General features: G+C 43.8%; 53 protein-coding genes and 1 tRNA gene (1 of these 54 running past the window's edge). 40 read left to right on the top strand and 14 right to left on the bottom strand.

The genetic code is table 11. The annotated features are described in order from the left end of the window. The 3 genes in view from JEY82_RS04050 to JEY82_RS04040 are tightly spaced (at most 26 nt apart) and all read right to left on the bottom strand, a layout consistent with a single transcriptional unit that may run on beyond the window. Positions 1-110, bottom strand: the start of a protein-coding gene (locus JEY82_RS04050) for a glycosyltransferase (RefSeq protein WP_304082830.1). It extends 1,012 nt beyond the left edge of the window; only the first 110 of its 1,122 coding nucleotides appear in the window; its start codon is at positions 108-110; its stop codon lies beyond the left edge, outside the window. Positions 111-136: 26 nt separating this feature from the next. Beyond that, positions 137-1,405 (bottom strand): glycosyltransferase, encoded by a 1,269-nt coding sequence (locus JEY82_RS04045; RefSeq protein WP_304082827.1) that lies wholly within the window; start codon positions 1,403-1,405, stop codon positions 137-139. Continuing rightward, the gene (locus tag JEY82_RS04040) at positions 1,405-2,571 is read right to left on the bottom strand and encodes a glycosyltransferase family protein (RefSeq protein ID WP_304082824.1); all 1,167 of its coding nucleotides are present in this window, start codon (positions 2,569-2,571) and stop codon (positions 1,405-1,407) included. Before JEY82_RS04040 ends, JEY82_RS04045 begins: the two co-directional genes overlap by 1 nt. 249 nt (positions 2,572-2,820) lie before the next feature. Between JEY82_RS04040 and JEY82_RS04035 the strand changes: the two genes are divergently transcribed. The 4 genes from JEY82_RS04035 to ilvN all read left to right on the top strand — a co-directional run bounded on the left by JEY82_RS04035 (position 2,821) and on the right by ilvN (position 6,932). Next, complete coding sequence (locus JEY82_RS04035) at positions 2,821-3,990, top strand: hypothetical protein (RefSeq protein WP_304082821.1); 1,170 nt, start codon at positions 2,821-2,823, stop codon at positions 3,988-3,990. Beyond that, the gene (locus JEY82_RS04030) at positions 3,977-4,690 is read left to right on the top strand and encodes a bifunctional 2-polyprenyl-6-hydroxyphenol methylase/3-demethylubiquinol 3-O-methyltransferase UbiG (protein ID WP_304082818.1); all 714 of its coding nucleotides are present in this window, start codon (positions 3,977-3,979) and stop codon (positions 4,688-4,690) included. The genes JEY82_RS04035 and JEY82_RS04030 overlap by 14 nt, the downstream gene beginning before the upstream one ends. Before the next feature lie 310 nt (positions 4,691-5,000). Continuing rightward, positions 5,001-6,662 (top strand): biosynthetic-type acetolactate synthase large subunit, encoded by a 1,662-nt coding sequence (gene ilvB, locus JEY82_RS04025; RefSeq protein WP_304082815.1) that lies wholly within the window; start codon positions 5,001-5,003, stop codon positions 6,660-6,662. Between the two features lie 3 nt (positions 6,663-6,665). Beyond that, on the top strand, positions 6,666-6,932 hold the full coding sequence (ilvN, locus tag JEY82_RS04020) for an acetolactate synthase small subunit (RefSeq protein WP_304082812.1): 267 nt from the start codon (positions 6,666-6,668) through the stop codon (positions 6,930-6,932). An 84-nt stretch (positions 6,933-7,016) separates the two neighbouring features. On the opposite strand, the gene JEY82_RS04015 is transcribed toward ilvN, so the two are convergent. From JEY82_RS04015 to JEY82_RS04005, 3 genes are all read right to left on the bottom strand, one after another. Further along, positions 7,017-7,604, bottom strand: coding sequence for a hypothetical protein (locus JEY82_RS04015; RefSeq protein WP_304082809.1), 588 nt, complete (start codon positions 7,602-7,604; stop codon positions 7,017-7,019). A 5-nt stretch (positions 7,605-7,609) separates the two neighbouring features. Continuing rightward, the gene (locus tag JEY82_RS04010) at positions 7,610-9,040 is read right to left on the bottom strand and encodes a DNA integrity scanning protein DisA nucleotide-binding domain protein (protein WP_304082806.1); all 1,431 of its coding nucleotides are present in this window, start codon (positions 9,038-9,040) and stop codon (positions 7,610-7,612) included. A gap of 83 nt (positions 9,041-9,123) precedes the next feature. Next, positions 9,124-10,998, bottom strand: coding sequence for a YgiQ family radical SAM protein (locus tag JEY82_RS04005; protein WP_304082804.1), 1,875 nt, complete (start codon positions 10,996-10,998; stop codon positions 9,124-9,126). A 136-nt stretch (positions 10,999-11,134) separates the two neighbouring features. Here JEY82_RS04005 and thiD point away from each other — a divergent pair, with 136 nt between their 5' ends. The 13 genes from thiD to JEY82_RS03940 all read left to right on the top strand — a co-directional run bounded on the left by thiD (position 11,135) and on the right by JEY82_RS03940 (position 20,510). Beyond that, positions 11,135-12,496: a bifunctional hydroxymethylpyrimidine kinase/phosphomethylpyrimidine kinase gene (gene thiD / locus JEY82_RS04000; protein ID WP_304082801.1), complete on the top strand. Its 1,362-nt coding sequence runs from the start codon at positions 11,135-11,137 to the stop codon at positions 12,494-12,496. A gap of 151 nt (positions 12,497-12,647) precedes the next feature. Next, positions 12,648-12,731: transfer RNA gene (locus JEY82_RS03995), tRNA-Leu, on the top strand. Positions 12,732-12,858: 127 nt separating this feature from the next. Further along, positions 12,859-14,196 (top strand): replicative DNA helicase, encoded by a 1,338-nt coding sequence (locus tag JEY82_RS03990; protein ID WP_304082798.1) that lies wholly within the window; start codon positions 12,859-12,861, stop codon positions 14,194-14,196. Positions 14,197-14,220: 24 nt separating this feature from the next. Further along, positions 14,221-14,376 carry a hypothetical protein gene (locus tag JEY82_RS03985; protein ID WP_304082797.1) on the top strand — a complete coding sequence of 52 codons (156 nt, stop codon included), beginning with the start codon at positions 14,221-14,223 and terminating at the stop codon, positions 14,374-14,376. A 4-nt stretch (positions 14,377-14,380) separates the two neighbouring features. Next, positions 14,381-14,734, top strand: coding sequence for a hypothetical protein (locus JEY82_RS03980; protein ID WP_304082795.1), 354 nt, complete (start codon positions 14,381-14,383; stop codon positions 14,732-14,734). 296 nt (positions 14,735-15,030) lie between these two features. Continuing rightward, on the top strand, positions 15,031-15,963 hold the full coding sequence (locus JEY82_RS03975) for a hypothetical protein (RefSeq protein WP_304082792.1): 933 nt from the start codon (positions 15,031-15,033) through the stop codon (positions 15,961-15,963). Between the two features lie 89 nt (positions 15,964-16,052). Beyond that, on the top strand, positions 16,053-16,685 hold the full coding sequence (locus JEY82_RS03970; RefSeq protein ID WP_304082789.1) for a hypothetical protein: 633 nt from the start codon (positions 16,053-16,055) through the stop codon (positions 16,683-16,685). 183 nt (positions 16,686-16,868) lie between these two features. Further along, positions 16,869-17,462 (top strand): tyrosine-type recombinase/integrase, encoded by a 594-nt coding sequence (locus JEY82_RS03965; protein WP_304082786.1) that lies wholly within the window; start codon positions 16,869-16,871, stop codon positions 17,460-17,462. Further along, a complete protein-coding gene (gene terL, locus JEY82_RS03960) occupies positions 17,459-18,937 on the top strand; it encodes a phage terminase large subunit (RefSeq protein WP_304082783.1) in 1,479 nt (492 codons plus the stop codon). Before JEY82_RS03965 ends, terL begins: the two co-directional genes overlap by 4 nt. A 24-nt stretch (positions 18,938-18,961) precedes the next feature. Further along, positions 18,962-19,618: a hypothetical protein gene (locus JEY82_RS03955; RefSeq protein WP_304082781.1), complete on the top strand. Its 657-nt coding sequence runs from the start codon at positions 18,962-18,964 to the stop codon at positions 19,616-19,618. A 1-nt stretch (position 19,619) separates the two neighbouring features. Continuing rightward, positions 19,620-19,817 carry a hypothetical protein gene (locus JEY82_RS03950; RefSeq protein WP_304082779.1) on the top strand — a complete coding sequence of 66 codons (198 nt, stop codon included), beginning with the start codon at positions 19,620-19,622 and terminating at the stop codon, positions 19,815-19,817. A gap of 29 nt (positions 19,818-19,846) precedes the next feature. After that, positions 19,847-20,197, top strand: coding sequence for a type II toxin-antitoxin system RelE/ParE family toxin (locus tag JEY82_RS03945; protein ID WP_304082776.1), 351 nt, complete (start codon positions 19,847-19,849; stop codon positions 20,195-20,197). 1 nt (position 20,198) lies between these two features. After that, entirely contained in the window at positions 20,199-20,510 is a 312-nt protein-coding gene (locus JEY82_RS03940; protein WP_304082774.1) for a DNA-binding transcriptional regulator, read from the top strand. A gap of 1 nt (position 20,511) precedes the next feature. Here JEY82_RS03940 and JEY82_RS03935 read toward each other — a convergent pair whose 3' ends face one another. The 4 genes from JEY82_RS03935 to JEY82_RS03920 form a co-directional block, all read right to left on the bottom strand. Beyond that, positions 20,512-20,823, bottom strand: coding sequence for a helix-turn-helix domain-containing protein (locus JEY82_RS03935; RefSeq protein WP_304082772.1), 312 nt, complete (start codon positions 20,821-20,823; stop codon positions 20,512-20,514). A 33-nt stretch (positions 20,824-20,856) separates the two neighbouring features. Next, positions 20,857-21,207, bottom strand: a complete 351-nt coding sequence (locus JEY82_RS03930; protein WP_304082769.1) for a type II toxin-antitoxin system RelE/ParE family toxin — start codon at positions 21,205-21,207, stop codon at positions 20,857-20,859. 73 nt (positions 21,208-21,280) lie between these two features. Beyond that, on the bottom strand, positions 21,281-21,769 hold the full coding sequence (locus JEY82_RS03925) for a hypothetical protein (RefSeq protein ID WP_304082766.1): 489 nt from the start codon (positions 21,767-21,769) through the stop codon (positions 21,281-21,283). A 22-nt stretch (positions 21,770-21,791) separates the two neighbouring features. Continuing rightward, positions 21,792-22,808, bottom strand: a complete 1,017-nt coding sequence (locus JEY82_RS03920) for a hypothetical protein (protein WP_304082763.1) — start codon at positions 22,806-22,808, stop codon at positions 21,792-21,794. 267 nt (positions 22,809-23,075) lie between these two features. On the opposite strand from JEY82_RS03920, the gene JEY82_RS03915 reads away from it, so the two are divergent. Genes JEY82_RS03915 through JEY82_RS03805 form a run of 23 tightly spaced genes read left to right on the top strand, consistent with a single transcriptional unit; the run spans position 23,076 to position 53,536 of the window. After that, on the top strand, positions 23,076-23,474 hold the full coding sequence (locus JEY82_RS03915; RefSeq protein WP_304082762.1) for a hypothetical protein: 399 nt from the start codon (positions 23,076-23,078) through the stop codon (positions 23,472-23,474). Continuing rightward, positions 23,474-23,914, top strand: coding sequence for a DUF5675 family protein (locus JEY82_RS03910; RefSeq protein ID WP_304082759.1), 441 nt, complete (start codon positions 23,474-23,476; stop codon positions 23,912-23,914). Before JEY82_RS03915 ends, JEY82_RS03910 begins: the two co-directional genes overlap by 1 nt. A gap of 2 nt (positions 23,915-23,916) precedes the next feature. Then, a complete protein-coding gene (locus JEY82_RS03905) occupies positions 23,917-24,504 on the top strand; it encodes a hypothetical protein (RefSeq protein ID WP_304082757.1) in 588 nt (195 codons plus the stop codon). Further along, the gene (locus tag JEY82_RS03900; protein WP_304082753.1) at positions 24,501-26,417 is read left to right on the top strand and encodes a hypothetical protein; all 1,917 of its coding nucleotides are present in this window, start codon (positions 24,501-24,503) and stop codon (positions 26,415-26,417) included. The genes JEY82_RS03905 and JEY82_RS03900 overlap by 4 nt, the downstream gene beginning before the upstream one ends. Then, entirely contained in the window at positions 26,392-26,715 is a 324-nt protein-coding gene (gene gp10, locus JEY82_RS03895; protein WP_304082752.1) for a capsid staple protein, read from the top strand. The genes JEY82_RS03900 and gp10 overlap by 26 nt, the downstream gene beginning before the upstream one ends. Then, the gene (locus tag JEY82_RS03890; RefSeq protein ID WP_304082750.1) at positions 26,708-26,938 is read left to right on the top strand and encodes a hypothetical protein; all 231 of its coding nucleotides are present in this window, start codon (positions 26,708-26,710) and stop codon (positions 26,936-26,938) included. Before gp10 ends, JEY82_RS03890 begins: the two co-directional genes overlap by 8 nt. Positions 26,939-26,947: 9 nt before the next feature. Further along, the gene (locus tag JEY82_RS03885) at positions 26,948-27,910 is read left to right on the top strand and encodes a hypothetical protein (protein WP_304082747.1); all 963 of its coding nucleotides are present in this window, start codon (positions 26,948-26,950) and stop codon (positions 27,908-27,910) included. Between the two features lie 9 nt (positions 27,911-27,919). After that, positions 27,920-28,933: a N4-gp56 family major capsid protein gene (locus JEY82_RS03880; RefSeq protein WP_304082744.1), complete on the top strand. Its 1,014-nt coding sequence runs from the start codon at positions 27,920-27,922 to the stop codon at positions 28,931-28,933. A 14-nt stretch (positions 28,934-28,947) separates the two neighbouring features. Next, the gene (locus JEY82_RS03875; RefSeq protein ID WP_304082742.1) at positions 28,948-29,460 is read left to right on the top strand and encodes a hypothetical protein; all 513 of its coding nucleotides are present in this window, start codon (positions 28,948-28,950) and stop codon (positions 29,458-29,460) included. Next, entirely contained in the window at positions 29,460-30,116 is a 657-nt protein-coding gene (locus tag JEY82_RS03870; RefSeq protein WP_304082739.1) for a DUF6682 family protein, read from the top strand. The genes JEY82_RS03875 and JEY82_RS03870 overlap by 1 nt, the downstream gene beginning before the upstream one ends. Then, positions 30,109-30,738: a hypothetical protein gene (locus tag JEY82_RS03865; RefSeq protein WP_304082736.1), complete on the top strand. Its 630-nt coding sequence runs from the start codon at positions 30,109-30,111 to the stop codon at positions 30,736-30,738. The genes JEY82_RS03870 and JEY82_RS03865 overlap by 8 nt, the downstream gene beginning before the upstream one ends. A gap of 10 nt (positions 30,739-30,748) precedes the next feature. After that, the gene (locus tag JEY82_RS03860; RefSeq protein ID WP_304082734.1) at positions 30,749-31,210 is read left to right on the top strand and encodes a hypothetical protein; all 462 of its coding nucleotides are present in this window, start codon (positions 30,749-30,751) and stop codon (positions 31,208-31,210) included. A 2-nt stretch (positions 31,211-31,212) separates the two neighbouring features. Further along, positions 31,213-31,515: a hypothetical protein gene (locus JEY82_RS03855; RefSeq protein ID WP_304082731.1), complete on the top strand. Its 303-nt coding sequence runs from the start codon at positions 31,213-31,215 to the stop codon at positions 31,513-31,515. Next, positions 31,512-34,322 carry a hypothetical protein gene (locus tag JEY82_RS03850; RefSeq protein WP_304082728.1) on the top strand — a complete coding sequence of 937 codons (2,811 nt, stop codon included), beginning with the start codon at positions 31,512-31,514 and terminating at the stop codon, positions 34,320-34,322. Before JEY82_RS03855 ends, JEY82_RS03850 begins: the two co-directional genes overlap by 4 nt. Continuing rightward, positions 34,323-34,538, top strand: coding sequence for a hypothetical protein (locus JEY82_RS03845; protein WP_304082725.1), 216 nt, complete (start codon positions 34,323-34,325; stop codon positions 34,536-34,538). A 2-nt stretch (positions 34,539-34,540) separates the two neighbouring features. Continuing rightward, on the top strand, positions 34,541-36,247 hold the full coding sequence (locus tag JEY82_RS03840; protein WP_304082722.1) for a hypothetical protein: 1,707 nt from the start codon (positions 34,541-34,543) through the stop codon (positions 36,245-36,247). Beyond that, on the top strand, positions 36,244-36,435 hold the full coding sequence (locus JEY82_RS03835) for a hypothetical protein (protein WP_304082719.1): 192 nt from the start codon (positions 36,244-36,246) through the stop codon (positions 36,433-36,435). Before JEY82_RS03840 ends, JEY82_RS03835 begins: the two co-directional genes overlap by 4 nt. Then, entirely contained in the window at positions 36,432-36,962 is a 531-nt protein-coding gene (locus JEY82_RS03830; RefSeq protein ID WP_304082715.1) for a hypothetical protein, read from the top strand. The genes JEY82_RS03835 and JEY82_RS03830 overlap by 4 nt, the downstream gene beginning before the upstream one ends. Further along, positions 36,959-37,597, top strand: a complete 639-nt coding sequence (locus JEY82_RS03825) for a hypothetical protein (RefSeq protein WP_304082712.1) — start codon at positions 36,959-36,961, stop codon at positions 37,595-37,597. Before JEY82_RS03830 ends, JEY82_RS03825 begins: the two co-directional genes overlap by 4 nt. A 9-nt stretch (positions 37,598-37,606) precedes the next feature. Further along, positions 37,607-38,101 (top strand): hypothetical protein, encoded by a 495-nt coding sequence (locus JEY82_RS03820; protein WP_304082709.1) that lies wholly within the window; start codon positions 37,607-37,609, stop codon positions 38,099-38,101. Positions 38,102-38,110: 9 nt separating this feature from the next. Continuing rightward, on the top strand, positions 38,111-39,634 hold the full coding sequence (locus JEY82_RS03815; protein ID WP_304082706.1) for a hypothetical protein: 1,524 nt from the start codon (positions 38,111-38,113) through the stop codon (positions 39,632-39,634). Position 39,635: 1 nt separating this feature from the next. Next, positions 39,636-51,332, top strand: coding sequence for an LPD38 domain-containing protein (locus JEY82_RS03810; protein WP_304082703.1), 11,697 nt, complete (start codon positions 39,636-39,638; stop codon positions 51,330-51,332). A gap of 56 nt (positions 51,333-51,388) precedes the next feature. Then, positions 51,389-53,536: a hypothetical protein gene (locus JEY82_RS03805; protein ID WP_304082701.1), complete on the top strand. Its 2,148-nt coding sequence runs from the start codon at positions 51,389-51,391 to the stop codon at positions 53,534-53,536. A 177-nt stretch (positions 53,537-53,713) separates the two neighbouring features. Here JEY82_RS03805 and JEY82_RS03800 read toward each other — a convergent pair whose 3' ends face one another. The 4 genes from JEY82_RS03800 to JEY82_RS03785 form a co-directional block, all read right to left on the bottom strand. Then, positions 53,714-54,853 carry a hypothetical protein gene (locus JEY82_RS03800; RefSeq protein ID WP_304082699.1) on the bottom strand — a complete coding sequence of 380 codons (1,140 nt, stop codon included), beginning with the start codon at positions 54,851-54,853 and terminating at the stop codon, positions 53,714-53,716. Between the two features lies 1 nt (position 54,854). Further along, positions 54,855-56,444 (bottom strand): AAA family ATPase, encoded by a 1,590-nt coding sequence (locus JEY82_RS03795; RefSeq protein ID WP_304082696.1) that lies wholly within the window; start codon positions 56,442-56,444, stop codon positions 54,855-54,857. A 211-nt stretch (positions 56,445-56,655) separates the two neighbouring features. Beyond that, a complete protein-coding gene (locus JEY82_RS03790) occupies positions 56,656-56,904 on the bottom strand; it encodes a hypothetical protein (protein WP_304082693.1) in 249 nt (82 codons plus the stop codon). Positions 56,905-57,026: 122 nt separating this feature from the next. Then, positions 57,027-57,434, bottom strand: coding sequence for a helix-turn-helix domain-containing protein (locus tag JEY82_RS03785; RefSeq protein WP_304082691.1), 408 nt, complete (start codon positions 57,432-57,434; stop codon positions 57,027-57,029). Between the last annotated feature and the right edge of the window lie 237 nt (positions 57,435-57,671).

Raw genomic sequence — 57,671 nt, 5'->3', positions numbered from 1 at the left:
TCATGTCCATGTGCGCATAAATAGTCACGTAGACTTTTACCAATCATTAAATCTCCGGAAGGAGTTTCATGATCGATAGGTTTATGCGGGGCGAAAAAAGCGATTCGCATATAGACTTGTCCTTGTAAGGTAGATGCTAGTCGCTGGCCTTTATCCCATATAATTCATAAACGTCAGCCAGTATGTTAATCCAGTAGCGGTTATCAAAAATGTCGTGAACTTTCTTTTTAGCCGCGGGAATCATAACTTGTCTGAGGTCTTGATCGGTTAATATCTTTTCCATTGCATCAGCCATTGCTAAGTAATCACCCGGTTCAACAAGTATACCGGTTTTACCGTGTTCAACGAGTTCCGGAATACCGGATACAGTGGTTGCTACAACGGGAACAGACATCGCCATGCTTTCCGCCAGAACATTAGGGATTCCGTCCCTGTCTCCATTCTCTGCGATTTCACATCCCAGAGCGAATAAATCAGCAGTTCTGTAGAGTTCAAGTACTTCTTCGTGGGGTTTAGTTCCTACCCATGTACAGCGGTCAGATAATCCAAGTTCTTCGATCAGAGCGAGGGTTGAATCCCTGTCATCTCCGTCCCCTACGATTTTATAGGCAAAATCTATCCCTTTATCTGCAAGGATTTTTAATGCTTTGAAGACTGTGGGCAGTCCTTTTTTAGGGGTGAACCGCGCAACTGTGAAAATTTCGTATGGAGCAGATGTTGAATAATTTTTATCTGAAGTAAAAAGTGCCAGATCTATACCGTGGTAAACCTTATGGATGGGTTTACCTTCGGGAGCTATTTCTTCAAGATATTTGCAGTTATAGCCAGTGCAGGTGACAGCAAATTTAGCTTCGGAAATTTTTGCGGTTATTTTTTCTGGAGCCTGAGTATAGATATCTTTAGCATGAGCTGTAAAACTGAACGGAAGTCCTGAAAGCTTGCTTGCGTTTCTTGCTACGGAAGTAGGGGAATGCGCAAAATGTGCGTGGATGTGGAAAATATCTGAGCCGGGCAGTATTTTTTCAACAATATACTCAGCTTGAAGCATGTGTTTAAAGGATGCTTCACTTCCTGTTTCACGGAAATTTTCCCATATTTTATCGATTCGCTGTGTAAATTCCGGGTCTGTGCCATAACGGGGATCTTTTAAACCCGCGTCATGATCCGCTGAACCGAAAAGTCCTTCAAGGCAGCCTTCAAGTGTTGAAGGAAGGTATGAGACTTTAGCTTTAATCTCTGAAATTGATTTATGGGTAAAATCTTCCCGTGGTTTACGCATGGAGATAATGTGAATTTTAACGCCACGTTTTTCGAGAAGTCTTATTTCGTTGGAAATAAATGTTTCTGAAATACGGGGATATCCCTTAAGGATCATAGCAAGGACTGGCTGGTTTTTATTTGTCATTAGCATATATCTTTGAATAGGTTGACACGCTGATGCATAACATCAAGGCCGGTGAATTTAAAATTTGAAACAGTCTCTTTTATTGAATTGGAATCGTTAAGCAGATGATTTATTTTTTCCATCATAGTATCCGGTCCTAACTTGTGCCAGGGGATATAGTCTGCAAGATTTTGTTCTTTTAGAACTTGTGCCCGGATAGTCTGTTCCAGACGTGGAGTTTCACGGGGAACAATCAGTCCTACCTGCTTGTGTGAGAGTATTTCACACACAGTATTGTAGCCGCCCATGCTGACAATAAGATCAGCATTGCTGAATAACTTTTCCATTCTTCGGTAAAAGTGGTAAAATGTAACTGAAAGTTTTTTTGCACGTTCAGAAAGGTCACGCCTCTGTTCGGTGGGCATAAAGGGACCGGTTACCATAACTGTTCGGAAATTTTGCGGATTGTATTTTTCAAGGGCTTTTAGATACGCGTCCATCATTGGGTATCCATCACCGCCGCCGCCTGCGGTGATAACCACAAGTTTTTTGCCGTTTTTGCGTACTTCAGGGCCGGATCTTGAATGTGTTTTTCTCGGGATATAACCTGTAAAAATCATCTTTTTACTGATAGATTCAGGAATAGAGTACTCTTTAATAGGATTGTAGTATTCTTTGTGGCCGTAAACCCATATTTCAGAATAAAGGTTTTCAAGGACATCATAGATGCCTTTTTCCTTCCAGTCTGCGGTCGTGCTTTCTGAGTCATCCATGATGTCTCTGAGGCCGAGGATGGTACGGGTTTTGCCGTATTGTTTCATCCATTCCAAGGTTGGCATGATTTCGTGTTTGAGGCCGCGTGGGGCTTTATCAACGATGAAAAGGTCCGGTTGAAAACTTTTTGCCGTGGCATCGATTATTGATTGCCGGATGGACATGGCATGAATCGGGTCGATTTTGATGGAGTGAGGTATATAATTGTCGTTTGATTGTTTTATCATTCCCGGAACACGAACAAAATCGATCTGTTCTGGAAATTCAAATCTTCCGACGATGGGTGATCCTGTAATAATAAGGATATTGACCCCATGGCATTTTAACTGCGAAGCAATAGCCATAGTACGACGAATGTGCCCAAGACCATATGTGTCGTGGGAGTACATCAAAATATTGTAGGTCTTACTCATTTATTATACCAATTGTACGTGGCTTATAAGCCACTAAGTTTATTTGCCGTTGCATAACCATGACCGTTGGAATATCTAACGAAAAGGGGTACTTCTGTAAATCCTTAAAATCGATTAACCAAGTGTTTGATATTTTCTAGTATGTTTTCCTGTTGTATGCAATCCCTTTTCTTGTCTTTTGTTGTTTGTGTTTTTTGTATATATTAAGGTCTGTTAGTTATCTTTTACTTATTAACATAGGGTCTGATGATGAAATCAATAATAGATATACTTATTTATGCTCATGATGGAAGAGGACTAGGACATGTAAGCCGAAGTGTTGCAATTGGGCTTGCTGTCCGTAGACTTTTCCCTCATTTGTCAGTTTTGCTGGTAACCGGATGCGGCGCTACTGCCGAGCTTATCGGTGAAGGAGAACTGGATTGGATTAAGCTTCCATCATATAAAACAAAAATTTCATGCGGAAAATCCTGTGGAGACCTTGGGCCTTCAAATATTGATGATAAAGTTTTGGGAACCGTCAGAGCTGAAAGTCTCAGTGATTTGGTCGATGTGTATAAACCAAAAGTCATTCTGGCAGACCATACCCCACAAGGAAAGCATAAAGAATTGTTGCGCGCTGTTGAGGGCTCAACCGACAGCAAATGGGTGCTTGGAGTTCGTGCTGTTGTCGGAGACGTTGATAAGGTGTGGTCTGAACTGTCGGCGGATACTTTTACTTCAAGGTATTCAGATATTTTATGGTACGGAGATTCTTCCGTAACAGGTAGTTCGGAGCTTGATAAGCTTTCGAAACATTTTCAGAAAATTCCGTTTGAAGCCGGGTATGTTTCGCGGTTTAAGGAATTACGAAATATTGTAACTGACGTTTGCACTCACAAGAAGCTGGCAGGAGTTGTTTCTATCCCATGGTCAGGTGAGGGGACTTCTGTATTGCTTGAAAAGGTGGCGGAAGTTTTGGGTGGTTTCGATATATCCGAAGGGATATGGAAAGTTTATATGAACCACCGCGACCCGCGCGCGTGTGGTGTGAAAAAGTCTTTCGAGCGTCATTCTAATGTTTATCTGGAACAGCTTGGTCCGTCCTTTCTTACTGATCTCGCAAACTCAAGGTCAGCCATTATTTACGGGGGGTACAACAGTCTTACAGATGTGATGGGGGCAGGAGTGCCTTCTGTTGTGTTGCTTCGGGGAATGAAAGATGGAGAACAGGAAGAGCATGCCGCGATTTTAAGTAAGTTCTCTTCGGCTATAGTGAATGTTTTTCCAGAGGATGGAGTAACCGTTGAAGCTCTGCGCAACTCTCTCGAAAAGTGTTTGAAAACAAAAGTTGAGCCTTCCGATATGGTGCTTAACGGAGCGGCAAATGCAGCGAGATATCTGGCTGAACTTGCGGGAGTGCGTGATGCTAACGGCTAGCCCCGAGATGCGAAAATCCATTCGGAAAACTGCAAAGGATTTGTCTCGTCACGAAATGACACAGTGGAAATCTATTATGTGTGATCTTGATCGTGAAATGAGTATTCTTGAAGTCGGGTGCGGTCGTGGCGGAAAGACTGATTTTTTGAAGTCGCAAGGGTTTAGAAATATTCTTGGAGTTGAAAAAAATATCCATCAAGTTGAAGAATGCAATAAACGAGGGTTAAATGTTGTTTCTTTAGAAGATTTTGATGCTGGATATTCAGAGACTAAGTTTGATTTTTTAGTTTTGTCTCATATTATTGAGCATTTTAAGTTTGAAGATTTGATTTCGTTTGTAGATGGATATTTAAAGTATTTAAAACCGGGAGGGTTGATACTTATTGCAACCCCTATGCTTCACCCTCATTTCTGGCTCGATCTGGATCATGAAAAACCGTATTATCCTCAAGGGATAAAGAATTTTTATAGTGGTAATTCTGAACAGGTCGGTTTCAGTTCTGAATATGAGTTGAAGCTGAAAGATATCAGGTACAGAAAAAGCCCTTTCAAGGTTAAGAATGATCGTAACCTTCTTCTTAAGAAGAATGATCTTCCTATACTTTTGGTTAATTTGTTTTGTGCAGCGCTTTTCAAATTTTCTTTTCATGTACTTGGTTATAAAACAGGGTGGGTGGGGTTGTTTAAGTTAAAGTCATAATTTCCACTTATTTAAAAAAAAGACTTGATTATGATAATCTGCTGGCTTAAGAGTTTTGCAGTATTTATAAATTTCCGAGAAAATTTGAGAAAAAACTGAAATGAACTTGTTCTCCCTAAATCACAATCTTGCAGCAGTTACAGCCCTCACCCTAGTGGTGATGGTGGTGATTTCTGTGGTGATGGTGACAGGCATAAATAAGCCGGAGGGAAGGTTGTAAATTCAGTTTACACAACATGTTGTTCTAACCCCTGCCGGCCCAGCCAGCAGGGGTTTTTTTTTGACATTATGACAAGGCGAGGGTGAGGAAATGGAAATCAGTGGAGCACAATTAGTTATCAGACTTCTTGAGCGGCAAGGTATTGATATCATATGCGGAATACCCGGCGGTTCCAATCTGCCTATTTATGACGCGCTCAGAGACAGTTCGATCAGACATATTCTAGCCAGACATGAACAAGGCGCGGGTTTTATGTCGCAAGGTATGGCCCGGACAACCGGTAAAGCTGCCGTCTGCATGGCAACATCCGGTCCGGGAGTCACAAATCTGCTCACAGCAATAGCTGATGCCAGTCTTGATTCAATTCCAATGGTTGCAATAACCGGACAGGTATCAAGTTCATTAATCGGAACTGATGCTTTTCAGGAAGTTGATACTTATGGGCTTACAATTCCAATTACCAAACATAATTTCCTTGTTCAGTCCGCTAAAGAGCTGCTTAATGTTATTCCAGAAGCTTTCCGTCTTGCTGAGTCCGGCAGACCCGGCCCTGTCGTAATCGATGTTCCGAAAGACGTTCAAAATGAGATTATAGAATTTAAAGATTTTCCCGAGATAGGGACTAAGAGCAATATTGTTTTGTGTGATGATAAATTGTTGAATCAGGCAGTTGATATGATCAACAATTCACGGAAACCCGTAATCTATGCGGGGGGAGGAGTTGTTGCTGCTGAAGGTTCAAAAGACTTGATCCGGCTGGCTCATAAAAATTCAATTCCGGTCGTAACTACTTTGATGGGGCTTGGAGCTTATCCGCACGGAGATCCCCATTATCTCGGTATGCTCGGTATGCACGGAGAGCGTGCAACAAACATGATAATGGAAGAAGCAGATCTTATCATAGCTCTTGGAGTTCGCTTTGATGATAGAGCTGTTGGTAAGGCCTGTGAGTTCTGCAAGCATGCTGATATCTTACATGTTGATATCGACAGGTCTGAAATTGATAAAATAAAATCTTCCAATCTCGCGATTGTAGGTGATGTAGGACACGCACTTAATGTTTTTGCTGAGTGTGTGGATCCGGCTATCAGAATAGGATGGAGTGCGCATATTGCATCATTGCGGTTGCTGTACCCTGAAATATTGACGGATAAAGAAGATACCTTTCATCCAATGAATCTACTGCGTGTTGTTAGTGAATCTCTTTCCGAGCAATCTATTATTACAACAGATGTTGGACAACATCAGATGTGGGTTGCCAAAGGGTATCCCTTTAGAAAACCCCGCACTCTGTTAACTTCCGGAGGACTCGGTACAATGGGGTTCGGTTTACCTACTGCAATAGGTGCAGCGTTTGCTAATCCCGAAAGACGGGTAGTGTGTGTTAGTGGGGACGGTTCCTTTTTGATGAATATTCAGGAGCTTGCAACATTGGCTGAGCATCGTCTCAATGTTAAAGTTCTGATCATGAATAACAATAGGCTCGGACTTGTAAGGCAGCAGCAGGAGCTTTTCTTCGGGGAAAGATATTATGCATCCAGCTTTGATAGCAGTCCGGATTTTACGGCTATTGCAAAAGGATTCGGAGTACCGGCCTTTGATCTTGGTCAAGAAGAGAATCCGTCTCTATTTTTACGCAAAATTCTCGGACAGGAAGGGCCTTGCGTAATAAATATTCCCATAGATTTAGATAACAAAGTTCTTCCCATGGTTCCGCCTGAATGCGCCAACAGAGAAATGATAGGAGGCTGAGATATGCACAATTATGGAATAGATTTACTGGTTAGAAATCATGCAGGGGTGATGAGTCAGATTACCGGACTTTTTTCCCGAAGAAATTTCAACCTTGAAGGAATTGTCTGTGGCCCGATTGGGAGCGGAGATGAAAGCCGGATGGTGTTGACCGTTGCAGATGATAGTAAGCTCGAGCAAATAGTATTGCAACTTGAAAAGCTTTATGACGTGCTTGAAGTTAAAAGAGTGGAAAATCATCCGATTACAAAAGTTTTAGAACAACTTTAAAGTTTGAATATGGAAAAAATAAGCCTGCAAGTCGTCGTGTTATGGCAGCTTGCAGGCTTATTAAAAATTTAAATTAATAAAGTTTTAATTTATAAAAATTTCAACATCATCCAAAGCCCAGAATTCTGTTTTGCGACCAGTCAAATAACCTTTGAATTCAAGTTTAAGTTCACCTTTGATAATTACTGAAGGTTCAACTGTAAATGAAAGTGGTGTAATCCAGTAGGCTCTGTCTCTTTCTCCAACCTTTACAAATCCCGTATTGTTAACAGGTTTATTGTCATCTCCGTCTTCAAGAAGACAGGGGAACTCGGTGATGTTCATTATTTCCGGTCCTCCGCCAACTTTAACCGTGAAACGGTCAGCCAGTTTTCCTTCTGAATCCCAGCTTCCGATATAAAGCATATCAAATTTAACTGTGATGGATGAATTTTTAGGAATATCCTTTATGGTGAGAACTGTTTGAGAAGGATATCGCTTGTTACGATTATTGAAGAGGCCGAGAGTTCTGTTACCGGATACCACGTATGTTTTCTTTGCTGACCAATGCGAGGAAGCTTTCTTTTTCTCAAAAGAAAAACTTTTGAATGGACAATTTTCTGCTGATGCAGAAGAAGCACAAAGCAGCAATGAAAAAGTTGAAATTGCAAATAAATATAAAATTTTATTCATAGTATTTATCCTTCGATCCACTCTGCGAGAGTGGGGGGAGTGCTGACGCATGCAAAGTGTTGTGTCCAGTCGCAGCGGGCAGTCAGTTCAACTCCTCGCTGTATGATTGAAACGGGCTTATCGGAAGAAACAACAATTACGATTATATTTGGATGTTTTGCGGTGAAGCGTAAGGCAGAATTAAACCTTGCTCCTCTTGCCCTGTTTTCACCGGAAACAGCTTTTCCGTCCAGCAGGCATGCAAAACCGTAAACTTTTACATCTTTTCCAATATGGATAGCTCCGTCCAACTTGGTCAGAGATCTTGCTAGCCCACGTATTTCAGGATCACGCAAATCAAGCGGTTCTTCAAGAGTTTGGCCTGCAATTTTTACAGGTGTATCATTGAAATCTAAAACAAGTGTGCAACCGTGGCTTTGATGAGTCGCGCTGGATACCATTTTGTTTGCCAGTTGAAACAGGTCGTGCCTGTTATTGGCATCAAGTTTAATTTCAAGAAGGTTTTCTTCGAGTTGGACAAGGTTTGGCCTGTAATTAGTGGATGAAAAAGTCGCATCCGCAAAGCTACATACGGGTTCGGTCCCTCGTTGCAGGATTCCCCATTCTCCTTTGAAGTCCGCTGAAATAGAGGTGTTTGTCGGCCAGCAGGATGATATTCCGACAACGCATTTTCCGTCAGAGACAAGTTTTCTACTGGAATTTTCAACAGATTGCAGAAGCTTTCTGACGTGCTTGTGGTTTTTAAGAGCCGGTCTTTCATTTTCTGGGAATTTGGCCAGATATTCTAAGGAATCAAGTTCCGAAGGCTCTATGAAAATAAGGTCGCCACGAGCCCAAGCTCCTTCCTCTTTTGTTTTGGATATTCCGAGAATGGCATCTAGAATCGGGTAAACTCTTAATTGTGTGTCCCAGCCCATGATTCTGTTTCGTTGATCTACAATGTAATCTCTGACAGCATGAGTTGAATACTCGCGCAAAAGGTGTCCTGAACTGTCGAGACGCAAAATATTTTGTGCCGCAAAATCTTGAGACAACATCAGGGCCGCATATTCCATCCAGCTTTCAGTGGGGCCTGTTGAGCACATATTCGGGTGTTGCTCAGTAAACCAGCGCTGGTAAAAAATGCTACTGGAACGGGCTCCGCAGGTGATTAATCCTGCAAGAGCCAGATCTTTTGATTTGATAACTTCAATGAGTCGCGTGTTGTCATCATGGTTGCTTCCGGCTTTCCAGGCATCTGAATCCAGATAGACTTCCTTTAATTTGGGTTCGTGGTCCCTTAATAATCCTTGCGGATCATAAATGCGTAAAGGGTCTCCCGGGTTTATTGCGTATAGCAGAGCCGTCCGGCTTATCTGGGAGAAGTGTGAAAGTCCGTCACGCAGTCCATCCATTATATGAAAGATGCACAGATTTGCGAAAGATTCTGAGCTCATTTGGTTATACCCGCATTGAGAGTTGTTGTTTAATCCATATCTTTTCAATTATATGATTTATTAACTATTTCCAAGGTTAAGGATTACCTTTTTTTATTCTTTTTTGAAAACGGTTCAGTTTTGCTTTTCCCTTTAAATTTTTTATTTCCCTTAAAGTCTTTCGAAGTGTCTTTTTTAGTATTTTTTTCAGGTTTAGTTTGTTTATCTTTATATCTTATGCTTCTAGGGTCACGGGTTGCGTCAGGGATAAGTATGCCATGTTGTTTTAAACGCTGGGCATCCGTCTTTGCAACAAAGATCCGTTCTCCGTCCGGGGTAGTGCCTGTGTAATACATTGCGGTGGCAACAGTTCCGGGCGTGGGTATAAAGCACTGTACTTGTTTAGGGGACCAGCCTTTTGCTTTAAGCCAGTCTGCGAGCATACGCATGTCAGCATCTGTGCATCCGGGAAACGCGCTCATTAGATAAGGAATGACGTATTGATTCTTTCCCGCGTTTTTTGTTTCAACTTCGAACAGTTCGAGAAAGCTTTCAAATACCGGCAGATCCGGTTTACGCATATGTTTAAGAACTTCAGGTGAGATATGCTCAGGAGCAACCTTTAATTGTCCACCGACAAATTCTTTAAAAATTTCGCGTAAACTTGTGCGGTCTTTAAGGCCCAGATCAAATCTTACACCGCTGGCAACCCGGACATGTTTTATTCCGTCCAGATTTCTGGTCTGTTTCAACAGGTCAAGGTTCGCTTTCTGGTCATATTTAAAATTCGGACAGATATTTGGAACAAGGCAGCTTTTGCGTTTGCACTTTTCTCTTTCAACGGAACACTTAGCATTCCACATATTAGCACTTGGACCGCCTATGTCTGAGATAGATCCTCTGAAATGACTATGTGAATTCATTCCTGCGGCTTCATTTAAGATTGATTTCTTACTGCGGGAACGGATGTGTCTTCCTTGGTGCATGGCAATTGAGCAGAACGAGCATCCGCCGCCGCATCCGCGATGGGAGGTTATGCTGAATTCAATCATCTCCGCCGCAGGGATTCGACCTTTATCATCATAGGAAGGATGCGGTAGCCGAGCAAAAGGCAGTGTGTACAGCCAGTCAAGTTCATTGGTATTGAGGTAGATTGCAGGTGGTGTTATTACAACATATCTGCTGTCTGTTTTTTGAATAGCCCATGCTTTGCCGTAGTGAACCTGCTCTTCAAGTAAAAGAGTGGCTTTCATCAGCATTTGCGGATCATCGAGAATATCCTGATGTGAAGGAAGTTCTATAACTTCCGCGTCAGCAGGGATATCTTCAATTTTGCCCATAAAGGCAGTGCCGTTTATTCCTCGAAGAGTCGCGCCGGAAGGTTCATCCGCTTCTGAAAGTCTGTCCGCCGCTTCAAGCATGGCTCGTTCGCCCATGCCGTAAATCAAAAGGTCAGCTTTGCTGTCCATGAGAATTGTTTTGCGTATTTTTTCTGTCCAGAAATCAAAATGAGAAATTCGGCGCAGGGAAGCTTCAATTCCTCCCATGACTACAGGTAAACCTTTGAAAGCTTTTTTTATAAGGTTTGTATAAATGATGCACGCACGGTTCGGACGTGCTCCGGCTTTGCCGCCGGGAGTGTAAGCATCATCGCTTCTTTTTTTGCGGAAAGAAGTATAGTGAGAAAGCATGGAATCCAGCGCTCCGGCAGAGACTCCTGCATATAAGCGGGGGCGGCCGAGGGCCTCTATATCTTTTGTGTCTTTCCAATCAGGCTGGCAGACAAGAGCTACTTTATATCCGTGTGCGGTCAGTACTCTGCCCAGCAAGGGGATTCCGAAACTCGGGTGATCTATATAGCTATCGCCGGACACGAGAAGGATATCTGGTCTATCCCAGCCGAGCCAGTCCATTTCTTCTCTCGTCATGGGCAAAAAAGTTGGTTGTTTTATTTTTGATGCGATAAGTGTTTTTGTCATCCGCTAATCATATAGGGGACCTGTGGCGCTGGCAAGGTCCACGATAGCCCCAAATTTTTTAGACGAGACTTGTTGACCCGAACGAGGGGCATGGTTAAAAGCTGTGTGAACAATATAGTCTGCCTAAGGAGGCAAAATGAATTCGCTTCCATGTGTTTTGACCATAGCCGGATCAGATTCCGGCGGTGGTGCCGGTATTCAAGCTGATCTTAAGACCATGTCAATAATGGGGTGTTACGGCGCAAGTGCGATTACTGCTCTGACTGCTCAGAATACTGTTACAGTGTCGGGCATAGAGCCTGTTTCACCTGAATTTGTAGCATTACAGATTGAGACGGTTTGCGCTGATATTAATATTAAAGCTGCGAAAACAGGAATGCTGTTTTCTGCGTCTATAATAAGATCTGTTGCCGCGGCCCTTGTTGATAAATCTTTTCCGCTTATAATTGATCCTGTTTGTGTAGCTTCGAGCGGAGCAAGGCTTCTTAAAGAGGATGCTGTGGAAGCAATGAAAGAGTTGTTTCCATTAGCTGATCTACTTACTCCCAATGTGCCGGAAGCAGAGCTTTTTGCAGATATGGAAATAAAGACGCGCGAGGATATTTTCAAGGCGATTGATATTCTTCTTGAAATGGGACCAAAAGCTGTTTTGATCAAAGGCGGTCATTTTGATTCTGTTGCTTCAACGGATTGGCTGGGAATCAAAGGTGAGAAACCTATTCCAATGATGCAGCAACGTGTGAAGACTAGAAATATGCACGGCACAGGATGTACTCTTTCTGCTGCAATTGCTTCCGGGATGGCAAAAGGGAAAAATATTGTCACCGCAATTCTTGATGCTCAAAAATATCTGAATCTTGCGCTTCGTGCTGGATTTGAAGTTGGTGAGGGAGGTGGACCTCCGAATCATCTTGCTCCTATGTTGATTACAGCTATGAAGGAAGGACTTCTTTCTGATTTGCATGAATGCGGATTGCGCCTGACTTATATGGACGGACTCAGTAACCTAATTCCTGAAAGCAGGATGAATGTAGCCGCGGCCCTTCCGCACGCTACTGAAATAAATGATGTGGCGGCCTTTACCGGACGCATTACCTGTACTCGCAAGGGTGAAATTATTATAGGTGGCTATCCTGATTTCGGAGCCTCTTCGTTTACGGCAAAGGCAGTACTGTGCGCCCGCAAGTATAATCCTGAAATCAACTGTGCTGTCGGTATAAGGTATAATGACCAAATTATGGCAGCTGTAGCCAAGTGTGGATTTGTTGAAGCATGGTTTGATCTTGCGGATAAACCGAAAGACTTAAATATAGAAGTCGGCAGTTCTCTCGAGTGGGGAACCTGTGAAGCTCTTGCGCATCACGATGATGCAACAAAAGTTGATGTTGTTTGTGATCCGGGCGAAATAGGCATAGAACCGATTGTTCGAGTTCTAGGTAAGGATTTTCAGGATCTTGAAGCAAAACTTAAGTGTTTGATTGCTGTTTTGAAAAAATAATAAAAAAAATATAGTAATTATCGATATAATTAGCAATTTTGGTTGACAATCTTTAATGGTCCCTATATTAAGCATCTTCTGTCGCGGTGGTTCCGTATTTAATCTTTTAGATTAAGTTGAAATCGGCGATTAACGACAGGCATAACTGGTTGCGAGAGTGGCGGAATTGGTAGACGCACTGGATTTAGGATCCAGCGGTTAATCCGTGAGAGTTCGAGTCTCTCCTTTCGCACCAACCAGAATAAAAACAGCCCCTTAGATAGATGTCTAGTACATCACTCTTCGGGGCTTTTTTTGTGGGTTTCCGCTATCTGTCCCTCCCCTGTCCCTCAATTTGCAATCCTAACATGGGGGGAAAGGGTATGAATACAAATTCTCCCCCTAATAATTTGGAGCTTGAAAGAGCGGTTATCAGTGCTGTTTTACGGACCAATGGTAGAAACATTGATTCGTTGCTTCCTATTCTAAAATCACCTGAATATTTCTATAGTCCTATTCATCAAAATATATGGCAGACTTTTTTGGCCATGCACCGGGAGTATGTTCCGATTGATTTAGTCACGCTTAATGATCGGCTTTTGAATAATGGTCGGTCTGAAGCGTGTGGCGGTGCGTATTATCTTGTTGAGCTGTCGAACGATATTGAACCTGTGAACCACGTTGAAAGCTGGGCAAAAGATCTTCAAGGTTACGCTAGGCGCAGGACTATGGCGCAGCTCGGGCAGAATCTCATCGAACACGCTTACGCTGGTGACGCGGATCCGGCTGAGTTCGCTGCGTCTGCTCAGCAAACTATTGATAAGGTATTAGAAGGGCGTATGGATGTGGCCGCGCAAAAGCCTTCGGAAATTATCCGTGGATATGTGAAGTATCTTGAGGATCTTGAAGGGCGTGGTGGTGACGGAATTAAAACACATCTTTATAAGCTCAATTCTATCACTGGTGGAATGATTCCCGGTGAAATTATTATCCTTGCCGGTCGTCCATCCAACGGAAAAACCGCGCTTGCCTTAAATTTTGCTCTTCACGCTATTCATCAAAAAGTCCCTGTCGGAATTTTTTCACTTGAAATGATGAGGTATTTGCTCGTCAATCGCCTGCTTTCCTCAACTCATGGAGTCGAAGGAATGCGTTTCCGTGACGGCAAATTTTCAAAGGAGGATTGGGCGCATATCTATGAGTTTGCTCAGTGGTTTGACGGGAAGGATCCGTGGCTCCGCATTTGGGACAAGCCTTCTCTTTCTGCTTCTGAGTTGCGCGCTCAATGCCGGCGCTGGAAAAAGGAATTTGGATTAAAGTTCGCAATCATTGATTACATCCAATTGCTTCGTCCTGATTCGCGCGGAGGATCAAGGGAGAGGGAAGTGGCTGAAATCTCGCGTATGCTCAAAGAGACGGCTACTGAGTGCGGGATCTCGCTGCTCGTTCTGGCTCAACTCAACCGGGATGTTGAAAATCGTAAGAACAAGATTCCACTTCTTTCGGATCTGCGTGAGTCCGGAGCGATTGAACAGGATGCGGATCAGGTCATTTTCATTCGGCCATGGGATCCGAAGACAATCAATGACATTGTGGAGGTTACTCTTGATGTGGCGAAAAGCAGAAACTCGACAACAGGTAGTTTGGTAACAGCGTATCGGCGCAGGCGGCTCCAGTTCCTGAATGAGAAGGAGAATGATTGGAGCTGGTTGGACTTTTGATAAGTGCAAACAATGGAGGTTCATATGTCGAGTAGTGAGGCTAAAACTGAATTTGAATCAACTGTCAAAATCGTTTTGATGGAACTGATTAATAAGTATCAGGACTGCACTGTTGATGAGTATTTGGAGGTCGCTGGAAAGGTTGTGGAGCAATTAAAAAGAATGGGTGAAGAGGAGTAACAGCATGATAGATAAAAATTTTGTTGAATGGTTGGCAAGTGGCCGTCGTGGACTATCTTCTAACACATTAGCTACGCGGCTTTCAGGAATTAATTGTTGTGGTTCATGGGGTAGCCGGTATCCCTCGGATCCTTCTGATTTCATTCGCTGTCAGAAACTGTTGGATGTTGTTCCTGGATTCCGTGAACGCTTAGGTGAAATGCGAGAAGAGTCTCCGGAGTGGGCCGGGCTTGTTGATTCTTGGGATGTGATAGCAAACCTTATTGAGTTGGATTTGGCTGATACGCCAGAGGTTTGTCCCAGAGCGTATAAGAAGATGAAGTCTATTTTGGAGGGAGTAAGGTTAAGGGGCCATTAATAAAGGGAAAATTATCTAGACTCGTCTCCAAGGAGAAGGTCTTTTAAGGTATGGAAGGAAGCTTATTGAATTGAATTTACTTTTTTATGCGTTGGTATTGCGGACGCATTGCGGCTGCATGAATTGGGCAGGACTGAATTTTTTTAAATTCGGCGCGCTGTCGAAATTTTTCAGGGTTATCCCTGTTTTTTTTGAGTCTTTTTAATGGGTTGTAAATATAATGAATGCGTGCGCAATGCCCCTGCATTCCTAGTGCATCAAATCCGCAATGCCGAGAAAATTTTAAGGAGTCCGTTGTGGCTAGTCGAATCAAAAATGTGACTGACATCCGATTAGATGTGGAATTTTTTGAAGATTTCCGCTTCCAAAAGGTAATGAGACGGTTCGGGATTGAGGGCGTGATGGGAATCATCCTGCTTTGGTGTTATTGTGCTAAGCATTTCCCTAGTGATTCTGGACACTTTCCTGCTTGTTTTGATGAAGAAGATCTTCTCTTTGCATGTAAGATTAACTTAGATAGTCATGATTATGTAGAAATGCTTTTACAGCTTGATATAATTGGAAAAGATGATGACCATTTCTTCGTTTGTGCGTGGGATGAAATGCAACCCTGGGCAGCTGAGGCCAGAGAACGATCTAAAGCGGCAAAACTAGCAGCAGAAGCTCGTTGGGGTAAAAAGAAAAACAAGACAAAACAGGATGATACGAAGAAGGAAGATCCTTCGAGTGCAGGTGATATTAATGGTGATGCGGATGCAATGCCGACGCATGAAAATAAAGATGCGCCTGCATTGCAAAATGATGATTTGCGCAATGCCCCTTCTCCTACTCCTACTCTCTACGTAAAAACCCCCTATAGTCCCCCAAAGGGTGACGAGTTGGTGGAGATTTTTTGTGAAATTCTCCCAGAGCTGTCCAAGCCCAAAAGTCTAACGAAAGAGCTGATGAAAAAAGTGGAAAGGTGTGGTTATGAATTTGGTCCTGATGGAAACGGGATTGATTGGTGGCAATGGTACTTTGAACAGATTCGAGATTATCCGTATCTCCTTGGCGAAGTTAATCCGGAATGGAAAGCGAGTCTTCCCTGGCTGATCGAAGGTAAGAATATTGCGAAAGTCTTTGGCGGAGGATTTCAATCTCGTGAAGATGTGGAAGTGAACGGGTTAACTTCCGGAAGTGGAATGAGTGAAGAAGAATTTGAAGCTCGTTGTGCCGCTGGCGGTAGTTAAGCTCAGGTTAATTTTAACCGAGTAAAAGTGAAGTTTTGAAGTTATAAAGTTAAGCAGTAGTAAAGTTGTAACGTCTGTGAGTTGATAAAATGCAAGAAAAAACTTCTGTAGTATTGGAAAATTTAAAACTACATCCCTCGTACAACAGTGGAAAGATTGACCATGATGTGTTAATTAAATTGCTAGTTGAGCATGGATTGAAGCAAGTACATATTGCTGAGTTCTTTGGAGTGTCGCAAGCTGCTGTTTCGAAGGCAAGAAAACGGATTGATGTTGCTGTTTCAAAGGACATTGCATTGTTTTCAGCGGGAAAGATGCTTGATGCCAAGCTCACTCTCTCGGATCAGCTCGAAGCTCTGGGCATACAATGCCGAGGCTTGCTGAAAATGATTCAACTTGTCCTTCATGGTGATCCGGGAACTGAGGAATATCGTGACAGTCAAACAAAATTGCGGCGGCTGGCGGGTCAAAATCGCGATATCGGCGGTTTTTTGATCAAATTGCAAGCTGAGCTTCGCAAGCAGCTCGAGTTTGTCTTCAAAATGCAGAGTGAAATTTACTCGCTGAAAAAGGTTGAAGAATTTCAGACCATCGTTTTGGAGGAAATTCAAAAGGCTGATCCGGAAGTTCAACAGAAAATTGTCTCTCGTCTGACTGAAATTAATGCGGTCCGCTCCAGTTTGGATTTTGGAATCGGCGGCGGCGAGAAGTCTAACTTTTAATTTTAACAAAACTCAAAAAGTCTAACTTTAATATAAAGATTAGACTTGCAAAAAAGCTATTTAGATATAAATTCCAAGTGTTTAGATGTTTTTATTCGAATTTTGTTAGAAATAACTTTTATTTTAGTCTAATATTTACTAAAATAATGACAGAATTTAGAAACATCTAAACGGAGAGCAAAAATGGAAAAAAGAAATCCAAATCATCCTGAAAAAGGCAGTTCAACGAAAGTTGATCCAATTACTTCGCTTGAGGATATTGCTAACTTGAAAAAGTTGTTAGCTGAAAATCCAAGAGACTTAGCCCTGTTTGTTCTCGGGATTAATACGAACCTTCGAGCCGTGGATCTGGTGCAACTGCGAGTTGATCAGTTTGTGGATGCCAAAGTAGGTGACGAATTAGTTCTGAGGGAAAGTAAGACCGGAAAGGAACGGAGAATCACTTTGAGTCCGACTGTGCTTGATGCCGTTCGACCTTGGGCTGCTCAGTGTCGATCTCTGGAAGTGGAATATCTTTTTACGGGCAGAAATGATGCTCCTATGGCTCCGAACTACGTCAACAAACTTGTGAAGAAGTGGTGTTCGAAAATCAATCTGAAGGGCAATTACGGGTCTCATACATTGCGAAAAACTTTCGGCTATCAGCAGCGGGTGGTTTACGATGTCGAAATTTCTAAGCTGATGGAAACATTTAACCATTCAAGTCCCAGACAGACTCTGACTTATCTCTGCATACAGCCGGAAGAAATCAGGGACATCTACATGAATCCGATATGAGCAAATCTTTGAAAGTAAACGGTTTGATGGGCAATCTGCTCATGAACCTGAAAGATTCCGTGCCGTCTGCCGGTTCTGATTTTATGGGAACCGGCAAGCCTGATATGAGCCTGCGAGAATTCATTAAGCAGTCGTGGCATGTGATTGAACCGGGACGCACTTACGTTGAGGGCTGGCATATCGGGGCGATTGTTGAGCATCTGGAGGCCGTCAGTACTGGTGAAATCAAGCGGCTTTTGATCAACATGCCGCCTCGTCATATGAAATCGCTTTCGGTTTCCGTGTGCTGGCCTGCGTGGGAATGGACTTTCAATCCGTGGATACAATTTTTCTTCAGCTCATATTCTGCAACGCTTTCCGTGCGTGACAATATGAAAACTCGCGAGATCGTGACTTCGCCCTGGTACAAGGAAGCGTGGCCTCATGTTGAGCTGAAGCGTGACCAGAACGCCAAGGATAAGTTTGAGAACAAGGCTGGCGGTTTTCGTTTTTCAACTTCTGTCGGCGGTAGGGCAACTGGTGAAGGCGGGGATCGCATAGTGGCTGATGATCCGCACAACATGAGTGAAGTGAAGTCTGACGCTAAACGCAAGGAAGTGCTTGATTGGTGGGATAACACCATGCAGACACGTTTGAATGATCCCAAGACCGGGGCGTTTGTGGTTGTCATGCAGCGCGGTCATCAGCAGGATCTATCCGGTCATATTCTCGAAAAGAGTGGGGCCGATTACGTGCATCTCTGTTTGCCGGCAAGATACGAAGGTAACAAATTTCATACGGTTCTCGGATTCGATGATCCACGGACCGAAGAGGGCGAACTGCTCTGGCCGGAACGTTTTGACGAAGTAACCCTTTCAGCTATCGAAGAATCATTTTCATCAAAGAGCGAAGCCGCAGGGCAGCTCCAGCAGCGACCTTCACCCGCAGGCGGTGCAATCTTCAAGCTGGATTGGTTCAAGAGTTACACGAAGCTCCCCAAATTTTACCGCATTGTGGAACACTGGGATACGGCTCAGAAGGCGAATGTCTCCAGCGCGTATTCATGTGGCCAAATTTGGGGGGAAGCGCATAACGGCTATTATCTGCTCGATGTCATCCGCAAGCGCATGGAATATCCCGAACTGAAAAGGACCATCAAAACACGGTATGCAGTCAATCGTCCGGACGTGGTGGTTATTGAAGATAAATCAAGCGGTATCAGCGTTATTCAGGATTTGCAGGAATCCACTACCGTACCTGTTGTGGCATGGGCCGTTACGGGCGGGGATAAGGAAAACAGGGCCAAGGCGGTAGCTGACACAATCGAAAGCGGTAATGTCTGGTTGCCGGAGTCGGCAGAATGGCTGGCTGATTTTCTGGATGAGATTGAGCATTTCCCTGGATCTAAATTCAAAGATCAGGTGGATGTGATGACGCAGGCGATAGAATATTTCAAGCGGCGCGGTGGTCTCACAGAAGGCCGCGACATGAGTTAATCGGGTAAGTCCGGCAGGTGTAAAATGAGAACAATTGATAAGCTTAAAGCTGTAATGTCGCGCATGAGTGGTGTGCGAAGCCTGAAAGATCCAGTGACCGGAATTAAATACCGCAGGGTTTCAGGAGCAGTCGCATGGCCGTATGATGTAAAGCCGGGAGTGGTAACGGTGCTGGCTGAACATAAAGATCTTATACCCGGTACTGATCAGCATCGGGTGGATCTGGTAGCGGAGTTTCTGCACGAGGATCACGAAACGCTTTGTCGGGAAATGGCAGCCGTACAGGAATTTTTGTTGATCGATATTTGGCGTACTCCGCTTGCTCATGCCGGAACACGGTTAGTGCAGCTTTTTAACGATCAGCGGCAGCGTTTGCGTTTGCCGTGCATAGATCTCGCTTCGCCTCCCGCAATGAAGGGTAGCAGGTCTTTCAGGGATTATGACCGGCTGGTGGATCGTAGAACCAGAAATATCAAGACGCTCTTTTTCGGGGAATCGCAGGCCGTGCTCGAATACAATACGCTGAATCGGGATGATCTGGGCCGCAAGCTGGAAGAATTTCCGGTAGTGGCGGCAATGCTATATGCGCTGGCAGGGCTGGATCTGGAAGATGGCGATATGAGTGCATGGCAGAATAACGGGCCGTTGTCGGGTAATACCCATTCAGTAGGAGGGTACTGATATGGTTGTCAGGCCGGTTGAAATCGTTACGGGGCTGGAGAATATCGGCAAGCTGTTCGGAGTGGGGCGCAATACTGTTCGCACTTGGGCGCAGGAGGACGGTTCGCCTATCCGCCAAGTAGAAGGGAAGTATATGGCGGAGAAGGCGGAGTTGTGGGAGTGGGTTAAAATTTATCAAACCACGGGCGAGTCATCTTGACTTTGTATCCCAATGGAGTACTATATTTCATGACCAAGTTAATGACAGTTATTGAAACTCCCGAATTTATAAAAGATGTTAAAAACTCCAAAATGAGTGAAGAAGAGCATCGGGAGCTTATTAATTTTCTTGCTGCAAACCCTACAGCAGGAGTTTTGATGGAAGGGACTGGCGGTATTCGCAAGGTCCGTTTTGCTACTGGCGGCAGGGGTAAAAGTGGCGCATTCAGAGTGGTTTATTATTACCACAGCACAACTATTCCGTTATTTGCTTTGAATATTTTTGCTAAAAAAGACAAGGCTAACTTGAGTCAGGCAGAGCGAAATATGATGAAGAAATTTGTGCAGATTATTGTTAAAAGTTTCAAGGAAGGGAAATAAAATGGGTAGTGCAGGAAATCGTATTCTTAAGAGTTTGGAACAGGCCGTTTCCATTGCCAAGGGTGAAATGGAAGAGTGCGAATACCGGGTTAATATTCCGGCAGAAGTCGATGTGCGCAATATCCGCAAGAAGCTTAATATGACTCAGATTGTTTTTGCTAAAGCATTCGGCTTGTCTCTCTCTTCAGTTCGTCACTGGGAGCAGAAACGCAGGGTTCCAGAAGGTCCGACTAGAGCTTATCTGATGATTATTGCCAAGGAGCCTGATATGGTTCGTCGGGTTTTGTCTGATTCGGGTAAAGAATTGCGGTAGATCATCTACATGTACAGATTTGTACGTTACCTGCCGTGACTGATGGCTCGATAGTAATCTTAACGATATACCCGAGTCTTACCAGCCAAGTAAAAAGTCTGTCTGTCGTTGCGAGGGTTATATTGCCTCTTAATATTTTGGATAAGGTCGGTTGATCCGTGCCGCAAATCTCTGCTGCCTTTGTCTGGGTGATTCCACGAACCTTTATGGCCTTTTGAATTTCCATGATGATGTTAGCTTTGTAGGTTAATTCTTCTGGTTGTTCTAAGCCAAGGTCTGCAAATACGTTTCCTGATCCAGCTTCTATTGTCATAGTGGATACCTCTAATTTTGCTGTCTATCTTGTTTAATCTTTATCTGCTTTCAAAGCTTCTTTGTATCTGGATTGAATTTTATCAATGTCGGCTTTCGGGGTCGCTTTGCCGCTTTTGGATTTCTTTTGAAATGAGTGCAAGACATACACACCTTTATCTAGCTTAGCCACGTACATGGTCCGATATGTATCAGTGTCATGGTCTATGCTGATTTCAATAACACCGGAGCCGCCTTGTTTAAACGCTTTAGCGTTTTCCGGCGTTCTTCCGTCTTGAACTACATGCAGAGCGTATCCTACACATTGCCTTACTTCTACAGGTTGCCCGAGAAGATCTTTAAGGCTGGTTCCGACCCAGAACAGCTGACGTTGATTTGCACTCATGAGTTTAATTTATGGTAAATTTGCCATAACAGCAAGATGTTTTTGCGCTACGAAGATAGGCTTTGTGAGTGGATTATTCCCATGCATTATTAACTGTGTTGGCAATATCCTCAAAAATTGTACCTGAAAAAGGCGGACAATTTTCTGAATAACCAGCGTCAGAGAAGTTTGCTATTGTTTCGTTGCTCTCAACATCAACAAGGTCTGCATTAATGTAGACAAACTTATATCCACCTCCGAAACATCTGTTTGCTTGATTAAGGTACGCTTGTCCGTCAATAAATAAAATATATCTGGTTGATGCTTCATTATACATTTCAATGTTGGAGTCAGATGATTTATGTACTGTTTTGTGTTGACTGCCCCACCGCTTAACTTTGAAACCTTTTTTTCTTAACTCCTGCAAAAGAGGTGCTGTCCATGGTGTTCTTGGTCCTTCAAAAGCGATTACTTTTTCACCAGTAATTTTTTGGTCGGTGTAATAGTTTATGCTTTTAGATTTTACACAACCTACAAAAAGTAAGCAGCATATGAATATGCTTGTAAGACGAATTAAACGCATTGTATTTCCTCGTAGAACAGATCTATTCTTTTATATCAATTGTATCAGAGTAAAAAGCAATTGGTTCCCAATCGTCGTAAATAGGGTCATCCCCATTCAAAAGGTCTGTTATTTTGATCGGAATATTTTCAGCATGTGTAGTGGGGTGGGCAAGGCTGTTTAGATTTTCTTGTTTTTCTTCAGAGAGTGATTCCCACCAATCAGGGGAAAGTATAACATTTTCGCAATGTACAAGGGCTGTGTAGATTAGCGCATCAGTTATACGGCTTTTCTTGGTTCTTTGAAGTGATTCTAAAATCGGTTTAAAGGTTTTATCATCCGTTTTGGGCCAGCAAAAGACCGCATAGTGTTTGCCTCTGCTGGATAAATACATAACTGATGTCATAGGAATTTTGTTTGTCAGCTGTGTTACTGGAATGATTTTTCCGCTAAATATATTTTCTTTTAAAACAATGCTGCTGGTATCACAAATTTTCCGCCCTTTATAGTCAGATCCCAAAGTAAAGAAACCTGTGACCATGAGATTTGGAATTTTTTTAAATTCAATACAAAGAAATGAAAAGTCGTCTGTATTTCCTTCTTTAATTGCCTTATTAAAAATTAGTTTATCTTCATCAAGTTGTTCAACATCTTGCAGTGCTGCAGATTGCTGAGCTATACAGTTTATGTTGAGTTTAAACCCTGATTTTTTAATGTTATCATAAAGTTTTACAGAGCAATTTTTGTCATACAGTTGCCTAGAGAATGCTCTGTATCCAGCTATGAAACAGTGAACAATATTTGGCTTAAAAGTTGAGTTCTCTATTGGAGAAAAAAGTTCTTTATCATGTTTTCCACAAAATCCATAAAAAACACTCGCGTGTTTCATGCCAACTAAGTTTGGTTGGAATTTTCCATTACTCTGTTCAAGTTGGTATAAGTTGGTTTTATTATAAAAATATATTTGCCCATTTCTTGTAATATCAGAAAAGTGACATTTAGAAATGGTATGAGAATTGATGATGCTTTTAGAGCACTCTTTAGGGGCTTCTGGGTGCATGCATGTTTTTCTTTTGAATGTATTCGTAATAATTCTATTAAGCTTATGAATGCTCAAATCGACAGATTTTTTTCTCATAATGATTTTGTGATGCCTAAGTTTTGTAAGAATTGTTATTAATTTTACTATAAATACTCCTCTTCAAAACCCTGTCAACCCTACCTCCACTGATCCCTGCTGATCTGTGGCGATCTCTCACGTCCTCACTCCAAAACCCCATGTTACTGATTCCATAAGCGTGGAGGCTTTGCTTTCCTTCTTATCCTCGTGTCGTCCGCATCCAAACCTCGGGATGCGGACGACAAACCGGAGTATGCTGTGAGTGAGATTAGTGAAGAATTAAAGAAAGATATTGCTGTAATCGTAGCAGCCGCCGTTACTGATGGCATCATCGCTGCCATGCAGAAGACAGGCACTTGCACGTGCAACCTTGAGCCGGAAGCGGCCAAGGAAGTCGGCACGCTTATGGACATGGTGCGTGACCTTGGTGACGGCAATCATTGTCAGGGCGTTAAGGCTATGCGTGCGCATCACGGCGCTATCGCTACCATGCTTGAAGGTCGCAATGAATTTTGGCGCTCGGTTGCTAGGTGGGCTGGTCCAGTATTTATTGCTTTCGTGGGTATGGCCTGTTGGGAGTGGATAAAAGTCAAGGTGGCTAAGTAATGAAAAAACTGCCGCCTCTTGATGCTTTTATCCTGCGCCAGCCTAGCACCGATCAAGGAACTCTTGGCGTTCTCACTATTCCGGAAGTCAATTTCAAATGTTTCACCATCGAGTTGCCCTGGCTTGATAATGCAAACGGCATTTCCTGCGTTCCAATCGGAATTTATAAACTCATTCTTCGTTGGTCCGATCACTGGAAAAGCTATGTTTACCAGTTTGTTCGTGTTCCTGGTCGAACTGCTGTGCAGGCTCACTGGGGTAATGTTGCCGGTGATAAATCTAAGAATTTTAAATCTCATTCTAAAGGCTGCGTTCTTCTGGGGTCGATGGTCTGCCAGATTTGGGGCCAACTCGCTGTCGGTAATTCCAAAAACACTTTTCGCAAATTTCTGGCCGCTACCTATGGCCGGGATCTGTTGCTCGAAATTCGGGAGGCATAGTCATGGCTGATGCAGGACTGTTTGATATTATCGGTTCGTCTTTGCTGGGTATCGGAACCGGCGGCATAGCGACCATTGCTCAAAACATTTTTGGCGGTATTTCCGGTTGGATCACTGAATGGCAGAAGCGCAAAACTTTGGAGCTTCAGCACCAGCAAGAAATGGTGATGGCGGATAAGCAGATTGAAGTCATGCGCGTTGAAGGCGAGGTTAAGGTTCAGGAAGCTCGTGAAGAACGCGCCATGACTGAAACCATAATCGACGGGCAGAACTATCAGCAATCTTTGCTGCATGACAGTGCAACCTATTCTCGCGGCAAAGAGAAAACTTGGGCAGATTTTCTGCTGGTTGTGGCGGATGCTATTCGCGGGATTACCCGTCCGGTTATGACCGTTTTTCTGTGCTGGATCACATGGTCTACCTATCAGCATTTTACAGCCTACTTAGCCGAAAGCAACGTGCTGGTTAACAGCGATACAGCAAATGAAATGGTTCGCTACATCGTCATGAATACAGTTTTCATGTCCAGTTCTGCTGTGGGCTGGTGGTTCTCTTCCAGACCATCAAATAAGGCGAAGGCTGCTGCATGAACCAGAATTTAGGTACTTTTCTTAAAGGTCTGTTCACCAAGGCCGAAGCCGCAAGAAAGGATAAAGAAGCGGTTTGGGCTTTGGATTACCTGCAAGAAAAGGGCGAGTACAGCGCGGATGAATTGAAAAAGATCAAGCGCAGTAAGATGTTTGTTCCGGCTACCAGAGTCAAAATGACTACGGTCCAGTCTCAGCTTAAGGATTTGCTTTTTCCTGCATCCGGTGAACGGAATTGGGGACTTAAGCCTTCACCGCGTCCGGAACTCCATCCTTCGGTTATTGAAAATTATCGCAATCAGGCTTTGCAGAATGGACAGCCGTTTTCTAAGGACGACGTTGAATCTCTAGTCGAAAAGAAAGCAAAAGAATCTGCTGATGCCATGAGTAATGAAATCGCGGATCAACTGGTCGGCAGCAGTGATCGGCAGTCTTACACTTCTGTTTGTACCAGCGTAATTAAGCAGAAGCTTAAATATGGAACCGGAATTCTGAAAGGGCCGCTCGTTCGTGAAGAATTCCGAGAAGGTTACATTATTGCGGAAGATGGAAAGTGGACGCTCCAGAAGTCTCAGGTAAAAGAACTGCGTCCGTTTTTCGAGGCTGTTTCGGTCTGGAATATTTATCCTGATCCCAATGCTACGAATTCCACAAGTTTAGAATATGTGATTCAGGATCACATCTACAATCGGCAGGAAGTTCGCGATTTAAATGATTATCCCGGCTTTAAGAAGGACATCATAAATCAGTATCTTCGCGACAATCCCGAAGGTGATCTGGATTCAAAGTCATCATACCGCATTCACAATGAGAAGGGCGGTTCCGGCCGTAAGATCGAGAACCGTTACCGTGTTTATGAATTCTGGGGAAGTCTCAGCGGAGAACAGTTGCAGAGTGCCGGCGTTGATATTCCGGACGAGGATCTTGCAGAAGTTTTTCCTGCCAACATCTGGCTGATCGGGGACAAGGTTATCAAAGCGGTGATCAATCCTTTGGAAGGGGACTCTATCCCTTATCAGTTCGATTATTTTATAGAAGACGAAGATTCTATCTGGGGTGACGGTTTGCCTACCTTGCTTCGCCATCCACAAAAAGCTCTCAATTCATCCATGCGGATGCTGATTGATAATGCTGCTGTTTCTTGCGGTCCTCAAGCTGCTGTTAATGCTTCTGCGTTCATGCCGGGTGAAGATTTCCGCGATATTCATGCTTTCAAAATATGGCCTTTTAAATCCATCGAAGACGCTCGTAATGCGATCCATTTCTGGTCCATGCCTTCTTATACCAACGAGCTGCTTGGGTTAGTGCGTGTTTTCAACGACATGGTTGATGATATGTCCGTTCCCCGTTTCATGTCCGGTGACGGTTCCCAGATGAGCGGAGCCGGCAAGACTGCGCGCGGCCTCTCCATGCTTATCGGTGCTGCCCATCAGATTTTAAAGGATCTGGTCAAATCTTTTGATGAGAACATCACCCGTCCATTTTTCCGCAAAATGTATTTCTGGAACATGCAGTTCAATGAACGCAGGGATATCAAGGGCGACTTTGAAATCATTGCTACCGGTTCCTCGGTTCTCATGGCCAAAGAGATTCAGCTTGAAAGAATGCAGTCCATTCTGGGCATTACCGACAATCCCAGATTTGAAGGCTGGGTGGATGATGAGCGTCTTATTAAGGAAATTTTCAGTAATCTTGAATTGCCCGAAGGCATTCTCAGAAACGCTAAGGAGCGTGACAATTGGGAACGGAAGAACGCCTTGCAGTCAGCCAGAGCAAACGTAAGTGCGCTTGTTGAAGAAATGGAACAACGGGGAATGGATGTGAATCAGGAGTTGGCGCAAATGCTTCAACAACAGGCCGGGCAAGTGCTGCCCGAACAGGGAGGACAGAATGAAGCTGGTGGATTTGCGGCGTAAGCCGGAGAAAGAAAAACCGGATTCGAAATTGGCAGTAGGGCCGGAAGGAGATGATTTCCCGTGGGGGCTTCGTCTTCATTTGGACGACAAAACTATTTCAAAGTTGGGTTTGAAGGTCACTGACATCAAGGCTGGATCGACTCTTAAACTTCAAGCCGAAGTTTATGTGTGCGGGGTTAATGCTCAGCCGGACGGCAAAGGTAAGGGGCTTGAATTGCAGCTTGTGAAGATGGGTATCGAATCTGACGGAAGTTTCGAGGACGGTTTTAAAGAGGCTTCGGAGAATGATGATGGATAGCCGTGAAGTTCTTGCTGAGCTTCATGAGCTTGGGACCGGTAAATCTATCAGGCTGGTTAAAAAGTTTCTGGAGCTGAAAATCATAGAGGAAAAGGACTCCCTTGTAATGGCTTCGGTGGACAAGGTTCCGCAGATTCAGGGCAAAATTCAAGGGTTGCAGGAATTTTTGGATGATCTGACTCCGGTTCCTGAAACGGGAAAGAGTCAGGATGCATATTCATAGGAGGATGTGATGGGAAGCGAAAATCTACACGAAAATGATGACATCGGTGAACAGGATGATTTTGAAAAAGGGTTTGCGGAAGCAGAATCTGCTTCTGAATCTTTGAACGAGGATCCGGCAGAAGATGAAGCTGAGGATCTTGATGACGGGGTTAATGGTGATCCCCAGTCCGAAGAAATGGACGAAGATGACGCGTCCGCTTCAGACCAGAGTTTATCCGAAGAGGATGAATCCGGCACTGTGCTGGATTCAACGGACACAGGATCTGAAATTCCTAAAGGTGATTATCTGGTTGAAGGGCGCGATATCCTTGACCGTTACTTCAATGACCAAACGGGAAATATCGATGGCCGTGCTCCGCAAGCTCCGGCTTCGCAAGTTTCAGAGTTGGTCGATCCTGATGAGGATATTGCCGAAGACGTGAAGGATATTCTCAGGGTTAATCCTGATTTTAAAGCGATCCTTCTGGAAGACTCCGATCAGGGAAAAAGGATCAGGGCCAACCTGATGGAATTCGGAGCTGAAGCAGCCGTTCCTATGCTGGAGTCCATTCACCAGTCGCGGGATGTTTCAGCAAGGCTTGATGCCGTTACCCGTAGCCATGAGCAGGATGAACGCAAGGTTCATTTTGAAAGAGTGGGGAAAGCCCATCCTGATTATATGGAGCTTGTCGCTGATCCTTCGAAAAAAGAGGAGCTGGGACAGTTCAATAACAAGGTTACCAATTGGGCTGAAACTCTCCCTTACAAAGAAGCAAAAGTTGTTTTCAACGTGATGGAAAAGGGCAGTGCTTCCGAAGTGTCCGAACTGTTGACCAAGTACAAAAAAGCTACTTCCGGGAAGGTGGATACGGTTGATCGGAAAAAAGCCGCCGCTGTTATTGCCGTTCCCGGTAAACGTAAAGGCGTGCCGCCTGCAAAACCGGATTCTGATGATTTCGATGCTGGTTTTGATGAGGCTGCACGGGAATAGGAGATTGAGATGGGTTTAACTAAATTTGGAGATATCGGCCCCAGAACCGCTGGTTTTTCAGTACCGGGTTTTTTGAAAAGGGCCGCACATTTCAATATTTTCGGAATGTTTGGTCAGTCTTTGAAAATGCCCAAGAATAAAGGGCAGGTCGTAAAGTGGCGCAGGTATAATGCGCTTGCTCCTGCAACTGTTCCTATTGTCGAAGGTGTTACACCTGCGGGAAAAAAACTGTCCAAGACAGACGTTACCGCTTCTTTGAAACAGTACGGTGATTACATCGAACTGACTGATGTAATCGAAGATACTCACGAAGATCCTGTTCTCAGCGAGTCCATGGAGATTCTTGGAGAACAGGCAGGAGTGACACTCGATATGGTTCTGGAAGGAATTCTCAGAGCTGGAACCAATGTCATTTATTCAGGTGGAACTTCCCGCGCTACAGTAACCAAACCCATAACTAAAGGTATGCAGCGTCTGGCTACTCGCGCACTTAAAAAGCAGAGAGCCGGAAAGGTCACCAAGGTTCTCAGTTCCACCGTCCATTATGGAACTAAGCCTGTTGCCGCTTCATATATTGCAATCACTCATTCTGATTGTGAATCTGATATTCGGGATTTGCCGGGATTTGTCCCTGTCGAAGAATACGGCCAGCTCTCTCCTTATGAAAACGAAATCGGCAAGGTGGAAGATACCCGATATGTGGTTTCCACTTCCATTGAACCGATTGTGGATGGTGGCGGCGCAAAGGGAGCTTCTGGAGCCGAGATGCTTTCAGAATCCGGCACAAATGCTGATGTTTATCCCATCTATATTATCGGGGCCAATGCCTACGGTGATGTTGCTCTAAAGGGTAAAGAATCCATTGTTCCAAAAGTCGTTAACCCAAGTACTCCAAGTAAAAGCGATAAGCTTGGTCAGCGCGGTCATGTAGGTTGGATTACCTATTACTCCGGCGCAATTTTGAATGATGCTTGGATGGTTCGCCTTGAAGTGGCTGTAACCGAAACACCGTCAGACAGTTAAAAGGAAAGGATAAAATGGCTGATAAAAAAGAAAATGATGAATTGGCAAAAGGGAGTGCCGGTGCGAAGGCGCAAGACAACGCTGGTGAATCTGAAAATATCGAACTGAAAAAGAAACTTGCTGAGGCAAAAGCTGCTTTGAAATCTGCTGATGAAGAAAAGGCAAAACTTGAATGCGATTTGGATCAGGAAAAGAAAGCGCGTGAAGAAGCTGAAGCTGAAAACCGCAAACTTGATGACCATGTTGCTAAGCTCGAAGGTTCCGAACTGGAACGCCAGAAAGCAGAAGAAAAGGTGAAAATCTTTATTGCAGAAGGTGAAGGCGCGGAAGGACGGGATGATGTTTTTGTCGGTGCTCAAGGTATCTCTTATCAAATTAAGCGTGGCGTGGAAGTGAAAGTTCCCATGTCCGTTTACAATATTCTGAATGACTCAGCCTATACTGCTTATGAAGAAAGCGGTGACGGGGAAGACATTGAGTATGTTGCCCGAGCTGTTCCGCGCTACAACATAAGGGTTGTAGAATAATGATTGCCGGTGAAGCTGTAAGCGATATTCGCATAGCTCTGCACGATCCTGACGGTGTGCGTTTCAGTGATGATGTTCTGTTGCTGCATCTCACTCGCGCACAGCGTCAGGTCGTAATGATCCGGCCTGATGCCAACTCTTATGTCGAGTGCGTAAAGCTGACCGCTCAATCCACCAAGCAGGAAGTTCCTGACCAAGGCCGTTTTATCGGTCTGGTCAGGAACGTAAAAGCGGACGGCTCTCCGGGAACAGCAATTACATCTGTTGAGCGTTCTTCGCTGGATGATTCAAATCTGCTCTGGCACATGGAACCGCCTTCCGAGGTTATTGACAACTACGCTTTTGAAGAAAAAGTTCCGACTGTTTATTGGGTAACGCCGCCACCGGCTGAAGAAGTTCGGGTTGAACTCGAATATTCACGCAGGCCCGGCGCGCTTATCCATGTTGAACAGGAAATGGCGTTGTCGGATATCTTCCTTGGGCCCATCGTAAATTATGTTCTCTATCTGTGTCTGGCAGTTAACAGCACTTCGGCCACTAACTGGCAGAAGGGTATGGATAACCTTCGTCAAATGTACGTTTCACTAGGTGAAGAAGCCAAGGCGCGTCTGTTCATGAGTCCAAACGTAAACAAGCAGGGAGGCGGCAATGGCTAAACTGCTGACTGTCGGCTGGCGCGAATTTATGCCACTGGCTCAACCTTCGTTGCCGCGCTGTCCGGCTCCTCAAATCATTGCCGAACTCAGGAATTCTGCAATCAAATTCTGTAAGCAAACGCGAGTCTGGAGACATGTTTCAGACCTTATGGACGTTTATAAAGGAGATTGCCGTTATGTCTTTGTTCCACAGCCTAATGCAACTGTAGTTGATACACTGGAAGCTCGTTTTAATGATTGTTCGCTGCTTGAACTGGATGATCGGGTGGTGCGCGATGAACCGGGAATTCCTGAATATTATCAGGTTGAAGAGCCGGGTCTTGTTCGCCTTATTCCCTGCCCTCGTGAAGATCAAAGCGCCATGCTTCAAACCGTCAATGTCCTTGCTCCGTCCGTAACTGCGGCAACCTGTCCGAAGTTTCTGCTGGAAACTCATGGGCTGGCCATTGCCGCGGGAGCCAAGGCAAAGCTGATGCTCGTTCCCGATAAAGTCTGGTCAGATCCTGCCAGATCGCAGATTGAACAGCGTGAATTCGATGGAGCCATGGCTGAGATCCGAGTCAGGGAAATGCGCGGCGGAACCAATAGAAAGCTTGAGATGCGCGGTGGAAACTACTTTTAAGGAGTTTTTAATGGATACCTGTAAGTCAGTTTACCTGAAAGACAAACTAGCTGCTCATGTCCTCAAAGGAGTTGTTTATCAGCCTCCTGAAAAGGTTTGGCTGGCTCTTTTCTGTTCCGGAATTCTCGAGACAGATTCCGAAGCGGTGAAGCTGCAAAAGAACGGTGCGATTATGGCCGCATTGCGAATTGGTGATCTGGTGGCTGCAAAGGAACTGCCGCTCAGTTCCAATTATGAACGGCAACAGATTCTTTTCGGATCTAATCCGGTCAATGGCAAGCTTCTAAATAGTGAGGAAGTCCGTTTTCCTCAATTCACGTCCGATGCCGGGCTTGTTTCTCATTTCGCAGTCATGGACTCGTTCACTGAGGGCAGCGTTCTTTATTTCGGACAGCTGGAACTTAGCCGACTTGTTTACATGGGGGATACTTTCCATGTGAGACTTGAAACCCTTTCCATAGAGGACGGTTAGCCTTGATTCTATCCGGATGTATAGGCGGAAGTGGTGTTGCCGAGTTCTGTTTCGGAGGCGGTTTCTGCCATTTTGAAGCTGAGAATTCAGGGGATGCGAAAAGCCGTTCCACTGCAAAACTTAGAGTATCACTTGAGCTTTTTGATAATGGCTGTTGTGAATCCGTTTCCGCCGTTTCAATGGAGTCAGTCCATACAATGATGAAGGTCGGGGATGTTTCTTCTGTCAGTTCTGTTCTCGCAGATTCGCTGGTTAAGCGGCAGGGGATCGGGCCGGCAATTACTTTTGAGGGGAAGAATTCATGATTATTTTAAAAAATCTGGCGGAGAGTTTCATAACTTCCGCAATTTCCGAGACAGCAACGGAAATAACTATTCCGGCTGATCATGCGGATTTGTTTCCAAACTTGCTTGGTGGCGATCATTTTAGATGTGCGCTGGTGAATCCGGCAACGGTGGCCACTGAGTTCATTAACGTGACTGGACGTAACGGGAATGTGTTGACTGTTTCCCGTGGCGAAGAGTCCGTTGCTGCTCTGCCGTTTCCTGTAGAAAGCAGGATTCACCTGCGGATGACAGCAAAGACTTGGGAGGAAATGGCCGAAGAATGCTGGATGCGTCCCAAGGATCAGGGCGGAGAAGTCGCGATTCCGCAGTATATTGATTCCAGCCATTTTTCACTTGCCGGTGACTACAGAGATTTCTTTAAAACAAACAGGGCAATCAAGGCATACCCGAACTTGTCAATCGGTTTTGTTGAATCTGTCATGTTCGCGGAGAATGTCACTACGGTAAAGGTTATTGAAATGACTGTGCCGGATCCGCTCAGTCACATTGAGGCGGGGCTTGATCCGGACGCACTGGCCAAACGGACTCTCTCCAATGAAGAACTTCTTGGGTACATGACTCCGGTTCCTGTCATAGCAATGGAAGCTTTAGAAGTAGACGGCGGAACTTTGGTTAACGGCACAATCAGCCATCCTGAACCGCAAAAGAGTTATCCTGATTCCACAGAATTTCATTTTGTTCTGCCTGATAATGTCACGGATTTTGAGCGAACCGGGCAGAGTTTTAAAATGCGTGTTCCGATTGTTACAGAGGAAAACTCCCCGCAAGCGATCGGGCCTATTTCCTGCCGCGCTGCGCAAATGTCTTTGATTCTGTCAGATCCTTCTAATCCAATCACTTTGTCAGTTCGTTATGTGGGGATCAGCGTGGGGGTGACTCTGGCTTATGCCGATACTCAGGAAGGTTATCCAGGTGCGGATGTAAACAGTGACGGAGCGAAGCTTCCGGCCTGTACTACCGGGCTTAATAATCCCAGTGGTAAATCTCTTTTAAGCGGCAGGCCGGAGTTTGAGATTACCGGTGCGGAGCTGACTATTCTTGAAGGGACAACTAAGGATGTTTTGAAGACATCGAGTCCTGTAACTGTTGGCAGGGATCTTTTTTTTGATAATGGCGAGGGCGTCTCGGAAGAGTCTTCTACGGAAGAATCTTCTACTGTCGTTGATTTTTTTGGTGACGGTAGCGGGGTAGACCTTTGGACATTTAACGACACTATGGCTTCGGTTAACGGAGTTACTACAATTCCAGCAGCTGGTTTAACTGCTTATGAGCCTATGAAATTTGGCAAAGGTGTTAAACTAAACGATGGCGCGGCAACTAAGTTTAATCCAGTACCTACTGTGGCAGGTAAGGTTTTTACGGTTAGTTGGTTTGTACCTAATGTTTCAGGGTCTAGGACGACCTTTTCATTTACGGCAAATAACGTACAGCAAACAGTTTATATAGATTTAACTAGTAGTACTATTTCATGGAAAGGTAATGGGCAACTTCCTGATTACTTAACCATTACGCGACCTGACTCAGAGTTAGTACCGTTTATTCATTTTGTACTGGAGGTTACTGCTACATCTGTAAAACGTTATATTCATGGAGTTCTTGAAGGAGACAATGTTGTAGACTACAGCGCGGGTGCTATTACTTTATGGGGGCCAGAGTCGAATACGGGATCTGTTCCTATATATTTTGATCAACTTAGATGGTTTAATCGAACCGTGACGGCAGAAGAAGTCATTTTGCTGCGTGATGAGCTGGAGCTTTATTATGCAACTGTTATTACCGCCTTGGCATTACCTGCCGCTCCGACAAAAGCTTTTATGAAGCCAGTTGTAGGCGCGACCATTGGAACTGGTGCAACGGACGAACCAATTAATCCGGAAACCGTTCTGACTTTGGGGGAAGGCTCAACAACCTCCTCAATTGTTTTGACTTCCGATACTTCGATCAAAGACAAGATCTACACTGATGGTTCCATTCATAAAAAGATTAAGTGTGATGGTCAGGTAGTTGCGGTTGAGAGTGTTAGTGAAGAAGTTAGTTCTATTCCCTCTTCTCCTTCACTTGCAGAACAGAGTATAATTGCTGATCAGGGAACTTATTTTTATAGCTCTCGTTCTGGTACAAATGTTACCGGAAATCCTTTTACAGCTCTATCAACAGAAACAGGTTCTCTACAATTCTATGCTGATCAGGTTGAACCGGGGGCTTTAAATGTAGATTATCTTGGTGTGAACTTTGGTTCTTCACAAGTAGTTACAGGGTTAGAAATAAAAAACTATAGTTCTTCATCACATATAGTCTCTCAGATTATGATCCAAAAGAGTGCTGACGGAGTTGTATGGGTAGATGTGCAATTATTTGATATTCCCACAGCAGCGAAGATTTATAAGCTTGTATTTGAATCAGCGCATGAAGAAAAGCAGTGGCGTATACTTGCCAAGGCAAATACAAATGGTGGCACAGCCTATGGCTGGGTTATTCCATATGCAAGGTGGACAACTGAGATATTACCACCTGCGAATCTATACAAGACAACTGTAAATCTCACCACGCCACTCGCTCAAATCCCGACAACCGTAGCACTCGCAGACTGCTTTTCTCTTCCGTCTGCAATTGAATCCTGCGTCATAAACGGTTCAGCCTTAAAGTTCACTGGAACCAAGGTTGATATATCCGATCCTGCTGTAAAGCGTCTGGCTCTGAAATTAGTCGGGGCTGATTCTCTGCGCGTAAAAGCCGCTAAGATTTATACCGAGGAGGGTGCTTAAATGGTTGTTGTTAAAGTTGACGATCAGCCGGGCGGAGCTGCGTTCTGGGAAGAAGTCTCTGCACGTCCTGCTGCCGAATTTGATCTTAATAAAGTCAGTGAAGAATCAAGGGCTGCTCTTCGCAATGCCACTACTCTTGAAGAATTTAAAAAGGCATCTCTGACAATCCAGTACGGCCGCGAAGCCGCTTTAACTCTTCTCGGGCTGACAGAGTAAATATGTTTGAAGTTACCGTGTTTTCCGGCATGAAGCCTGCTCTTGCTTCTCACCTCCTGGAGCGGGGGCAGGCTGAAATTGCTGTTAACTGTCTGCTTGAATCCGGTGAGCTGCGTCCTCTTGGCGGCTTGCTGAAAGTGGACAGCATACAGGGCGCAGCAGGTACTGTTTATCGGTATCTGGATAAGTGGCTGTCATGGCCTTCGCGCGTGATCCTGCGGGACGGTCCTATTGCCGGTGATCAGAAAAAGCGAGTTTACGGCACTGATTCCGAGGGCGCGTTTCTGTTTTGCAATAGCGATGAATTTGAAAAAAGTGGTCTGAAATCACGCTGTTCTCTGGGCGTTCCTTCTCCCAACTCTGTCCCTGTTGTTACTGTTTCCGGTACTGGTGTTGAAGATAAGGATATCGTTTCCCGTGTCTATGTGTACACGCTTGTTTCCGATTTGGGAGAAGAAGGTCCGCCTTCCGTTCCGTCTGCTGTTGTGGACGTGCAGGAAGGGCAGATAGTGAATGTCTCAGGGCTGAGCAGTGTCGCAGAAGGGTTTCGGACCATATCACTGATACGAATTTATCGGACGGTAGCCGGTACTGAAAAATCTGAATTTCATTTCGTAAAAGAGCTTGAAGACGGAACCGTAAGCTTTGCTGATTCCGCACCTGATTCGGATACAGCCGAAGTTATGGTTTCGCGGTACTGGGAACCTGCTCCGCAAAAGCTTCAAGGGCTGACTTCTCTGCCGGGCTGCATGTTTGCTGGATTCAAAGGGAACGAGGTTTTTTTGTCAGAACCGGGCTATCCTCATGCTTGGCCGGATTCATACGGCATGTCAGTTCCGCACGAGATTGTAGCCATGGAGTCAACCGGAAACACTCTGGTGATTCTCACCCGCGCAAATGTCCATACCATTACTGTTGATGATCCTTCTCTGTCTGTTCCAAACCGTTTGGACGGATATCTTCCCTGCACTTCCGCCGCCGGTGTTGTCGCTTCTCCTTTCGGCGTAATTTTTCCAAGTCTCAACGGGCTGTATCTGGTTCAATCGGGTAATGCTCCTCAAAATCTCACTGCCGGAATTTTCACGGAAAAAGACTGGCGTGAGTTAAAGCCGGATTCTTTCAATGCCGTCTGGCACGCCGGACAATATATCTGTTTCCATGAACCGGGAGCGGGGTTTGTTTTTGATCCATCCTCAAAGCTGCTCACCAAGCTTGGATTTCATTGCACCGCTCTGACTGTTGAGCCGGAAGGAAGGCTTCTTCACGTTGCATATCCGGCAGGAACGCAGACCGTAATTAATCGCTGGGACGGTTCTGATTTTTCTTTGAGAAGTGAATGGCTGTCTGGTGAAATGCGGACTTCGGAGCCTGTAAATATGGAGGCCGCGATTGTTTCGGCTGATTACGCCAATGCTCCAGATGATATATTTCTTAAACAACCACTTGAACTTTCTTGTGTAGGTTCTGACATGGCCGGATCTGTTTGTTTCGGCGGTGATTCAAACAGTTTTTACAGGGCGCAGCGTAAAGGAGAAGTCCGTTTTCGGCTGATCGCAGACGGACAGCAAGTTTTCGAAGGGCGGGTTAGAACAGACAGTCCGTTTATTTTGCCGGATGGATATCTGGCAAAACGTTTTCAGATGGGAATAGTCAGTGATATTCCGATTTCCAAGGTGGATATAGACCCTGCAATGGGGGATCTTTTATGAAGTTGCCGATGCTTCCTGATGTGAATGAATCCAACATGTTGCACTTTATGCGTCAGCTCCGGACCGTACTTAAATGCCGTTTATACGGAATTCCAACCCCCATGCAGCGGGTGGTGACTTTTAGTGATCTGGTTGAACTGGGACTTGTCTCCGAGGATAAGGCCCGTAAGCAGGCGGTGAAAAGATGAGTCCTTTTAATATGATTCCATATTTAGAATTTGACGGAGTGAGATCCTTTGCAGACAGCTTCATAGCCCTTCTTTATGAGCGGTGCGAGTTTGAAGGACATTCTGAAACAGTCTTTTACGAGGGAACTATTCGTAATGAAACCGAGTTTGTGAAGGCTCTGAAAAGTTCTGTTACATGGCTTGTCGTTCAAGATGAGGTGATTGTGGCGGTGATCTGGCTTACCCGTCATGAAGGAAAGTTTGCGCGTTTTCATTTCATTACTTTTCAAGCTTGTGCAAGGCGGCATCTGGTGAAGATGGGGCAATATGTTTTGAGAGAGATCATGCAGATGAAGGACAATAGCGGGAAGTTCACCTTTGATATGCTGCTCGGAAGTATTCCGGCCAGAAATAGGGGTGCTGTGAATTATGCGAAGAAATGCGGCGGAAAGGTTTGCGGTGAGCTTCCAAACGGGGCTTGGATTGAGCGAGAAGGCAAAAGTGAAAACGCAATTCTGATCGCTGTAACAAGAGAGATTTTATCATGAAAATTTATAACAGAGTTGTAATTGATATGGTTTCCGGAATTGTCGAGCAGGAAGACTCGTATGAACATTCCGGTCCGGTTGCCTTGTGCAAGGGCAGTGGCGGTGGGGGGGATTCTATTGATGAGGAATACAATGATCGCATGGCCACGATTTATGAATCACAGCAAGATATGGCTGGTGAATATTTTGATTTTTGGAAAACAGATTATCAGCCAATGGAACGTGAGCAGATAGCCGCAAACCGTGAATTAATTCCACATCAGACCGCACTTGCTAAAGATCAAATAATATCAAGCAGAGAGCTGCTGCCTCTCCAGACTGAAACCAGCAAGAAGCAGCTGAACGTCCGCCAGAACTTTATGGATGAAGCTCAGAAGGGCATTGATGTGAACAGCCGAGTTTCACAGGCTGAAGCTGACGTTAAGCAGGGATATGGTCTTGCAGGAATGCAGGCACAGCGCAATTTTTCAAGGTCCGGTCAAAATGTGAATTCCGGACATTTTGCAGGAATGCAGAAGGATCTAGCTCTTTCACAAGCTCAGTCTGTTGCCGGAGCCAGAACCAAAGCACGTAGTACGGCAAAAGATGAGAACTTTAACCGTTTGAAATCAGCCTCGTCATTCGGGCTTGGTTAGGAGGTTGTTATGGGCATGGGAATGTTTAATGTGGCGAATCCCGGAGACAGGGCATTGTCAGGAATGCAGGGGGCGGCAGGGACAGCTTCTATGATGAGCAGGAAAACTCCGACTCCCGGCAAGCCTGAAAAGACTGGCGGAGGCGCGGCAATGTCCACTTTTTCAGGTGGAATGATGGGAATGTCAGCCGTGCAAGGTATGACTGAGGCCGGAATTATTGGTGCATCGACTGCCGGAGCCTCTACAGCTGCTGCCGGAGGTGTGGCCGCCGCAGGAACCGCCGCTGCGAGTGGGGCTGCCGTAGCTGGTGGAACCGCTGCCGCCGCCGGAACTGCTGCTGCCGCAGGAACCGCCGCCGCGGGTGCAACCGCAGGAGCTACCGCTGCTGCTGGAGCTACAGCCGCAGGAACAATAGGTGGAGCCGCTGTCGCAGGTTCAATGGCTGGTCCTATTGGGCTTGGTGTTGGGGCTGCTGTCGGCCTTGGTATGTATTTATTCGGATAGGAGGTTGTCATGGGTGGATTTGGAATGGCGGGAGATGAATACGCTGGTCAGCTTGTCGGGGCAATGGGTTCATTAACTGGTATGATGAATGATTATACTGATGGCCAGCAAACTAATCGGGCATACAATTCTATGGCTTCCGGTAATGGAATGCCGAAGGACGTTAATCAAAGAAGTCAGAGTAAAGCCTACTCAATGTTTCGTGATCGCGAAGTTGCAGAGCAGTCTCAATTTAACAGGTCTGTTAGACAGGAAACTGAACGGCTTGTTGGTGAACTGCAAAATAAGAACTGGGATTTTGACGCAGTGGAAACGCCTAAAACATTGGCCGGAATTTCTGCGTTCGGTCATGCCGCAGAAGTGGCCACCAAATTTCAAGACGGTAAAGAAGCCTTGCGTAAAAAGCGCATGGGCAGAATCGACAAAGAGTATCAGAATTTTCGAAAAGTAGGCGGATCAGCTCTCAAATCGCTGAATGAAGGCAATTTTGATGCGGCAGTAATTGATATGAAAAGAGCGTCTGAAATGGCTCCTATGCCTTATCGTCTTACAGATTTTGATCCGCGCTCTAAAACATACGGCATTGAATTTCGCTCTGATAAACAGGGCGGGTGGACTGGTACGGGACGGCGACTGACAGTCGGGCAAACCGGCAATGTTATCAAAGAATTCTTAGCCGGTGAAAAGACTACTCAGGGTGGCAAAACGTATAATCCTGTTTTTGCCGGAGCCGCTGACCGATACATGGAAGCAACCCGTCAGGGTAATGCCGAAGTTATGAAAGATCCTTCGAAGTGGATCCCGATGGTAAACAAGCAAGGCCATCTCATTCATGCAGTTCCGCAGAACAGTCTCGATTACTCGCGGGGCGTTCAATACGTGGTGCTTGATGAAGATAACGGCCGCACCTCAATGGTTGATTCGCTGGAAAAGCTTCCCGGTTATGTTCGTACTTCAATTGATCTGCGTGAAAAGCGTGCAGGACTGGCTAAGACCGGGGCCGATATCGCTCATACTAAAGCCCAGACTGGTAAAGTTTATGCGGATACAGGTAAAACTCGTGCTGAAACACAAGGACTGCCGGATAAGCAGGCGCGTGAGAAAGTCGGTGATATGCGGAAAGCTCTTGGTGATGCTTTGAAACCGTTTGTAAAGAGTGGAGTAACACTTGATACGATGGCATCTATTGATTCGTGGGTTGAAGATAAAGAAAGTCCTTTTTATAACGCGCTTAATGATGCTTCTAAATTAGTGGATGATTACAAAAGTGGACATTGGGTTCCTAAGTCCGAAACCGATAAGGCAAGACTTAAATCCGCAGGACAGGCGGTAGGAGTTTATCAGGAAATATTGAAAGCTGGATCTAACTTTGTTCCGGCTGAAGATCCTGCGCACCGCGAACAGGTTGAAGAAGTGAAATTACTTATCAAGCAGCATGGTATTCAAGGCGCACGCAGGATTCTTGAAAGTAAGTCCGAGTTGAGATCTAAGAAAATTCCTTCTGGAATCAGTGAACGGGGATATGGTGGCTGATATGGATATGAATAAACTTTTCGATCAGGCTGTCAGCGAACTTCAAGCTGAAGGAAATAGAAAGAATTTAATGCCGGACTCTCCTGAAAATGGAAGTCCGGTTTATTCTTTTGAGTCGACAAGCTCGAATAGTGCTGGACTAATTCCAGCCGACTCACAAACGGATGAAACTGCCGGATATGGATTCGGAATGCTAGATCCTCTTGTCGCTCCTGTTGTTGAAATGGGGCGTGGTGTTGCTGCCGGCCAAGCCGGACTAGGTGAATCTTTCGGTGGTGGTATGCAGTGGCTGGGCAATCGCGTTGGAAGTGATTCTGTTGCCGAAGCCGGTCAGTCTATCGCTGATTATTACAAGCCTGTTCGCGAATCCTATGCAGCTCCTAAACGTTTACAGGGCAATGTTATGGATGATCCGTCACTTTTAGCCCGTGGCGACTGGTGGGGATATCAGGTTGGTAATCTTGCGCCTTCTCTTGGTGCGGCTATGATTCCCGGTGCGGCTGTGGGGAAGGTCGTTCAGGTTGGTGGTAAGGCTATGAGTCTAACCCCGCAAGTTTTAGAGCGGCTGGCGCGAATCGGTCAGGCTCTCGGAGCTGGAGCTGGCGGTGGTGCGCTGGAAGGAACCAGTACATACCGTGAAGTTTTGGAGAAAGGCGGAAGTGAAAAGGAAGCAGCTCGCGCCGGTGAAATGATGGCTTTGGCCAGTGCAGGGTTGAATGCAATTTCCTTTGGAAAAATGTTCTCCAAAGCGGGACCAGGTGTTGCTGCCAAAACTGCTAAGCATGTCACTTCCGGAGCTGTTGAAGGAATAAGCGAATGGGCTGAAGAACCGGCTGAATCTATTTCAAAGGATCTTGCTCATTACATAACGACCGGAGAAATGAAGCCCGGTGTTTTTGAGCGTGTGAAACAGGCCGCCAAAGAGGGCGTGAACGTTATTGGTCCGGCCGCACTGACAGGCGCAGGCGGTTCGGTCATGTCCGGCCCTGCCGGATTGTCGGAGGAAGCAAAAGCTTCTGATGAAAAGATGATGGCCAGCATTGAACAGGTTAAACAGGGGATGACTGTTGACCTGCTGGATGGGGAAAAGAGTCTTCAGCTAGAAAAAGCCGCTGCGCCTGATACCCGTACTCCTGCACAAAAAATGAGTGAGTTTTATGGGAAGCAGGAAAAGAGTTTAGGCAAAGAAACAGAAAAAGGTTTTGGGCTTAAAGATTTAATTGATTCTCAGCATGAATCTCCGCAGGGGATGACTGACTTGAAATCTGATATTCAGGATCGATACAGGTTTAAGCCAGAACCGGAACTTGAGGGGCGCATTGAACGAGAAATGGCAATGCGTGAAGGATGGCGGCCGTCATCGTTTGATGATTCAAGTTCGTTGTCTTCTTCAAAGGAGCCGGATGTTTATACCCCGTTTGAAGGGGCTGATATTTTTAGAAGTGCGGATCCGGAAGTTGTGCCGGGATTCAAGGGAGGTCTTGCCGGATACGCTGATACCTTCCGTGAAAAGCAGTTCCGTGAAGCTTCCACAATGTTTGATCCGATTGAGCCGCAGGTTGTTCCTCATCCAGATTTTGATCCTCAGCAGCATGAAGCAGCTATTTTTAACAGAGAATGGGACAGTTCACTGGAAGACTCATGGAACACTGCTGTGCGTGAGCTGGAGGAAGGGAACGGGGTACAAGGTTCTCCTTCTGAAAGTCCGGAAGTCATTGAAGCGTCAGGATCGCAAGACGTCTTGACGGCAAACCGTCCAGACGTCCAGACGTCAGAACTTGAAGCAGTGCCGGAGCTGGCACAGGAAGATATTTTTGATCTTGCTGTTCAGGAATTGCAGCAGGAAGAAGGTGTAGCTCAACCAGCAGATAGGCTTGCAACTGAGACAAGTGCAGATGAATTTATGGGGTTTTGGGATGAAGCCGCATCAAAAGCTGAAGAGGTGAAAGGTCGTGAGACTCGTAGCTCAAAAAAACCAAAGGAATATAAAGTCTGGCACAAGGGTGTTCTTGAAAAAATAGCTCAGATTAAAGATGTTGCAACAAGGGATTCATATACTAGAACTGTTTCTCCTAACTTTAATCCACGGATGACAGCCGACAAAGAGAAGTGGGTTCGCTTGGAAGGTTGGGTTGATGATATTCTTGCCAAGCAAGCGGCGGATGAAACTGTCGAGACCCTTACGGATGTTCAAGTTAATCCTAAAGCGAAAGCAAAGGAAGTTGCCGGACACCTCACTAAAGCAGCCCAGGCCTTTTCTAAAATTAATGATCTTCTTGGTGGGCAAAGTGGTCACCTTTCACTTAAACCGATAGAAAATTCAGATCCTCTTTGGCCCCAGATTAAGCCGCTTTTGCGAGAAGCATGGGATGAAGTTGTTGCAGCTGGTAAGTCCGGTCGCGATTTTGCTGAGTTAGCCTTGAAAACCTTGTCTCCCAAGGGACGTCCTTATTTTGAGAAGTTCGTCAGGGAAGAGATTGGAGACAAAAGCCTTCAAGAGAATAAACTTATAGAGCCTGAATCTAACGATGTAAGGTCTATGACAGTTGATATTGTTGTTGAGGAACTGAAGTCTGGACGAAATTTTAAGTCAATAACCGAGGCTCGTAACTTCATTGAAAGTGAACTGAAAAAAAGAGGGGTAGAATATTCTATTGCTCCAGGATCTCAGGCCGCCAAAGAATTCGATGAAGTTTTTGAGGTTGCAACGGTTCTAACTGCAAGACTAAAAGTTGAGGCCGGGCGTTCGGGTGAATTTTCAAATATAGAAATATACAACATGCTTGTAGATTTGTATCAGCGACAGCCGAATCTCGGAGTAAGATCTAGTACTTCTGTTGCAAATCAGGCTTACAGCACTCCTGCTCCTATAGCTTATCTCGCCTCAGAACTTGCAGGAATAAACGAGAAAAGTTCGGTTTATGAGCCAACAGCCGGTAATGGGATGCTTGCCCTGGCTGCAAGTGAAAAGAACACTGTTGTAAATGAGTTGGATGAAGAAAGGGTTTCAAGTCTGGAAAAGTTCTTTAATTTTAAGAACGTCCATAAGGAAGACGCGACAGAGTTTTTCCCAGGTAAAGATTTTGACTCTGTTATTATGAATCCCCCCTTTGGCCGGGTAAGAAAAGAAGACGGGCAGTCTATTCAATGGCGAGTTGGCGATCGTTACCGGACAAAGGAACTTGATCACGCAATAGTTTTTCAGGCTTTAAAGGCTATGAAAGATGACGGGCGAGCCGTTCTCATTATTGGCGGTAAAAAGGGAGAATCTGCAACCAGAGTTAAGAAGTACCGCGCTCAGACACAAAGAGCATTTTATGCAACTCTTTTTAATGAGTATAATGTAGTTGACCATTTTTCCATCGACGGTAAAATGTATAGCAGACAAGGTGCTGCATATCCGATTGATATTATCGTGATAGATGGGCGGGGAAAATCATCTCGACCTCAGCCTGCTGCTGAACTTCCGCATATTTATGAATCCTTTGAAGAACTTGAGGAGAAATTACATGGCCTGGCAAGACAATCCAAGACTTCCGAAGATCGGGAACCTTTACGCCGTTCCGGAGAGCTGGCCGGGAGAAAATCCGACGGACCAGATGATAACAAGAGTGTATCTTCCCGAGGGAGTGGAGATAGTGTCCACGGAAGCCTATTACTGGACTCTTCTCTCGGTGAGAATGCAGCTGATGCTGGAACGGGAGGAAGATCCGATAGAAGCGGCTCACCTCGTGGAGCGCATTCTGTTCGAGAGGTTCGGGGATACAGTGGGGAAACTGAACAAGGACAATCGATATCTTCTGGGACTGACTCTAATCGAGAAAAACGAAACCTTGAAACTTCAAATGACGGAGAACTTCTCACTGGTAGGGGGCGAGTTTCCTCTCCAGGGAATTCCGAGAGGGAAGGACGATCCGGATCCGAGGGAAGAAGATCTCAGCGCGGAGGAATGGGCACTGACGGTAGCCGGGTACGGAATGGAGAGGTAGAGACTCAATTTCAGGTTGGTTACAGTCCTGCCTCTGCCCAAACTTCCATGCAGGTTCTTACGCCTCGCAATATGGCTCAGGCTACAGAAGAAGCACTTTCCAGATTAGAAAAGAAACATGGTAATATTGATAACTTTGTTGCCAAAGAGTTAGGGTATAGCGTTGATGGTTTGGGTAAAGTTTTAGCAGCTGAGCAGATTGACTCGGTTGCGCTTGCTATATCCAACTTCAAGGATGGCAAAGGTTTTATTATTGGTGACCAGACGGGGATAGGCAAGGGGCGTGTTAACGCTGCCATTATCCGATATGCCAAACGTAATGGTATTATCCCTGTGTTCCTTACTGAAAAACCAAACCTCTATGGAGATATGATCCGTGACATGGAGGATATTGGTGAATCTCAGGATGGTATTTTTATTACAAATACCGACAAGAAAGATAGTGTTTTTGAAAAAGGTGACGGAAGTCATACTGATAAACACTCTCCTGCTAAAAAACGTAAACTCATGCTGGATATTGTGAATGAAGCAACAGATAAATATTCCGTTGTTTTCACTACTTACAATCAGCTCCAATCTCTTGGTAATAAGCCTAATCCTCGTCAGCAATTCATTAATGGTATAGCTTCAAGAGCTATGTTTATTCTGGACGAAAGTCATAACGCTGGCGGAAGTCCTGCTAAACCTGCGAAAGGCAAAATTCCTCGTTCCAAACTTATTCGAGATATCCTTCAAGTTAGTCCTCATGGTGCTTTTTATTCAAGTGCCACATACGCAAAACGTCCCGATGTGATGGATCTGTATTTTAAAACGGACATGGTTAAAGCCGTGGATGATATCTCCCAGCTCGGAGAAGCTATCGCAAGTGGTGGCGTTCCCATGCAGCAGGTTGTTGCAACAATGCTCACAGAATCCGGTCAATATGTTCGCAGGGAACGTTCTTTTAATGGAGTGACTTTTGATACGAAGTCGGTTCCTGCATCAAAGGATCTTGCTGACGGAGTTGGCAAAGTTATGCAGGGGATTATTGAATTTGATGACCTTAAGTCCGCATCTCTCGAAGTTATAGATAACGGTTTAAAATCTTCCGGAGAAAATGTTCTTCGTGACGGTTCAATAGGGCAGGCCGGAGCGGACAGCACTAACTTCACCAGCCTTATGCACAATGTCATTGATCAGATGCTTCTTTGTCTCAAGGTCCAGGCAACTGTTGATATGGCAAAAGAGCATTTAAAACGCGGGGAAAAACCCGTTATCGCCTTGGCAAATACCATGGGGTCAATGGTAAAAAACTATACCGAAGATAACGAAATTGCTCCCGGTCAAATTATAGATATTAATTTTGGAGATCTTCTCGAACGGTATTTGTATCGTTCAAGGCAGATTGTTGTCGGTGATCCTATGGGAGAAAAGGTAACCCGTAGCCTGACGGACGATGAGCTAGGCCCGTTGGCAACCAGACATTTCAATTCAGTTCTGAAAACAATTAAAGGTATTGATATGTCCGGTCTGCCCATGAGTCCGATTGATTTCATTCGCCAAGAGCTTGTGAATTCGGGATATGTGGTAGACGAAATTACCGGACGTGAACATGCCATAGATTATAGTGAGGCGGATGCACCGACATATTACCGGCGTAAAAAACCAGCTCCGCGAACCGTGATTGACGGTTTTAATGACGGATCGATTGATGCGGTTATTATCAATTGTGCAGGTTCTACCGGGCTATCTCTTCATGCAAGCGAGAAGTTTAAAGATCGCCGGCCGCGCAGAATGTTGATTGCTCAGGCTGAGAAAAATATTGATACATTTATGCAGACTCTCGGCCGTATCCATAGAACTGGACAAGTTGAGCTGCCGGGATTCACTCTTCTTAACGCAGACATCCCCGCAGAAAAAAGACCTGCGGCCGTTTTGCAAAAGAAAATGGCTTCTCTAAATGCCAGCACAACAGCCGATAGCGATTCTGCTGTTTCTTCAAGTGAAACTCTCGATTTTATGAATGAGCACGGTGACAAAATTATAGCTGAGATGTTGTCTGAAAACAGGGAGCTTCACCGCAAGCTTGGCGAGCCTTTGAAGAATTTTGGAAAGGAGGATTTAATCGGCGGAGCCAGAAAGGTTACCGGTCGAATCCCCGCCTTGCCTGTTAAGGAGCAAGAGGAATTCTACGACCTGTTTGAATCAGAGTATCGTGAATACATGGAGAACTTGGAACGTAGCGGTGTTTCGAGCATGAAGGCGTCACACTTAGAGCTTGATGCAATTCCTCTCAGTGAAAAGAGCCTTACACCGGGGAAAGGTGGTTCTTCTCCTTTTGAAAGAGAATCTAAACTTATCCGTATGGATGTAAAAAAGATAGGGAAGCCATACTCAAGCAAGCAGGTTAAAGAGCAACTGGCTTCTGCCAATAATTTAGAAGACACTCTTAGTGTTGCTGATTTGGTTAAGCACGCAGTAAGACAGACGAGGGAAACTCTTGTTACATTAAAGGAAGAGTTTTCAACCTATACTGACCATATAAAAAATACGGTAACGAATTCAGACGTACAGGAAAGATCTTTAGATCGCGCTCAGACTGCATATGATCAAACAATCAGGATGGTAACAGGGTATACGCCTGGATCAATTGTTGTTTTATCCAATCAGGAAGGCACTCATACTGGGGTTGTTCTCTCAATTGAGCGCAAAGGAAAATCTGACAACCCCGCAGCGTTAAGCCGGTGGAAAGTAAGAATAGCTCTTACCGATGCAACCAGATTGTATTCTGGATCTCTTTCCAGACTGTCTTCCGGTGTACAGGATTCTGCTTCCAGTAAGATTCAGATATCTAAATTGAGTTATAGCTTGGAATCCTTTCTTCCTAATTTCGATATTGGACAGAAAGAAACAAGAGAAAAGAGACATATTGCAACTGGAAATATTCTTGCCGGCTACGCTGCCCTGGGAAACAAAGGCAAGATCATTACTTTTACGGATCATGAAGGTCGCAATCAGCCTGGGGTTCTTTTGCCGGAAGATTTCAAGGCAGAAGATTTTGAGCGCAACAAGCCTGTAGCTCTGGCAAGCCCTCAAAGTGTCCTTGCCTTTTTTGATGAAACAGACGGTGAAGGGATTGTCAAAAGTTTTGACGGTATGCTGCAAGTTCAAAAAAGAGGAAGTTCATATGAGATGTTTACACCAAAGGCAAAAGGATCAGGTGGTAAATATTATCTCAACAGTTCGCTGCTTCAAGCCATTGGTGGAGATTTCTATTCTGTAAGTAATCGGATGAGAGCTACAATGAGTGCGGCCAAGCTGTCCGAAGGGCTGCAAGTTCTCATGGATGGCGGGACTGGGTTTAAGGTTGATTCTCATAAGGTAGAAGCTCAAAAGATAGCTCAAGAACTGGATAGACTTCCGGCATCACTCAGTGATAAAAGAGGTTCAATTGATCCAGTAGACCGGAGTACCTATGAAAACCCCAGAAGAACCGATAGAGCTGATCGTCTCCAAAGAGGACTTCAAAAACAAATTGGAAGGAGCTTCCCGGAGGGAAGCATATTTGAAGTTGACCCGAAGGGCGATTCAGTCAGGCGCAAGAGTATGTCTGGGGCCGAATTGGAAACCGGGGGACCGTCCGATGATAATTCATCTGGATTGCGAGGAAGACGACAGAAGGCGGGAGGCCAAGGCCGCAGCGGAAAGACAGAAAACAGTGTTAGCCTGCCGCAAGAAGCAAAAGGCGTTCAAGCCAGAGAAGATAATAGGCAAGGAACACAGCAGCAATCTTCGAGAGGAATTTCTAAAGGCTTACCCGAACAGCTCTCAAAAATAGCTTCTATTTTTGGAAAGGAAGTCGCTTTTATAGCTTCCGATGAAAGAATACTCCACGGTGAAGGGTATGCGCCTCGTTGGAGTAATACTGTTTTTCTACGTCCGGATGCAAATCAACCACACCTTCTTATACTTGGTCATGAGATAGTTCACTATCTGAAACGAGACGCGCCTGTCTTATATAATAAGTTGTCCATGATTGCTCAGACTCAGCGTAAGGGCAATTCTTGGAAACAATATCATGATGAAATAAATGAACTGGCGCGTAGTACCGGTGAAAAAGGTCTTACTTCAAGTCAGTCCTACGAAGAACTTCTCGCTGATTTTTCAGGCGAACAGTTCATGGACCCTGATTTCTGGCTTGAACTGGCAACTGAAGAACCTACGCTTTTTAGCCGTGTAGCTCGTAAAATTCGCCGCATGATTGATAAGGTTTTGGCTGTGTTTGGTAAAAGCGATCAGTCCAGCCGTTACTTCCGAGATATCCAGAAAGTCCGTGATTCCCTTGTTTCCGTACTTGCTGAGTATGGCAGACAGCAAAACGGCAAGCCGTCCAGCCGTCAAGACGGTAAAACGTCAGGACGTCATGACGGCAATCCAATCCATTTTTCCAAGACATCTACTATTCGTAATCCTACTTCTGTCAGATCCGTGCGCGGAGCTGTGCAGGAATTACAGGCACGAGCTGAAAACGCGTTGCCTCTGGAAGTGGTCAACACTTTCGAAGATCTTCCGGAACATATCCGCACGGCATTTGATGCGCAGGGTGGCGGCTATTGTGAAGCTTGCAATGATCCTAAGACTGGAAAGGTCTGGATGGTTGCGGAGAATGTTTTCTCGCGTAAACGAGCTGTTGAACTTTGGATGCACGAACAGGGAGCGCATCACGGGTTGCGCGGCCTTCTTGGTGATAGTGACTATGTGCAGCTGCTCCGTAAGGTGGGGAGAGCCGCAAAGCACAGTAAAGAATTTAAAAATATAGCTTTGGATTATGATTATGACCTTTTCACTGATTCAGGCAGAGATCTGGCCAGTCATGAATACTTGGCCCAGCTTGCTGAAAAGGTGGATCAGAATGAAGTTCTGACGCAGCGTGAAAAAAGTGTATGGCGTAAGGTCGTTGATGCCGTCATGAAATGGCTGGCCAAACTTCGTATACGTCTGCCAGGTTCGCTGACTCGCCGTGAAATAAACAAGCTTGTAGCGGATGCTGTTTTCTGGACAGTTCACGGCGATGGTTCAACTTCTCCTTCACCGAAAGGGGGAGCTGAAGCCGTTTCTTATTCCCGTTCAAATCCTGTTCGTGAGCCTGCTATGGCCAAGATAGGACAAGCCAAAGAAAAAACTACTATCAGCGATCGCATAGGGCGCATTCGTGATTTCATGGCCACTGAGTTTAGTCAGGGTATGTTTGACCGTTTTGCTTCGCTCAAGGATCTGGATAAGGCGGCCGGAGTTACAGATTTAGAAGAGTCCGCTTATGTGGCGGCTAGAATGTCCACTTCTCATGCTGATCAGATTGCGGCCGTCATAGAGCATGGCGCACCGATTTGGCGAGAAGGGGCTATGGATGTTGAGGGCGAAGGACTGGCAACTATCTTTGAGCCGGTTGCTCATGAGCTGGATAGATTCACTGGTTGGCTGGTGGGGCTGCGCGCTAAAAAGCTTATGGCGGAAGGGCGCGAGAATCTGTTTACTGAAGAGGAAATAGATGAACTTTGCAGTCTTAATTCTGGACGTGAAGCGCAATATGAAGCGGTTCAGCAGAAGTATATCGCATTCAAAACTAAGGTTCTGGATTTTGCTCAGGATGCCGGAGTTATTAACGCAGCTGGCCGTACTCTCTGGGAACATGATGAGTATATTCCTTTCTATCGTATCAATGAAACAGGTGAAGAGAAGTCCAGCGTTAAGTCTCCACACGGTAGCAAGGGAATTGCTAATCAGTATTCAGGTATTCGCCGGCTACGGGGTGGAACTTCGAACCTTGGTGATCCGTTTGAAAACATCATTCGCAACTTTTCGCATTTGATCGACAGTTCCGTGAAGAATAGAGCCATGGAGCTGGCCATGGTCAATGCTGAAAATATCGGGGTTGCAACCAATGCAGAATTTAAGTGGGAAGGGCTTCAACTGAAAGGACAGGCTTTGCGATCATCCTTAGTGAAGGTGTACGGGGATGCTGACGCTGTTGCTAAAATGACCAAAGCGCAGAGCGATTCCTTGCAGACTGTTTTCAGAATGGTAAAGCCGGATGCAGTAGATGTTGTTTCCGTGCTGCGGGATGGCAAGCCTGTTTATTACCACATCGCTGATCCGCTCCTGCTCAGGGCTTTGACTTCCGTAAACTTGAAGACCTGGAATAATTTCGGAATGAAAACAGCCCGGCTGTTTAAGCGGATGCTGACAACCGGAGTTACTTCCACTCCTGATTTTATGATTCGCAATATTGTGCGTGATACGGTTCATGCGTGGGGTGTGGATCGCACTGGAACGTTTGTGCCTGTGGTCGGTTCATTTAAGGGCGCAATCAAAACTCTTAGTAATGATGAAGACACCGTTAAAATGATGGCCGCCGGAGCAGCTTTTCATGGAGGCTATGCCTTTGGGCATGATCCTGCGGCCGCAAAGCTGTTGGTTGAGAAGTTGGTAAAGAAGCACAAAGTTGATCCTGACTCTATCCTCGACACTCCGAAAAAGTTGGCCAAGTTTGCTAAGTTGGGCTGGATGAAGTGGCAGGATTTAGGTTCTGCATTTGAGAATGCAACCCGCGCACGGCTTTATGAAGGAGTTAAGAAAAAAGGTGGAACCCATCTTGAAGCTGCTTATGAAGCCAAGGACATCATGGATTATTCCATGGGCGGTGATTGGCTGGCCACACGATTTCTTTGTGAAACTGTTCCGTTTTTCGGTGCAAGAATGGTCGGGCTGAATCGACTGGGCAGAGGGGCTTATGAGAATCCGTCCGGATTTATGACCAAGGGCGCAATGGTCGCGCTGGCTTCTGTGCTGCTCTATCTTAATAATCGGGATCGGGAAGAGTTTAAGGAGCTGGAACACTGGGACCGGGACAATTACTATCACTTTTTTGTGGAAGATAAGCATTTCAGAATGCCTAAGCCTTTTGAGATCGGGGCCATTTTCGGGACTCTGCCGGAACGGTTAACCGAGTATTCGCTGAATGGTAAGGATGGGGATCTGCTTCGTGACCGTCTTCAGTTTATGCTGACGCAGACATTCTCTGTAGGCACTCCGCAGATTGTAACGCCTGTTCTGGAGCAGTGGGCAGACAAGAGTTTCTTCACTGGCAGAGCGATCGTTCCCATGCGTTTGAAAAGGCTTCAGGCCGGAGCACAGCGCGATCATCGTACCAGCGAAACCGCAGCTGTAATCGGAGAAAAGACCGGAACCAGTCCTAAGCGTATCGAGCATCTGGTTAATGGTTATTTCGGAACGCTGGGTGTTTATGTGATGAGTATGGCGGACATTGTTACCCGCAAAATGGTGGATGCACCGGAATTGCCGTCCAGACGTCTAGACGACATGCCGATAATCAAAAGCTTCTACAGGTCTACACCATCAAGGCATAGCCGCCACCTGACAGAATTATACGACATGGTTCAGGAAGCCGATGAACTTTATTCTACTGTAATGAACTACGCAAAAACTGGCGAAGCGGCTAAAGCCAAAGCTCTGGTGAAAGATCCGGAGAACAGAAAGATTCTTGCTAAACGCCAGCCTTACAATCAGCTACGCCGCGCACTCGGCCAGATCGAAACTGCCATGCGCCAGATTCATCGTTCTCGGAAGCTTACTCAGGATGAGAAACGGGCGAAGATTGATGGGCTTTTGGAGAAGCGGAATTTGGTTGTTAGGCGGGTGATGGAGAATTAGTTGTCTTCTTTGTAATATTATAATATAATTAATATTATTTTTAAAAAGGAGACAACATGTTAAGTGACGAAGATTTTAGTTCTGATAATCTTATGTTTTCTTATTTTATAGTTTTAGAGAGTAAAAGCTTGAGTTTTTATAATGAATACGTTGTTGAATTGATAGAGCGGGCAGATGTTATTAACAAGGTTTTAGAGTTACCTATTGATTGCTATGAACTTTATGACTCGAAGGAGAATAATCTTTGTAAAAGAATTAATGGGCATACTAGTGGGTATCGCATTAAGTTTATTCAAAGTGTTGATGAATTTATTCATTATAAATCACAAATTAATTGTGTGATAGTTGATTCTTTGAGTTTCATTACTGAGATTAATTCAATGGTTGATGCTCCTGTCTTATATATGTCTAATACTTTGTCAACGCGTAAGGATTTAGATTTATACAACTTCTCTGATGTTAATGCAATTTCTTTTCGAGATATTATTGAGAGTTTAGTTTCGAAGATTGGTGGAGTTTGTCAAGATGCTAAAAATGAAATTGAGAAATTAGTATCAGAGGCATCTCGCAGTGATTATATTGGGACAGATTGTGAATTTGTAAAAACTCTTTATACTCATTCAAATTTAGTTGTTTTAAAATCAATGAGAGTTCTTTTTAATGAGGTTAGCAACAGTGCGGAATGGAGTGAATCAAATGTTGTAGGATGTATTAATCTCATAAACAATATTCGTTCTAAAATTATATCTAATGTCTCGTTTGGGGATAATAAAGCGCCTATTTATGACTTTATTCTTTCAGATCTATCTTATGATGTTAAATTTCATATAAATAAATCAAATTACAGCAAAAAGAAGCTTAGAGACAATGATTTAGATGATGTAGATGGTTTAGATGCTGCTATTAAGAATCTTAAAAAAGATAGGCTTCAATATTCTGGAACCACAGGAGATGTTGAAAAGGATAAGTATTTGTCCGAGCGTTATTTAATTGAGAAATTAATTGCTGTTGGTGCTTCTAGCTATGCTGTTCCAAATATTAAGTTGCCATTATTGTCTAGAGATTACTATCCGCTATTAAAAATAATAGGCCAAATTGATAGGGGCCGTAGTTATAAAATGAATGAAGCGTTTAAGTTACTAATATCTAAGTTTGAGGTAGATATTGATGACAGGCTTGATTATTTTAAAAATCATCATACCTGCTCTTTGAAGTTAATTTCTAATTTGCCAATAGAATGGTTAGATCGCAATGGTTTACCTCTTATGATAAGGGATGAAGTCAGTCGGGTTAATATCTCACCTGGGGTTGTAGCGTCTAAAGTTTTACTTGATACAGAGAATATAGGTCTTTCTCCTCAAGCATTTAAGAAAATTCTTGTTATAAGTTCGTTTGACGATTTTGATCCTTTGAAGAACCAGTTTAAAACTTGTTTAGAAACGTGTGGTTTTTTAAGCTCTAGTTCAGGAATTATAAATCATGAGGAAGGAATAATTAATATAAAAGTTAAGCATGTTGAAGTAGACAATTGTAACGAACTTATCAAAGTGTTAAATGAAAATAGCTGTGCTATCACTATTTTCAATATGCACGGGGGGCACGACGATAATGGCGAGGGAGTGTTGGCACTTAAAGATGAAAAAGTCTCTGTATCCGATCTAATTGGTAATGTGCAAGTTTCTCCAATAGTTATTCTAAGTGTTTGTGACACATGCCCCATAGACAACAATCATTACAGTACCGCTAATGCAATGTTCTTGCTTGGTGCAAAGACCGTTATTGGTAGTGCTTTACCAGTACTTGCTCGAGAGTCAGCCATTTTTGTCTCAAGACTGCTTATTCGTATTTCATCATTTTTATATATACATCTATTCAAACTTAAACAGGATATTAGGTGGTCATCATTTGTTTCTGGTTTATTGAAGATGTCTTATTATACTGAATTGATAGATTCAATGAAGGAAGAGTACGAGTGGACTTCGAACGAAGTTGAACAATTGAGATTTTTCGTAAATATGAAAATTAATCCTTTGCATCCAGATTGGCACGAAAAAATTCTTCAACATTTGGCATGCACCGCGGGTATTAGCTTTGATGATATTCAAGAGTATATTCGTAAAGAGTTTATGTTCCCTGAGTGTTTAAAATATACTCAGTTAGGTAATCCAGAATTGATCACTATCACTGCTGATAATATTGAATAAAGACTGAAGCCCGTTTGCAATGAGCAGCGGGCTTCAGTCTTTGTAGCTACGTTATGTAGTCTCGGACGCTCTATGCGGAGACATTTCTGATCTGAGTGGAAAAAAATCGTGGGTATGAAGAAGATAATTTTTCGAAAAATTATGATTTTCTGAATATTCATTTTGGATGATGACCTTTTACATAAATCGATACTCGGGTTGAACAATTGACCACGTAATTATTTTCTTGGCAATGGTTTCCCATTCCTTTTGAATGTTTTCACGTAATGAATAATGTTCGTTTTTATTGATATTCTCAATGGAGTTGTCTAAAATCTTATTTCCAATCCCACCCCAGTATAACTGCCTACAGCTTTTATTTGGGCACTCGTTGCAGATCCCGGTACAATTTGTAGGGTTGTCATTAATGTTAGAAAAAATTTGTTCAGCATTATTATCAATTCCTTGAAGTTCTTCTTTCCAAAAATTTAATTTTTTGGTGTCTCTAGTTTTTATAAGAAATTTACGATTAATTCCTTTTTTGCAGTCAAAAAATTGTGCGCCTTTGTTGCTTAATTTCTTATAAATATCCAAATTATCAATTAGCTGAGGGGCAATTATTTTATCAACTACCTCCTGTGGGATTAAATTTTCAGCTTCTTTTACTTCCAGTATATAGTAATCTGATATAAATTTAGCTATATCTGAATTATTATATTCAGTTACAACAGCTTTAGCAGTTTCCTTGCAATTACATTCGGGATGAGATTTATCTGAGTCAACAATGCATAAGCAATTTTTATCTTTATTGCTAAAAGTCTCGTTAAAGACTGTTCCAGTGGTATGGCCTCCACCATGTTTTAGTTCAAAATCAAAATCGATATTTTGTCCGCAATTATTGCAATAGCATTGTGTTATTCTTTTATAAAATTTACCGTCGACCAGATTTTCAGTCAGTAGTACGCTTTTGCCAAAAAAAGATTGATCAAGTTTAGAAATAGGTAATGTTACTATAGTATGGTTTTTGTCATTAATAATGATTTCGGGTTCACATTCTAAAACAATTTTGATGTGTCTACTTGTTAATTCTATAAATGATCCTGTAGATGCAAAGTTTTCTCTTAGGTATTCAAGGAAATAACCAGTCGGTTCTGAAAATTTTCCGCAGTCAATTAATGATTCTATAATTTCAATATCTTCAAAAAAGATAACATTTTTTCCATCGCTAGCATTTAATAGAAGAGCCTCGACCTTCTTTAAACATTTCATGGTTAAATCACGATTTCCGGTCTCATTTTTAAGAAAATTGGATATGCTGGAGTCAATTTCAAAAATCATTTTAAAACCGCTCCGGAAGAAAGAAGTTAGCAGGCCAGTTTTTTAACATTCCTTTATCATTGAATTTGGCAATGTCTATGTTTGATTCGTAGCCGTTTTTATTGTCGAATATAACGACATTTACTGAGTCAGGAGTAATATTTTTTTTAGCTATGTGCTGACCAATTCTATTAATAAAGGATTTGCTATGAGTTTCGATAATTAGTTTAATATTGGATTTTTTGAAACGGTTTGAAGATATAAGTTTTACTAGTAAGTCTGTAAAATGTCCTATCATTTTGGGGTGTAAGTGTAACTCTGGCTGCTCAATAGCGAATGTTTCGTATCCAGTATTAAAGCTTATGTCTTTATTATCTTCAGTTGTTTTGAACCAAAGTTGGATAATAATAGGCAGAAGTTGAGAATATCCAAATCCTATATCGGCTATATTTATATAAAAATTAGATTCATTCTCTTTAAGTTCAATAGAAAGATGACCTGATTTGTATGTTGTTTTAAGTTTTATATTAAAATTGTTGTCGGTCCATTCTTCTAATTTCTTTTTTTGGCTTGAAGTTAGGTTGTCAAGGAATATTGCTGTATTTTTACCTTGCGGATCTATGTTATGGACAGCTAACTCTTGATGGCGGTAGTATCTTTCTGGAGAAGCTCTAAAAGGACTTATGTAGTTAATTCTTTGAGAGTATGATTTAAAATGGTTGCCAATAAAATTTACTATACTCATAAAGTTTTCAAATAATAAGGCATTGTTAACACTTTGAAAATCTTTGGATTCTGTAGTCCAAGTTTCAGCTCTTTTAAGCCAAGTTTTAGTTTTTAGAAAATCGTTTTTACAGCTCGATAATGTGTAAGATTTGGAACCTATTGATATGGAGCGCACAATGTCGGCAATATTTTCATTGCTAGTTGTATTATAGACGTGTTTTTTGATTATTTTCAATAAGCGTTCATAACGAGACTGTTCTTGGAATTGCGGAAACATCGTGCTTAGAGAGAATAAGTAATTTTTCTCTATTGACATTTTAGTTATAAGATTAGGTACTAATCCAGAATTTGTACTATATATGTCATCTATAAATTTTTTAAAGCTTTCATTGTTGATATTAAGATCAATCAATTTCGAGTCTTCGTTAAATTTAAAGTTTAAATTTTGATCCGCTATAGAAATTTCAAAAGATTCTAAATAAGTATTACGGATATTTTTTACTTTGTTTTTTATTTTAGATATGAATTTTATAGGAAGAATTTCATTATCATCTCTGTTTATGAATTTGCTATAGTTAAAGGTATATCTATAAGCATTGTTTAGTAAAGATGCTTGTTCAATTTCTGATTCAATAGTGAATATTATAGAGTCATTTTTAGTGCTCTTATTTATGATTTCAGAAAAATCACCAAAGTCCACATCGTTTCCACAAAAAAGTATTGGGGCTTTTATGTTTTCTTCAACGCTTTGTTTAAAAAGAGGAAAGGTTCTCAGGAAGGTGCTTTTTCCACTGCTATTTTTACCTACCAGAATAGTAATAGGTTTAATTTCTATCTTAGGTGTTTTGACAAGACTTTTTAAATTTTCAATTTGTATTGATTTCATAGTATTTGTGTGTGTTAAAAGGTAAAAAAGTATGATCTTGTCAAATTATGAATGATAATATTCAACATTTATTTGTAATTTCAATGCTGTTAGAATTATTATATCTATAGTTGTCAATGTTAAATTCATATTACAATCCAACCTTCGACATCCAATTCCTAAAAATCCCATTCAGGTCCAAGCAATCCTTTGAACTAGACGAGAAATTTATTTAAAGAGCGTTCTTATAAACAGCCTGTATTTTTTCTTCCTGAGTCATTTCTCCGGGGCTGTAGCTATAGGTAATTGGTTCTGATGTTTGTCTTTCTTGATCAACAGTAGTCTTTATTCTTTCAAGCAGTTCGAGATCTTTTGCTGAAATGATAGCGATTCGCCTTTTCATGGGCGTTTCAACTATGACCTGTTCGCCTTCGTCTGCAACCTGTAAAATTATTTCTTCCCATATGCGGTGTGAATTCATAGAATTGATTTCTTTCAGGGTGTCACTCCATATTACAATCCAACTCTCGATATTAACCCGCTAAAAAATCTCCCCATTCGGTCCAAACATTCCTTTGAACCAAATGGGGAATTCTTTTTTCTTTAACTCGCTTTCTTTTTCTGCTCTTGGTCGATGCTCGAATTTCCCGAAGTTATGTTTTTGATAACCTCATAAAGTACTTCGGGAGGTGCATCTTTTAAAATGCTTTTTGCTTCGCGCATCCTTCTTATAATGGGATCTTCCTCATCTATATCACCAGTAGTTCCGGAAACAAGCATTTCCCCTTCACCAGTCAAAAGCCAATGCCCATTTAATCCAAAGGTTTTAACCCATTTAGATAAAGTTACCATCGAAGGCTGATTTTCTTGTTTCAAGTATGCCGACACTGTTGGACGGCTTATATTCGCAGAATTACCAAGGTCTTTATGCTGTAATTCAAGCTCTTTAACAAAAGCTTTTATTCGCTGTGTGTGTTCTTCGAGTTCAGGTTTTAGTTTATTTGACGACAATTTTTTTAGCCTTATATGGAAATAAAGTTGACTTTATGCAAAGAAAACCTTTAATGCTAAATTTAGATTAAGAAATTCAGCTAAACGATTTTCTATTTACCCTCGACTAAACTACTAATTTAGGAGGCTTTATTTTGTCTTTATCACTAAACGCAAATACCTGATCCTGCTACAATATTGTGGACACACGGTTAAGCCGCTATCCTGACTTTAACAGGAGAAGCAAATGACTAATTC

Origin of the sequence: Maridesulfovibrio ferrireducens, from assembly GCF_016342405.1 — a bacterium.
Lineage (GTDB): Bacteria > Desulfobacterota > Desulfovibrionia > Desulfovibrionales > Desulfovibrionaceae > Maridesulfovibrio > Maridesulfovibrio ferrireducens_A.
Note: the sequence above shows the minus strand (reverse complement) of the source record. Positions and strands in the feature narration are given on the sequence as shown.

Bases quoted from the DNA above. Each gene is read 5' to 3' on its own strand.
- terL (WP_304082783.1), top strand. From the start codon at position 17,459: ATGAGCAAATCTTTGAAAGTAAACGGTTTGATGGGCAATCTGCTCATG.
- JEY82_RS03890 (WP_304082750.1), top strand. From the start codon at position 26,708: ATGGATAGCCGTGAAGTTCTTGCTGAGCTTCATGAGCTTGGGACCGGT.
- JEY82_RS04005 (WP_304082804.1), bottom strand. From the start codon at position 10,998: ATGACAAAAACACTTATCGCATCAAAAATAAAACAACCAACTTTTTTG.
- JEY82_RS03820 (WP_304082709.1), top strand. From the start codon at position 37,607: ATGGGCATGGGAATGTTTAATGTGGCGAATCCCGGAGACAGGGCATTG.
- JEY82_RS03885 (WP_304082747.1), top strand. From the start codon at position 26,948: ATGGGAAGCGAAAATCTACACGAAAATGATGACATCGGTGAACAGGAT.
- JEY82_RS03955 (WP_304082781.1), top strand. From the start codon at position 18,962: ATGAGAACAATTGATAAGCTTAAAGCTGTAATGTCGCGCATGAGTGGT.
- JEY82_RS03840 (WP_304082722.1), top strand. From the start codon at position 34,541: ATGTTTGAAGTTACCGTGTTTTCCGGCATGAAGCCTGCTCTTGCTTCT.
- JEY82_RS03940 (WP_304082774.1), top strand. From the start codon at position 20,199: ATGGGTAGTGCAGGAAATCGTATTCTTAAGAGTTTGGAACAGGCCGTT.
- JEY82_RS03980 (WP_304082795.1), top strand. From the start codon at position 14,381: ATGATAGATAAAAATTTTGTTGAATGGTTGGCAAGTGGCCGTCGTGGA.
- JEY82_RS03850 (WP_304082728.1), top strand. From the start codon at position 31,512: ATGATTATTTTAAAAAATCTGGCGGAGAGTTTCATAACTTCCGCAATT.
- JEY82_RS03920 (WP_304082763.1), bottom strand. From the start codon at position 22,808: ATGCACCCAGAAGCCCCTAAAGAGTGCTCTAAAAGCATCATCAATTCT.
- JEY82_RS03875 (WP_304082742.1), top strand. From the start codon at position 28,948: ATGGCTGATAAAAAAGAAAATGATGAATTGGCAAAAGGGAGTGCCGGT.
- JEY82_RS03860 (WP_304082734.1), top strand. From the start codon at position 30,749: ATGGATACCTGTAAGTCAGTTTACCTGAAAGACAAACTAGCTGCTCAT.
- JEY82_RS03930 (WP_304082769.1), bottom strand. From the start codon at position 21,207: ATGAGTGCAAATCAACGTCAGCTGTTCTGGGTCGGAACCAGCCTTAAA.
- JEY82_RS04045 (WP_304082827.1), bottom strand. From the start codon at position 1,405: ATGACAAATAAAAACCAGCCAGTCCTTGCTATGATCCTTAAGGGATAT.
- JEY82_RS03825 (WP_304082712.1), top strand. From the start codon at position 36,959: ATGAAAATTTATAACAGAGTTGTAATTGATATGGTTTCCGGAATTGTC.
- ilvB (WP_304082815.1), top strand. From the start codon at position 5,001: ATGGAAATCAGTGGAGCACAATTAGTTATCAGACTTCTTGAGCGGCAA.
- JEY82_RS03950 (WP_304082779.1), top strand. From the start codon at position 19,620: ATGGTTGTCAGGCCGGTTGAAATCGTTACGGGGCTGGAGAATATCGGC.
- gp10 (WP_304082752.1), top strand. From the start codon at position 26,392: ATGAAGCTGGTGGATTTGCGGCGTAAGCCGGAGAAAGAAAAACCGGAT.
- JEY82_RS03970 (WP_304082789.1), top strand. From the start codon at position 16,053: ATGCAAGAAAAAACTTCTGTAGTATTGGAAAATTTAAAACTACATCCC.
- JEY82_RS03870 (WP_304082739.1), top strand. From the start codon at position 29,460: ATGATTGCCGGTGAAGCTGTAAGCGATATTCGCATAGCTCTGCACGAT.
- JEY82_RS03945 (WP_304082776.1), top strand. From the start codon at position 19,847: ATGACCAAGTTAATGACAGTTATTGAAACTCCCGAATTTATAAAAGAT.
- JEY82_RS03795 (WP_304082696.1), bottom strand. From the start codon at position 56,444: ATGAAATCAATACAAATTGAAAATTTAAAAAGTCTTGTCAAAACACCT.
- JEY82_RS04040 (WP_304082824.1), bottom strand. From the start codon at position 2,571: ATGAGTAAGACCTACAATATTTTGATGTACTCCCACGACACATATGGT.
- JEY82_RS03905 (WP_304082757.1), top strand. From the start codon at position 23,917: ATGGCTGATGCAGGACTGTTTGATATTATCGGTTCGTCTTTGCTGGGT.
- thiD (WP_304082801.1), top strand. From the start codon at position 11,135: ATGAATTCGCTTCCATGTGTTTTGACCATAGCCGGATCAGATTCCGGC.
- JEY82_RS03990 (WP_304082798.1), top strand. From the start codon at position 12,859: ATGAATACAAATTCTCCCCCTAATAATTTGGAGCTTGAAAGAGCGGTT.
- JEY82_RS03810 (WP_304082703.1), top strand. From the start codon at position 39,636: ATGGATATGAATAAACTTTTCGATCAGGCTGTCAGCGAACTTCAAGCT.
- JEY82_RS03935 (WP_304082772.1), bottom strand. From the start codon at position 20,823: ATGACAATAGAAGCTGGATCAGGAAACGTATTTGCAGACCTTGGCTTA.
- JEY82_RS04035 (WP_304082821.1), top strand. From the start codon at position 2,821: ATGAAATCAATAATAGATATACTTATTTATGCTCATGATGGAAGAGGA.
- JEY82_RS03880 (WP_304082744.1), top strand. From the start codon at position 27,920: ATGGGTTTAACTAAATTTGGAGATATCGGCCCCAGAACCGCTGGTTTT.
- JEY82_RS03835 (WP_304082719.1), top strand. From the start codon at position 36,244: ATGAAGTTGCCGATGCTTCCTGATGTGAATGAATCCAACATGTTGCAC.
- JEY82_RS03925 (WP_304082766.1), bottom strand. From the start codon at position 21,769: ATGCGTTTAATTCGTCTTACAAGCATATTCATATGCTGCTTACTTTTT.
- JEY82_RS03815 (WP_304082706.1), top strand. From the start codon at position 38,111: ATGGGTGGATTTGGAATGGCGGGAGATGAATACGCTGGTCAGCTTGTC.
- JEY82_RS04030 (WP_304082818.1), top strand. From the start codon at position 3,977: ATGCTAACGGCTAGCCCCGAGATGCGAAAATCCATTCGGAAAACTGCA.
- JEY82_RS03985 (WP_304082797.1), top strand. From the start codon at position 14,221: ATGTCGAGTAGTGAGGCTAAAACTGAATTTGAATCAACTGTCAAAATC.
- JEY82_RS04015 (WP_304082809.1), bottom strand. From the start codon at position 7,604: ATGAATAAAATTTTATATTTATTTGCAATTTCAACTTTTTCATTGCTG.
- JEY82_RS03865 (WP_304082736.1), top strand. From the start codon at position 30,109: ATGGCTAAACTGCTGACTGTCGGCTGGCGCGAATTTATGCCACTGGCT.
- JEY82_RS03845 (WP_304082725.1), top strand. From the start codon at position 34,323: ATGGTTGTTGTTAAAGTTGACGATCAGCCGGGCGGAGCTGCGTTCTGG.
- ilvN (WP_304082812.1), top strand. From the start codon at position 6,666: ATGCACAATTATGGAATAGATTTACTGGTTAGAAATCATGCAGGGGTG.
- JEY82_RS03830 (WP_304082715.1), top strand. From the start codon at position 36,432: ATGAGTCCTTTTAATATGATTCCATATTTAGAATTTGACGGAGTGAGA.
- JEY82_RS03790 (WP_304082693.1), bottom strand. From the start codon at position 56,904: ATGAATTCACACCGCATATGGGAAGAAATAATTTTACAGGTTGCAGAC.
- JEY82_RS03900 (WP_304082753.1), top strand. From the start codon at position 24,501: ATGAACCAGAATTTAGGTACTTTTCTTAAAGGTCTGTTCACCAAGGCC.
- JEY82_RS03800 (WP_304082699.1), bottom strand. From the start codon at position 54,853: ATGATTTTTGAAATTGACTCCAGCATATCCAATTTTCTTAAAAATGAG.
- JEY82_RS03805 (WP_304082701.1), top strand. From the start codon at position 51,389: ATGTTAAGTGACGAAGATTTTAGTTCTGATAATCTTATGTTTTCTTAT.
- JEY82_RS03910 (WP_304082759.1), top strand. From the start codon at position 23,474: ATGAAAAAACTGCCGCCTCTTGATGCTTTTATCCTGCGCCAGCCTAGC.
- JEY82_RS03965 (WP_304082786.1), top strand. From the start codon at position 16,869: ATGGAAAAAAGAAATCCAAATCATCCTGAAAAAGGCAGTTCAACGAAA.
- JEY82_RS04010 (WP_304082806.1), bottom strand. From the start codon at position 9,040: ATGAGCTCAGAATCTTTCGCAAATCTGTGCATCTTTCATATAATGGAT.